This window comes from Halorubrum sp. C191, assembly GCF_002727095.1.
Taxonomy (GTDB): Archaea; Halobacteriota; Halobacteria; order Halobacteriales; family Haloferacaceae; genus Halorubrum; species Halorubrum ezzemoulense.
This window is the reverse complement of sequence record NZ_NHNZ01000137.1, coordinates 1-55,167: the sequence shown is the minus strand read 5'-3', so window position 1 is coordinate 55,167 and position 55,167 is coordinate 1. Positions and strand designations below refer to the sequence as shown.

Annotated in this window: 57 protein-coding genes and 2 tRNA genes; 27 read left to right on the top strand and 32 right to left on the bottom strand. The window is 71.2% G+C overall.

From position 1 onward, the window contains the following. Nucleotides 1–313 precede the first annotated feature (313 nt). Nucleotides 314–388: transfer RNA gene (locus Z052_RS13830), tRNA-Arg, on the bottom strand. 108 nt (nt 389–496) lie between these two features. Here Z052_RS13830 and Z052_RS13825 point away from each other — a divergent pair. Continuing rightward, nucleotides 497–1,114, top strand: coding sequence for an AAA family ATPase (locus tag Z052_RS13825; protein ID WP_099289131.1), 618 nt, complete (start codon nt 497–499; stop codon nt 1,112–1,114). After that, the gene (locus tag Z052_RS13820; RefSeq protein WP_049930931.1) at nt 1,111–1,563 is read left to right on the top strand and encodes an RNA-binding domain-containing protein; all 453 of its coding nucleotides are present in this window, start codon (nt 1,111–1,113) and stop codon (nt 1,561–1,563) included. Before Z052_RS13825 ends, Z052_RS13820 begins: the two co-directional genes overlap by 4 nt. Before the next feature lie 67 nt (nt 1,564–1,630). On the opposite strand, the gene Z052_RS13815 is transcribed toward Z052_RS13820, so the two are convergent. From Z052_RS13815 to Z052_RS13795, 5 genes are all read right to left on the bottom strand, one after another. Continuing rightward, on the bottom strand, nt 1,631–2,236 hold the full coding sequence (locus Z052_RS13815; RefSeq protein WP_086216857.1) for a transporter: 606 nt from the start codon (nt 2,234–2,236) through the stop codon (nt 1,631–1,633). A 108-nt stretch (nt 2,237–2,344) separates the two neighbouring features. Beyond that, the gene (locus tag Z052_RS13810) at nt 2,345–2,938 is read right to left on the bottom strand and encodes a GNAT family N-acetyltransferase (protein ID WP_094495215.1); all 594 of its coding nucleotides are present in this window, start codon (nt 2,936–2,938) and stop codon (nt 2,345–2,347) included. A 91-nt stretch (nt 2,939–3,029) separates the two neighbouring features. Beyond that, complete coding sequence (locus Z052_RS13805; protein ID WP_094520721.1) at nt 3,030–4,004, bottom strand: alpha/beta hydrolase; 975 nt, start codon at nt 4,002–4,004, stop codon at nt 3,030–3,032. A gap of 84 nt (nt 4,005–4,088) precedes the next feature. Further along, nucleotides 4,089–5,009, bottom strand: coding sequence for a DMT family transporter (locus Z052_RS13800; RefSeq protein WP_099289130.1), 921 nt, complete (start codon nt 5,007–5,009; stop codon nt 4,089–4,091). Nucleotides 5,010–5,088: 79 nt separating this feature from the next. Continuing rightward, on the bottom strand, nt 5,089–5,748 hold the full coding sequence (locus Z052_RS13795; protein WP_094520720.1) for an ArsR family transcriptional regulator: 660 nt from the start codon (nt 5,746–5,748) through the stop codon (nt 5,089–5,091). Nucleotides 5,749–5,971: 223 nt separating this feature from the next. On the opposite strand from Z052_RS13795, the gene cofH reads away from it, so the two are divergent. Continuing rightward, on the top strand, nt 5,972–7,429 hold the full coding sequence (cofH, locus tag Z052_RS13790; protein WP_049930920.1) for a 7,8-didemethyl-8-hydroxy-5-deazariboflavin synthase subunit CofH: 1,458 nt from the start codon (nt 5,972–5,974) through the stop codon (nt 7,427–7,429). Between the two features lie 116 nt (nt 7,430–7,545). After that, entirely contained in the window at nt 7,546–7,857 is a 312-nt protein-coding gene (locus tag Z052_RS13785; protein WP_086219452.1) for a DUF2250 domain-containing protein, read from the top strand. Between the two features lie 33 nt (nt 7,858–7,890). Here the strand turns inward: Z052_RS13785 and hmgA are convergent, their stop codons facing one another. Continuing rightward, nucleotides 7,891–9,114: a hydroxymethylglutaryl-CoA reductase (NADPH) gene (hmgA, locus tag Z052_RS13780; RefSeq protein ID WP_094520719.1), complete on the bottom strand. Its 1,224-nt coding sequence runs from the start codon at nt 9,112–9,114 to the stop codon at nt 7,891–7,893. An 83-nt stretch (nt 9,115–9,197) separates the two neighbouring features. Then, the gene (locus tag Z052_RS13775; RefSeq protein WP_086216885.1) at nt 9,198–9,671 is read right to left on the bottom strand and encodes a GNAT family N-acetyltransferase; all 474 of its coding nucleotides are present in this window, start codon (nt 9,669–9,671) and stop codon (nt 9,198–9,200) included. Between the two features lie 200 nt (nt 9,672–9,871). Between Z052_RS13775 and Z052_RS13770 the strand changes: the two genes are divergently transcribed. The 4 genes from Z052_RS13770 (at nt 9,872) to Z052_RS13755 (ending at nt 13,407) form a co-directional block, all read left to right on the top strand. Further along, complete coding sequence (locus Z052_RS13770) at nt 9,872–10,747, top strand: DUF502 domain-containing protein (protein WP_094520718.1); 876 nt, start codon at nt 9,872–9,874, stop codon at nt 10,745–10,747. Then, nucleotides 10,744–11,190 carry an archease gene (locus tag Z052_RS13765; protein ID WP_049930913.1) on the top strand — a complete coding sequence of 149 codons (447 nt, stop codon included), beginning with the start codon at nt 10,744–10,746 and terminating at the stop codon, nt 11,188–11,190. Before Z052_RS13770 ends, Z052_RS13765 begins: the two co-directional genes overlap by 4 nt. 67 nt (nt 11,191–11,257) lie before the next feature. Next, nucleotides 11,258–11,800 carry a hypothetical protein gene (locus Z052_RS13760; protein ID WP_049930911.1) on the top strand — a complete coding sequence of 181 codons (543 nt, stop codon included), beginning with the start codon at nt 11,258–11,260 and terminating at the stop codon, nt 11,798–11,800. A 98-nt stretch (nt 11,801–11,898) separates the two neighbouring features. Next, the gene (locus Z052_RS13755) at nt 11,899–13,407 is read left to right on the top strand and encodes an RtcB family protein (protein ID WP_094495211.1); all 1,509 of its coding nucleotides are present in this window, start codon (nt 11,899–11,901) and stop codon (nt 13,405–13,407) included. A 37-nt stretch (nt 13,408–13,444) separates the two neighbouring features. On the opposite strand, the gene Z052_RS13750 is transcribed toward Z052_RS13755, so the two are convergent. From Z052_RS13750 to Z052_RS13740, 3 genes are all read right to left on the bottom strand, one after another. After that, nucleotides 13,445–13,756, bottom strand: a complete 312-nt coding sequence (locus Z052_RS13750) for an MTH1187 family thiamine-binding protein (protein ID WP_049930907.1) — start codon at nt 13,754–13,756, stop codon at nt 13,445–13,447. A gap of 76 nt (nt 13,757–13,832) precedes the next feature. Continuing rightward, a complete protein-coding gene (locus tag Z052_RS13745) occupies nt 13,833–14,768 on the bottom strand; it encodes an alpha/beta hydrolase (protein WP_049930905.1) in 936 nt (311 codons plus the stop codon). Continuing rightward, nucleotides 14,765–15,184 carry a hypothetical protein gene (locus Z052_RS13740; protein WP_086215362.1) on the bottom strand — a complete coding sequence of 140 codons (420 nt, stop codon included), beginning with the start codon at nt 15,182–15,184 and terminating at the stop codon, nt 14,765–14,767. Before Z052_RS13740 ends, Z052_RS13745 begins: the two co-directional genes overlap by 4 nt. Nucleotides 15,185–15,422: 238 nt before the next feature. On the opposite strand from Z052_RS13740, the gene Z052_RS13735 reads away from it, so the two are divergent. From Z052_RS13735 to Z052_RS13725, 3 genes are all read left to right on the top strand, one after another. Then, on the top strand, nt 15,423–16,670 hold the full coding sequence (locus Z052_RS13735; protein WP_099289129.1) for a DUF4013 domain-containing protein: 1,248 nt from the start codon (nt 15,423–15,425) through the stop codon (nt 16,668–16,670). Nucleotides 16,671–16,695: 25 nt separating this feature from the next. Beyond that, nucleotides 16,696–17,763 (top strand): mRNA surveillance protein pelota, encoded by a 1,068-nt coding sequence (locus Z052_RS13730; RefSeq protein ID WP_049930899.1) that lies wholly within the window; start codon nt 16,696–16,698, stop codon nt 17,761–17,763. Between the two features lie 287 nt (nt 17,764–18,050). Beyond that, entirely contained in the window at nt 18,051–18,626 is a 576-nt protein-coding gene (locus Z052_RS13725; protein ID WP_049930897.1) for a hypothetical protein, read from the top strand. 23 nt (nt 18,627–18,649) lie between these two features. Here the strand turns inward: Z052_RS13725 and Z052_RS13720 are convergent, their stop codons facing one another. From Z052_RS13720 to infB, 3 genes are all read right to left on the bottom strand, one after another. Continuing rightward, nucleotides 18,650–18,976 carry a hypothetical protein gene (locus Z052_RS13720; RefSeq protein ID WP_007345153.1) on the bottom strand — a complete coding sequence of 109 codons (327 nt, stop codon included), beginning with the start codon at nt 18,974–18,976 and terminating at the stop codon, nt 18,650–18,652. 74 nt (nt 18,977–19,050) lie between these two features. Continuing rightward, nucleotides 19,051–19,230: a hypothetical protein gene (locus Z052_RS13715; protein WP_049897959.1), complete on the bottom strand. Its 180-nt coding sequence runs from the start codon at nt 19,228–19,230 to the stop codon at nt 19,051–19,053. Between the two features lie 41 nt (nt 19,231–19,271). Next, complete coding sequence (gene infB / locus Z052_RS13710; protein WP_049930890.1) at nt 19,272–21,065, bottom strand: translation initiation factor IF-2; 1,794 nt, start codon at nt 21,063–21,065, stop codon at nt 19,272–19,274. Nucleotides 21,066–21,256: 191 nt separating this feature from the next. On the opposite strand from infB, the gene Z052_RS13705 reads away from it, so the two are divergent. From Z052_RS13705 to Z052_RS13695, 3 genes are all read left to right on the top strand, one after another. Continuing rightward, nucleotides 21,257–21,502: a PRC-barrel domain-containing protein gene (locus Z052_RS13705; RefSeq protein WP_049930889.1), complete on the top strand. Its 246-nt coding sequence runs from the start codon at nt 21,257–21,259 to the stop codon at nt 21,500–21,502. Further along, nucleotides 21,502–21,960, top strand: a complete 459-nt coding sequence (locus tag Z052_RS13700; protein WP_049930887.1) for an NOB1 family endonuclease — start codon at nt 21,502–21,504, stop codon at nt 21,958–21,960. Before Z052_RS13705 ends, Z052_RS13700 begins: the two co-directional genes overlap by 1 nt. Before the next feature lie 111 nt (nt 21,961–22,071). Then, nucleotides 22,072–23,172, top strand: a complete 1,101-nt coding sequence (locus Z052_RS13695) for a DUF2891 domain-containing protein (RefSeq protein WP_099289128.1) — start codon at nt 22,072–22,074, stop codon at nt 23,170–23,172. On the opposite strand, the gene uppS is transcribed toward Z052_RS13695, so the two are convergent. After that, nucleotides 23,169–24,164: a polyprenyl diphosphate synthase gene (gene uppS / locus Z052_RS13690; protein WP_049931053.1), complete on the bottom strand. Its 996-nt coding sequence runs from the start codon at nt 24,162–24,164 to the stop codon at nt 23,169–23,171. The genes Z052_RS13695 and uppS overlap by 4 nt on opposite strands. Before the next feature lie 62 nt (nt 24,165–24,226). On the opposite strand from uppS, the gene lwrS reads away from it, so the two are divergent. The 4 genes from lwrS (at nt 24,227) to Z052_RS13670 (ending at nt 26,330) form a co-directional block, all read left to right on the top strand. After that, nucleotides 24,227–24,610, top strand: a complete 384-nt coding sequence (lwrS, locus tag Z052_RS13685) for an LWR-salt protein (RefSeq protein WP_094520007.1) — start codon at nt 24,227–24,229, stop codon at nt 24,608–24,610. Nucleotides 24,611–24,714: 104 nt separating this feature from the next. Then, nucleotides 24,715–25,368 carry an HAD family hydrolase gene (locus tag Z052_RS13680; RefSeq protein WP_086215367.1) on the top strand — a complete coding sequence of 218 codons (654 nt, stop codon included), beginning with the start codon at nt 24,715–24,717 and terminating at the stop codon, nt 25,366–25,368. 34 nt (nt 25,369–25,402) lie between these two features. Next, nucleotides 25,403–25,759, top strand: coding sequence for a helix-turn-helix transcriptional regulator (locus tag Z052_RS13675; RefSeq protein ID WP_049930878.1), 357 nt, complete (start codon nt 25,403–25,405; stop codon nt 25,757–25,759). Nucleotides 25,760–25,784: 25 nt separating this feature from the next. Further along, nucleotides 25,785–26,330: a CopG family ribbon-helix-helix protein gene (locus Z052_RS13670; RefSeq protein ID WP_241897948.1), complete on the top strand. Its 546-nt coding sequence runs from the start codon at nt 25,785–25,787 to the stop codon at nt 26,328–26,330. Nucleotides 26,331–26,366: 36 nt separating this feature from the next. Here Z052_RS13670 and Z052_RS13665 read toward each other — a convergent pair whose 3' ends face one another. The 3 genes from Z052_RS13665 to Z052_RS13655 form a co-directional block, all read right to left on the bottom strand. After that, entirely contained in the window at nt 26,367–28,604 is a 2,238-nt protein-coding gene (locus Z052_RS13665) for an AAA family ATPase (protein ID WP_049930874.1), read from the bottom strand. 188 nt (nt 28,605–28,792) lie between these two features. After that, nucleotides 28,793–29,674 (bottom strand): homoserine kinase, encoded by an 882-nt coding sequence (locus Z052_RS13660; RefSeq protein WP_049930873.1) that lies wholly within the window; start codon nt 29,672–29,674, stop codon nt 28,793–28,795. Nucleotides 29,675–29,827: 153 nt separating this feature from the next. Further along, nucleotides 29,828–30,076 carry a hypothetical protein gene (locus tag Z052_RS13655; protein WP_049930871.1) on the bottom strand — a complete coding sequence of 83 codons (249 nt, stop codon included), beginning with the start codon at nt 30,074–30,076 and terminating at the stop codon, nt 29,828–29,830. A gap of 125 nt (nt 30,077–30,201) precedes the next feature. On the opposite strand from Z052_RS13655, the gene Z052_RS13650 reads away from it, so the two are divergent. From Z052_RS13650 to Z052_RS13640, 3 genes are all read left to right on the top strand, one after another. Beyond that, on the top strand, nt 30,202–31,476 hold the full coding sequence (locus Z052_RS13650) for a TIGR00341 family protein (RefSeq protein WP_049931052.1): 1,275 nt from the start codon (nt 30,202–30,204) through the stop codon (nt 31,474–31,476). 154 nt (nt 31,477–31,630) lie between these two features. Then, the gene (locus Z052_RS13645; protein ID WP_049930869.1) at nt 31,631–33,715 is read left to right on the top strand and encodes a formate/nitrite transporter family protein; all 2,085 of its coding nucleotides are present in this window, start codon (nt 31,631–31,633) and stop codon (nt 33,713–33,715) included. A gap of 60 nt (nt 33,716–33,775) precedes the next feature. Continuing rightward, nucleotides 33,776–34,519, top strand: a complete 744-nt coding sequence (locus Z052_RS13640) for an SIMPL domain-containing protein (RefSeq protein WP_094520008.1) — start codon at nt 33,776–33,778, stop codon at nt 34,517–34,519. Between the two features lie 52 nt (nt 34,520–34,571). On the opposite strand, the gene Z052_RS13635 is transcribed toward Z052_RS13640, so the two are convergent. Further along, nucleotides 34,572–35,555 (bottom strand): GTPase, encoded by a 984-nt coding sequence (locus tag Z052_RS13635; protein WP_049930867.1) that lies wholly within the window; start codon nt 35,553–35,555, stop codon nt 34,572–34,574. 193 nt (nt 35,556–35,748) lie between these two features. On the opposite strand from Z052_RS13635, the gene Z052_RS13630 reads away from it, so the two are divergent. The 3 genes from Z052_RS13630 (at nt 35,749) to Z052_RS13620 (ending at nt 38,204) form a co-directional block, all read left to right on the top strand. Then, on the top strand, nt 35,749–37,206 hold the full coding sequence (locus tag Z052_RS13630; RefSeq protein WP_094520912.1) for a Na+/H+ antiporter NhaC family protein: 1,458 nt from the start codon (nt 35,749–35,751) through the stop codon (nt 37,204–37,206). 67 nt (nt 37,207–37,273) lie between these two features. Then, complete coding sequence (locus tag Z052_RS13625) at nt 37,274–37,774, top strand: DUF2240 family protein (protein ID WP_176450702.1); 501 nt, start codon at nt 37,274–37,276, stop codon at nt 37,772–37,774. A 1-nt stretch (nt 37,775) separates the two neighbouring features. Then, nucleotides 37,776–38,204 carry a hypothetical protein gene (locus tag Z052_RS13620; protein WP_086219681.1) on the top strand — a complete coding sequence of 143 codons (429 nt, stop codon included), beginning with the start codon at nt 37,776–37,778 and terminating at the stop codon, nt 38,202–38,204. Between the two features lie 44 nt (nt 38,205–38,248). On the opposite strand, the gene Z052_RS13615 is transcribed toward Z052_RS13620, so the two are convergent. Next, a complete protein-coding gene (locus tag Z052_RS13615) occupies nt 38,249–40,156 on the bottom strand; it encodes a methyl-accepting chemotaxis protein (RefSeq protein WP_049930862.1) in 1,908 nt (635 codons plus the stop codon). A 338-nt stretch (nt 40,157–40,494) separates the two neighbouring features. Between Z052_RS13615 and Z052_RS13610 the strand changes: the two genes are divergently transcribed. Further along, nucleotides 40,495–41,790 (top strand): DNA double-strand break repair nuclease NurA, encoded by a 1,296-nt coding sequence (locus Z052_RS13610; RefSeq protein ID WP_086215374.1) that lies wholly within the window; start codon nt 40,495–40,497, stop codon nt 41,788–41,790. 11 nt (nt 41,791–41,801) lie between these two features. On the opposite strand, the gene Z052_RS13605 is transcribed toward Z052_RS13610, so the two are convergent. From Z052_RS13605 to Z052_RS13565, 9 genes are all read right to left on the bottom strand, one after another. Beyond that, the gene (locus Z052_RS13605; protein ID WP_094520911.1) at nt 41,802–42,536 is read right to left on the bottom strand and encodes a CPBP family intramembrane glutamic endopeptidase; all 735 of its coding nucleotides are present in this window, start codon (nt 42,534–42,536) and stop codon (nt 41,802–41,804) included. Nucleotides 42,537–42,616: 80 nt separating this feature from the next. Continuing rightward, complete coding sequence (locus Z052_RS13600) at nt 42,617–43,903, bottom strand: glucose-6-phosphate isomerase (protein WP_099289127.1); 1,287 nt, start codon at nt 43,901–43,903, stop codon at nt 42,617–42,619. A gap of 101 nt (nt 43,904–44,004) precedes the next feature. Then, nucleotides 44,005–45,105, bottom strand: a complete 1,101-nt coding sequence (locus tag Z052_RS13595; RefSeq protein ID WP_049930856.1) for a DoxX family protein — start codon at nt 45,103–45,105, stop codon at nt 44,005–44,007. Between the two features lie 97 nt (nt 45,106–45,202). Beyond that, nucleotides 45,203–45,760 carry a class I SAM-dependent methyltransferase gene (locus Z052_RS13590; RefSeq protein WP_086215377.1) on the bottom strand — a complete coding sequence of 186 codons (558 nt, stop codon included), beginning with the start codon at nt 45,758–45,760 and terminating at the stop codon, nt 45,203–45,205. A 105-nt stretch (nt 45,761–45,865) separates the two neighbouring features. Further along, entirely contained in the window at nt 45,866–47,008 is a 1,143-nt protein-coding gene (locus Z052_RS13585) for an aminotransferase class V-fold PLP-dependent enzyme (RefSeq protein WP_086215378.1), read from the bottom strand. 85 nt (nt 47,009–47,093) lie between these two features. Continuing rightward, nucleotides 47,094–47,435, bottom strand: coding sequence for a thioredoxin (trxA, locus tag Z052_RS13580; protein WP_049930851.1), 342 nt, complete (start codon nt 47,433–47,435; stop codon nt 47,094–47,096). A 295-nt stretch (nt 47,436–47,730) separates the two neighbouring features. Next, the gene (locus tag Z052_RS13575) at nt 47,731–48,015 is read right to left on the bottom strand and encodes a translation initiation factor eIF-1A (protein WP_049930850.1); all 285 of its coding nucleotides are present in this window, start codon (nt 48,013–48,015) and stop codon (nt 47,731–47,733) included. Nucleotides 48,016–48,120: 105 nt separating this feature from the next. Next, on the bottom strand, nt 48,121–48,867 hold the full coding sequence (locus Z052_RS13570; RefSeq protein WP_094520910.1) for an AAA family ATPase: 747 nt from the start codon (nt 48,865–48,867) through the stop codon (nt 48,121–48,123). Between the two features lie 533 nt (nt 48,868–49,400). After that, nucleotides 49,401–49,475 (bottom strand) — tRNA-Val (locus Z052_RS13565). Between the two features lie 233 nt (nt 49,476–49,708). Between Z052_RS13565 and Z052_RS13560 the strand changes: the two genes are divergently transcribed. Further along, the gene (locus tag Z052_RS13560; protein ID WP_094520909.1) at nt 49,709–50,851 is read left to right on the top strand and encodes a Xaa-Pro peptidase family protein; all 1,143 of its coding nucleotides are present in this window, start codon (nt 49,709–49,711) and stop codon (nt 50,849–50,851) included. A gap of 58 nt (nt 50,852–50,909) precedes the next feature. Here the strand turns inward: Z052_RS13560 and Z052_RS13555 are convergent, their stop codons facing one another. Further along, a complete protein-coding gene (locus Z052_RS13555; protein ID WP_094520908.1) occupies nt 50,910–52,298 on the bottom strand; it encodes an NAD(P)/FAD-dependent oxidoreductase in 1,389 nt (462 codons plus the stop codon). A 195-nt stretch (nt 52,299–52,493) separates the two neighbouring features. Between Z052_RS13555 and Z052_RS13550 the strand changes: the two genes are divergently transcribed. After that, nucleotides 52,494–53,849: a sodium-dependent transporter gene (locus tag Z052_RS13550; RefSeq protein WP_094520907.1), complete on the top strand. Its 1,356-nt coding sequence runs from the start codon at nt 52,494–52,496 to the stop codon at nt 53,847–53,849. Between the two features lie 34 nt (nt 53,850–53,883). Here Z052_RS13550 and Z052_RS13545 read toward each other — a convergent pair whose 3' ends face one another. Beyond that, nucleotides 53,884–54,537 (bottom strand): AIM24 family protein, encoded by a 654-nt coding sequence (locus tag Z052_RS13545; protein ID WP_049930842.1) that lies wholly within the window; start codon nt 54,535–54,537, stop codon nt 53,884–53,886. 123 nt (nt 54,538–54,660) lie between these two features. Continuing rightward, on the bottom strand, nt 54,661–55,167 hold a 507-nt coding region (locus Z052_RS13540; RefSeq protein ID WP_099289126.1), incomplete at its 5' end, for a cytochrome C biogenesis protein.

Sequence of the window (55,167 nt, the reverse complement as noted above, 5' to 3'; positions counted from 1 at the left end):
GTTCGAGAGACGTCGTGTCGACACCGCCGGGCTCGGTATCGTTTCCGTCGCGGTCGACGGTCGATTTCGGATCCTGCCGGACGAGGGTCCCGCCGAGCCGGTTCCGGTCGACGGTCCACGGAGAACCGCAACACGGGTAGGCGATCTCAGCGCCGCGTCCAGTGAAAGTCGGATGCGTGCGAGGGACCCGTTAATCTGCGGAACGGGACCCGAACCGCAGCGTCTCGGACGATTTAACAATCCGATCGCAGAGACGCGATCGACCCCAAATTCGGGTGTTTGACAGACGACCCGAGAACCGACGGGTTCGAAGCGAGCACGGTGGGATTCGAACCCACGGCCATCGGATTAGAAGTCCGACGCTCTATCCTGGCTGAGCTACGTGCCCTCACTCGACTCTGATCCGCCGCGTCTAAAAAACGCCCGCGGTTCGCGGCGGGCCGCTCAGCACCGGCCAACAGCAGACCTAAGTCCGCGAGCGGAGTAGCGACCGGTAATGAACGTCATCGGAACCGTCGGCCTCCCCGGCAGCGGGAAGGGGGAGGCGGCAAACGTGGCCGAGGCGGCTGGCATCCCCGTCGTCGTCATGGGCGACGTGGTCCGCGCCGAGTGTCGCCGCCGCGGGCTCGACCCGGCGCAACACCACGGCTGGATGGCCGGCACGCTCCGCGAGGAGGAGGGCGACGACGCCATCGCCGCTCGGACGCTCCCGCGCATCCGGGAGGCGGCGGCCAAGAGCGAGCGCGGCGAGACCGTCGTCGTCGACGGTCTCCGCTCGACCGTCGAGCTCGAACGCTTCCGCGAGGCGTTCGGCGACGACTTCACGCTCGTCGCGATCCGCGCGCCCTTCAAGCTCCGCGCCGAGCGGCTGGGCGAGCGCGGCCGCGACGACTCCGACTCGGACCTGGCGTCGCTCCGCAAGCGCGACGCCCGCGAGATCGACCTCGGACTCGGCGAGACGTTGGAGCGCGCCGACGTCGAGATCGACAACACCGACAGCCTCGCGGCGTTCCGCGAGCGCGTCCGCGAAGTGCTGGGCGTCGACGGCGAGGGCGCGGACCGCTCGGACGGCGACGCCGCCGAGGCGGCCGAGGCCAGGGGTGACGGCGCGTGATCTACAGCGTCGACGTTCGGATCGAGGTGCCGGTCCACGACACGGAGGTGACCGACCGGGTCGCCGACGCGGTCGAGAACGTCTTCCCGGACGCGGAGCCGGTCCACGAGGACGGGCGGCTCGTCTCCGAGACGCACAGCCTCGACGCGTTCTCCGACGTGCTCCACGAGCAGGAGATCCTCGACACCGCCCGCCGCGTCTTCCGACAGAACCGCACCGACGACGGGTTCGCCTTCTCGTTGAAGAAGCAGGCGGCGCTCGAAGGCGTCGTCAACTTCGCGGTCGGCGATCCGGACGAACTCGGTGAGATCGACGTCGAGGTGCGCGTCCGCGAGCCGGACGTCGAGTCGTTCATCGACTACGTCGCGCCCGAGACCGACGGGGGGCAGCCGGTCGACCCCGTCCGCGAGTACGGCGACCGGTTCGACCCCGAGGACGAGGCGTACTGAGGCGCCGACCCGGCGCGCCCGTCGCCGCTCTCCCGGTCACTCGGCCCGTCGCTCACTGATCCACCAGTCACTCGGCCGTGGCGCCGGCCGCGGCCCCGCCGACCGCGCCGAAGACGACCGGATAGACGAGCCCCGCGAGCAGCGCCGCCGTGACGAGCGTCGGGGCGACGCTGCCGCCGTCGCCGACGGCGTACCGGAACAGGAAGGCGCCGATCACCGCGAGCGGGAGGTAGCCGACGACGGCGAGCGCGCCGGACTGCGCGCCGTCGACCGGCGTCGCCGCGCCGGCCGCGCGCGCTATCCCGACCCCGGCGACGACGAGCAGCAGCGGCGGCACGGCGTACAGGAACGTCAGCCCGGCGTCGCTCTGCGCGACGAAGTTCACCGAGCGGGCGGCGCCGATCAGCGAGGGCACGTTCACGTCCACGAAGTGCGCGTTGTAGAACACCCAGCCGACGCCGCGCCACACCGAGATGGTGTCGCCGCCGAACAGGTCGGCGAAGAAGTTGATCCCGGAGAGCCCCTCCTCGACCCGGCCGCTCTGCGTGACGTAGACGACCAGGTAGCCGAGGACGTACGACACCGCGCCCGCGACCGCCCCGACGACCGCGCCGCGGCCGAGGCTCCTTTCCGCCCCTGTCGCGCTCGATCCGCCGCTGGCTGTCGAAGACATGCGCCCGGTATCGTTTCGGCGGGCGTAAGTGTTTGTTGGGTCGGATCGGGACGCGAAACGATCGCGTCGACGGCCGCAGGAGTGCGTCTATCGGCGGACACCGTCGGATCAGGCCGTCGCCTCGCGCCACTCCGACTGCGAGATCGTGTACCGGACCTCGTCGTGGACGGTGCCGTCCGCGTAGACCAGCTCGTTGCGGAGCCGCCCCTCGCGTCGCCCGCCGAGACGGTCGACGTACCGTTCGATCGCGCGCCGCGACTTCTCGTTGTCGGGGTGGTGGCCCACGGCGACGACATCCAGGTCGAGGTCCGCGAACGCGACCTCGGCGAGCGCGGCGGCGCGCTCGCCGGAGTAGCCGCGGCCCCAGAACCGCTTGCGGAGCCACGTGCCGAGCGTCGCAGTCCGCTTTTCCCAGTCGACCCCGAAGCCGCCGAAGCCGGCTATCTCGCCCGCACCGTCTTCCCCCTCGCGGGGGTAGATCACGTACGTCGCCGCCTCGGCGTCCTCGAAGCGCTCGCGCCCGCGTTCGAGGAACTCTAGCGTCTCCTTCTTCGTCTCGTGGGGGTCCCACGTGACGAACTCGGTCACCTCGTCGATGCCGGGATCGGACGAGCAGATCCGATAGCACTCGTCGAGGTCGACGTGTTCGGGACTCCGCACCTCCAGCCGAAGCCGGTCCGTCTCGATGGTCTCGGGGAACACGTCGTGAGCGTCGTCGCCCGCCGAATAAATTCCACCGGCGCCCTGCGACGGGTTGTCACGGGCACCGACCGCCGTCGGTCGTCGAACGCCGTCAGTCGCCGAAGGCGTCGGCGAGGTCGCCGCCGACGCTCGCGATCGCGTCGCGCGCCCGGTCGACCTCCGGCATCGTCATGAACCCGTGGACCATCGCGGGGTAGTTCTCGTATCGGGTCGCCACGCCGTCGGCGACGAGCTGCTCCGCGTACGCCCTCCCGCCGTCCCGGAGCGGGTCGAAGCCCGCTGTGACGACCGTCGCGGGCGCGACGCCGGAGAGGTCGCCGGCGTTGATCGGGTCGGCGTACGGGTTCCGACGGTGGATGTCGCTCCGGTAGTAGGCCGCCGAGAACCACTCGATGTCCGCCCGGGAGAGGACGGTCCCGGCGTGTTTCCGCATCGACTCCTGGTCGGGGTCGACGCCGATCCCCGGGTACAGGAGCGCCTGTCGGGCGATGTCGGGGCCGTCCCGCTCGGCGGCCATGAGGGCGGTCACCGCGGCGAGGGTGCCGCCGGCGGAGTCGCCCGCGACCGCGAGGTCGCCGGTCCCGCGGAGCCGCTCGGTCGCGTCCGCGGCCCGCTCGACGGCGGCGTACGCGTCCGCGACCGCGGCCGGGAAGGGGTGTTCAGGCGCGAGCCGGTACTCGACCGAGAGGACGGCGCACCCGCTCTCCCGGGTCAGGTGCCGACAGAGCCAGTCGTGGGTCTCGACGCTGCCGAGGACGAACCCCCCGCCGTGGAAGAAGACGACCGTCGGGTAGGGGGGCTCGGCGGCGGGGAGGTAGAGCCGCGCGTCGAGGTCGCCGACCGTCGCCCGGTCGCCGAGGGCGCGCCGCGCGTCGTCGTCTTCGGGTCCGGGAAGGGTCAGCGACTCGGTTGCGCCCACGCTCGGCGGGTCGCGGTTCCGGATCCGCATCAGCGGGTCGGTCAGGCGACGGAGGAGCTTCAGCCGGTAGCGACCGTGCGGGAGCGGGACCCGCGACTGTCGGGCGGCGACGCGTTCCGCCTGGGGGTCGATCTGTTCGGCGCTCACGGTCCGGAAGTCGTCGCCCCGCCGACAAGACGGTTGCGGCGGGGTCGGCTGTCGGGCGGTCGGTGGGGCCGTCGGGGCCCCGACTCAGCCCGCGACGCCGACCGCCCGCAGCTCCTCGCGGATCGCGTCGCGTTTCACCAGCGCGAAGCCGACACAGATGGTGAGGAAGCCCGCGACCGTCGTCGGGGTGATCCCCTCGTCGAGGACGAGCCAGCCGACGGCGGCCGCGAACACCGGCGCGACGTAGGAGACGAGGTTGATCTCGATCGGGCCGAGCCGGTCGAGCAGGTCGAAGTAGATGAGGAAGCCGATCCCGCTGGCGACGACCGAGAGGTAACCCAAGGCGAGCAGCGACTCCGTCGTCCAGGTCGCGTCGGCGACCGACTCGCCGAGCGCGAGCGCGAGCAGGTGGGTGAGCCCCGCGCCGAGGAGCATCGACCACGCCTCCATCGTCTCGATGGCGATGTCGGCCTCCGAGGCCCGCGAGAGGACGGAGCCGAGCGCGAACGAGGTCGCCGCGAGCAGCACGAGCAGCTTCGCGACGGTGCCGCCGCCGGTCAGGTTGGCGGGGTCGGGGTTCGCGAGGACGACCGCCCCGGCGAGGCCGATCTCGAGGCCGAGCGCGCCGACCGCGGTCAGCCGCTCCGCCGGCAGGAGGGCGCGGGCGAACACCGTGGTCAACACCGGCGAGAGGCTGACGATAACGGCCGCGACGGCGCTCGTCACCGCCGGGTCGCTCTCCCCGACGAACAGGAAGGCGTGGTAGGCGGCGATGATGAACACGGCGCCGGAGACGACCTCGAGCCACTGGTCCCGGCCGCGCGGGACCGGGTCGTCGACCGCGTACGCCGCGTACGCGAGCATGACGACGCCGGCGACGTCGAACCGGAACGCCGCGAACAGCACGGGCGGGAAGTACGCCAATCCCGCGTTGATCGCGACGAACGCGGAGCCCCACGCGGCGGCGAGGACGAGGAACAGCGAGAGGTTTCTGAGACGGCTCACGGTCGTCGTCTCCGGGCGGCGAGCCAAAAGGTTCCGGAAACGGTCGCGGTCGCCGGATCCGGTCGACGGGAGGGGGCCGTCAGCGGACCCGGTACCCGTCTGCGTCGCGGGCGACCACGCCCACGTCGGAGAGCCGCCGCAGGGCGTCCGCGACCGTCGACTCGCGCGCGCCGACCTCGTCGGCGACCGCCGCGGGCGTGCCGTCGGTCTCGACCACCGCGGCGATGACGGTCGCGAAGAAGCGGCTGTCGGCCTGCCCGCCGAGCCGCTCGTCGATCTCGGCGAGCGTGTCCTCGACGCGGCCCTGGACCCACCGCTGGGCGAGCGAGAGCTCCCGGTCGAGGTCTTGGAGGCGGGTGAACTCCTCCGCGAGCTCCGCGAGGTCGGCGGTCGTGCCCGACCCGTCGGGGCCCTCGATCGAGAGGTGCGGACAGCGACCGGACATGTCGAGGCTGTTCTTCGCCGGGTACGCGCTCTTCGCGCCGAAGCCGTACGGCGAGACGCTCACCTCCAGCCGGAGGCTGCGCGCGATCCGGAAGTACTTCCGCCGCTGGTCGTCCGTCGTCGACTCGACGAGCCCGGCCTCCTCCAGCTTCCGCAGGTGGTCGATCACCGCCTTCGGGCTCACGTCCAGGTACTCCGAGATCTCCGTGACGTAACACGGCTTGGTGGCGAGAAGCCGGAGGATGCGCCGCCGGTTCTCGTTGCCGAGGAGATCGAGCAGTACCGCGGAGTCCATTAACGTGTGGTTAGCGTCCAGCGGATAAAAGGTTGGCTTCTGTGACCGGTCGCGTTCCGCTCGGAGCGTCAGGGTACAGCGATTCGGTGCGAACGCGGACAGTCTGTGCCGCTCGTGTCCCCCCTTCGCTCGGCGGTAGCCGACGCGTCCGAACGACCCGCCGGGGACGCATCGGCTGTCGCGACCCTCCCGTTTATCACGGTGGAACCGGGAACGTTAGGGGATGAGTTCGGGGGGCAGTTCCGGCGCGAGCGGATCGAGCGGAGGCGGAGAGGGCGGGACCGTGAGCGGCGCGGAGGAGTTCGACTTCGCCGCGCCCGCGACCGACCAGTCGTTCGAGAACGCGCTCGCGAAGGCCCGCGACGGCGCTCGGCTGACGGTCGACGACGCCACCGAACTGCTCGCCACCGGCACGGGGGCGGCCGGGATCGACCCCGTCCGCAAGGAGGCGGTGTTAGAGGCCGCCGACCGGCGCCGGCGCGAGGAGGTGGGCGACGAGGTCACCTTCGTCGCCAACCTGAACAACAACGTCACCACCGCGTGTAACACCGGCTGCCTGTTCTGTAACTTCAAGGACTCCGCGCACGCGTTCGAGGCAGACAGCGACGTCGAGCACGCGGGGTTCACCAAGCCGCCCGCCGAGTCGCGCGCGGTCGTCGAAGACGCCCTCGACATGGGGATCTACGAGGTATGCTCCGTCTCGGGGCTCCACCCCGCGTTCGCCCTGAACGAGGAACATCACGAGATCCTCGCCGCGCACGACGACCCCGCGAGCGAGGTGAACTACAAGCCGCCAGAGCGGTACGCGACCGACCCGGGCACCTACGTCGAGCAGTTGGACGCGATGTCGGTCGGCGGCGTCCACCTCCACTCGATGACCCCGGAGGAAGCGTATCACGCCTCTCGGGGCACCGATTGGGAGTACGAGTCTGTGTACCGCGAGCTGGCGGCCGCCGGGCTCGACTCCGCACCGGGCACCGCCGCCGAGATCCTCGTCGACGAGGTCCGCGACGTGATCTGTCCGGGGAAGATCCGCACCGACGACTGGGTGGCGGCGATGGAGGGCGCGGCCGCCGCCGGCCTCGACGTCACCTCGACGATGATGTACGGCCACGTCGAGACGGTCGCGCACCGCGCGCAACACCTGAAGGTGATCCGGGACCTCCAAGACCGCACGGGCGCGATCACGGAGTTCGTTCCGCTCTCCTTCATCCACCAGAACACCCCGCTCTACCGGCGCGGCGTCGTCGACTCCGGCCCCTCGCACGCCGAGGACGAGCTCGTGGTCGCGGTCGCGCGGCTCTTCTTAGACAACGTCGATCACGTCCAGGCGTCGTGGGTGAAGTCGGGCGACGCCCACGGGCTCAAACTCCTCAACTGCGGCGCGGACGACTTCATGGGCACCATCCTCTCGGAGGAGATCACCAGCCGCGCGGGCGGCGAGTACGGCGAGTACCGCTCGTTCGACGACTACGTCGAGATGATCACGGCGATCGGCCGGACCCCGGTCGAGCGCTCGACCGACTACCGGACCCGGCGCCGGATCGACCCCGACGACGGGCCGCACGGCCCGCGTCTCGGCCCCCGCGCCGACGGGACCCCACTGCTCGCGAACCGCTCGTCCGACGGCGGACGCGGCGGCGGCGCGGTCGGAACGCCGCCGGCCGACGCCGACGACTGAACCGGTGCCGACGGATCGGTTAGCGGCCGAACACGTTCCGCCGGACCCCTGGCGACTCTCATCGAGTGGGAACCCCCGGTACGCCCTTTATTATGTCACACGTCACCACGTGTGAGATGACCGCACCCGACGCACAGCCGGTCGGCCGCTCGGGAGAGAGCGACGGCGACGGCCGCGGAGAGAGCCTCGACGCGCCCTCGCTGACGCGCTCCGACGAGCGGCTGTTGGCGTACCTCGACGACGTGGGGACGGACTACCCGGCCTTCGTCGCGAGCAACACGGGACTGTACGCCGACCACGTCGAGTCGCGGCTGGAGGCGCTCGCGGCCGCGGGGCTCGTCGAGCGCGTGACCGGAGAGACCGTCTACCGTCTCACCGACGCGGGGCGGGCGGCGCTCCGCGACGACTGCCCGCGCTGGTCGGACTGAGGCGGAGGGCGCTCTGCGGGCCGCGGCGCCCGACTACCGCCCGAGTTCCGCGTGCGCCGACGAGAGGTGGCGGGAGCCGAGCGCCGCGAGCAGCGACAGTTCGCCGGCGAGCGCGCAGACCGCGATCGACTCCGCGAGCGCGTCGGCGTTGCTGCCGGCGGGAGCGCCGCCGCCGGCGACGCCGAGGATTTCCAGGCTCGCCTGCTGGGTCGGGAGCTTCGTCCCGCCGCCGACCGTCCCCACTTCGAGACTTGCCAGCGAGACGGAGACGTAGAGGTCGCCGTCGGCGGTCGTCTCGGCGGTCGTGATCGCGTTCGCCCCCTCGACGACCTGCGCCTCGTCCTGCCCGGTGGCGAGGAACATCGCCGCGACCGCGTTGGCGACGTGGGCGTTGAAGCCGAGCGCGCCCGCCTTCGCGGAGCCGACGAGGTTCTTCCGGGTGTTGATCTCAGCGATCGCCTCCGGGGTCGTGTGGAGGCGCTCCTCGACGGTCTCGCGTGGGACCGTCGCGTCGGCGACGACCGAGCGCCCGCGCCCCTCGACGGCGTTGATCGCGGCCGGCTTCTTGTCCGAACAGAGGTTCCCCGACAGCGCGACCAGCGAGGCGTCCGTCTCCGCCTCGATAACGTCGCAGGCCTCTCGGGTCGCGATGGTTGCCATGTTCATCCCCATCGCGTCTTTCGTGTCGTAGCGGAACCGGCAGAACACGTTGTTGCCGACGACGTACGGCGTCACGTCGAGCAGTTCGCCGTGGCTCGTCGTCGACTCCGCGGCCTCGCGCAGCGCGGGGACGTTGTCGCGCAGCCACGCGACGAGCGCCTCGGCCTCGGCGACGCCAGCGACCTGGAAGACGGGCGCGCGCGTCATCCCGCTCTTCGTCACGCGCGCGGTCGCGCCGCCGGCGTCCTCGACGACGGAGCAGCCGCGGTTGATCGACGCGACCAGCGCGCCCTCGGTGGTCGCCAGCGGCAGGTAGCGCTCGGCCGTCCCCGCGCCGCCGTCGACGGTCACCGGACCGGCGACGCCGACGGGGACCTGGACCCCGCCGAGGGTGTTCTCGATGTTCGAGCCGTGGACCGCCGCGGCGTCGAACGCGTACTCGCCGAGCGGGTCGAGGTCGGCGTCGGTCGCCTCCGCGACGAGCAGCCGGCGCGCGGCGGCCGCGGCGTCGGCGTCGGCGTGGTCTTCCAGCTCGTGGAAGCGGAGGTCGCCGTCGCGGACCCGGGCCGCGAGGTCCGCGGGAGTCGGTTGCGACATGCCGCCCTCTCCTCGCGGCGGGCGCTAATTACTGTCGGTTCGGCGGGCCTCCCGGGGCGAGCGGAGCGGACCGACGGGGCGAGCTACCGGCCGACGAACCCCGAGAGCCGCTCGCGGAGCGACTCGCCGCCGAGCTTGAGGTAGTAGGCGTCGCCCCCGTCCTCGTAGTAGTCGTCGATGCGGCGGATCACCTCGAAGCCGAGGTGCTCGTAGAAGCCGAGCGCCTGCCGGTTGGTCGTGCGGGCGTGACAGGTGACGGACCGGTGGTTCTCCGCGACGTCGGCGATCAGGCGCTCGGCGTGGCCGCGGCCGCGGTGATCGGGGTGAACGGCGAGAAAGAGGATGTAGCCGTCGCGCCGGACGGAGGCGAACGCGACGAGCCGGTCGTTCTCGACGAGGAGGTGGGCAGTCGACCGGCGGTACGCGTCGACGAAGAAGCCGCGTCGCTGTCGGAGGACGCCCTCAGCGGACCGAATCTGCTCTTTGAGCTCCCACGCGGCGGTCGCGTAGTCGGACTCGCCGGGCGGGTCGGTCCGTTTCTCGACGTTGACGCTCACTGCGATGACCTAACACGCGGGCGGAATATAACTCCACCGCCAGCGGGGACCGTTGCGGGCGGTAGCTCCGCTCTCAACGGGTCGGGACCGTATCGAAGGCCGGGTCCGAGGCGGGTCGGTACCCGGACCGCCTGCGGACGCCGGCGCGGGCCGAGCGCTCGACGGAAACGTTTTGTCGCGGTCGCGCGTGGTCGCGATCAATGACCGACGAGTCGTCGGGGGTCGAGCTGCTCCGACGGGCCTTCCTCACCGGCGTCGCCGTCATCGTCCCCGCCGTCATCACGCTGGCCGTGCTCGCGTTCGCGTTCAACGCGGTGTACGACTACCTCGACGCGTTCTCCTCGGCGGTCGTGGCCGTGACGCCGGGAGCCGGACTCCCGGTGATCGGCGCGGTCTCCCGCGAGACCGCGATCGAGGTCGCGACGCCGGTCGTGTTCGTGGCCGCGATCCTCCTCGTGGGCGCCGGCGTCGAGTCCTCGCGGTACGGCGAGCGCGCGGTCGACTACGTCGACGACGCGGTCGAGCGGGTCCCGGGCGTCGGCTCCGTCTACCAGGGGTTCCGACAGATGAGCGACGCGATGCTCGACTCGGAGGGCGGGAACTTCCGCGAGGTCGTCCTCGTCGAGTTCCCGACCGAGGGGACGTACACGCTCGCGTTCGTCACGAGCGAGACCCCCGACGTCATCGCGGACCACGCGGACGGCGAGGGCGACGGGATGCGAACGCTGTTCATGCCGATGGCCCCGAACCCGGTGATGGGCGGGCACGTCGTTTTCGTCCCCGACCGCCGGGTCGTCGACGTCGAACTGACCGTCGACGAGGGGATCCGCGCGCTGGTCACGAGCGGGGTCGCGCTGGAGGAGGTCGCGGCCGACCTCGACGACGTCGACCCGGATGACCTCCGCCCCGGCGCGCCGGAGCGGACCATCGACGCCCGGTTCCCGGCGGACGGGCGACCGGAGAACGCGGAGGAGCCCCGCGACGAGAGCGGCGGAGAGGGTCGAAAGGGCGGTGGAGAGAACCACAAGACCGGCGGAGAGGGCCGCGAGGGCGGCCGAAGCGTGGACGAGCGATGACCTACGAGCTCCGCGACCACACCGCCGACGTCGCCGTCGAGGCGACCGCCGAGACCCCCTCGGCGCTGTTCGCCGCGGTCGCCGACGGACTTACGGCCGCGAGCGCGGAGTCCGTTCCGGCGACGGGCGGCGAGCGGTTCGAGCTAACGGTCACCGCCGAGAGCCGCGAGGCGCTGCTGTTCGACTACCTCGACCGGCTGATATACGAGCGCGACGTGCGGCTCGTGCTCCCGGCCGATCACCGCTGTACGGTCGCCGAACCGGACGACGGGAACGGCGAGGACGACCCCGCGGAGCCGGGCGAGTGGCGGCTCGCGGCCAGCGCGCGCGGCGTCCCGCTCGGCGCGGTGGCCGCCCGAGAGATCAAGGCCGTCACCTACTCCGAGATGGCTCTCGAACGCCGCGGCGACGAGTGGTACGCGTACGTCGTGTTCGACGTGTGAGGCCGTGCCCCCCGCCTCGGAGCCGGCCGTGAGGAACCATTATAGTTATCGAGCACATTGGTAACGTATGTCACACTCAGAGCGGAGCGACGGGATCGGATCGACGGTGGCGGAGCGGCGGTGGCGCGCGGGGGCGAGCGGCGGGCTCGTGGCCGGCGCCGCGATGGGCGCCGTGTTACACTTCGGTCTCGGGCTCATGCCGACGATCGGCGCGCTGGTCGGGGTAGAGACGGTCCTCGTCGGGTGGGCCGTCCACCTGTTCAACAGCGCGCTGTTCGGTGCGCTGTTCGTCGCCGTCTTCGACCGCCCCTTCTTCGCGGAGCTCCGGGGAGATGTCGGCGGGTGCCTCTCGCTCGGCGTCGTCCACTCCGCGCTGCTGGGCGTGCTCACCGGCGGCCTGCTGTTGCCGGCCGCGATCGCGATCGAGGGCGCGACCGCGCTGCCGGTGCCGACGCTCCCGGTGCCGGGACTGACGGCCAGCTTCGAGTTCGGCGCGGTCATCGCGGTCGCGCACCTGCTGTACGGGCTCGTCCTCGGCCGAGTCTTCGCCGCGTTCACGCTCGCCGAGGGCGCGATCGGCTGGCTCCCGATCGACCCGCTCGACCAGTAGGCGGTCGCGGTCGGCCGACGGGCGTCGACCTCGACGGACTCGCTCGCGTCGCCGCCCGCTGACGCAACGCCCTTGCCTCCCCGCGTCGAACGCCGGGTATGACAACGCGCGAGTTCGATGGGATCCGACTGGAGAAAGTGCGCGAGCACGTCTGGGAGATCCCCCGCGAGGGCGACATGAACGTCCCCGCCCGGGTCCTCGCCAGCGAGTCGCTGCTCGAGGAGATTGGCGACGACGACTCGCTCCAGCAGTTGAAAAACGCCACTCACCTTCCCGGCATCGTCGAGCCCGCGCTCTGTATGCCCGACGGGCACCAGGGGTACGGCTTCCCGGTCGGCGGCGTGGGCGCTATCGACGCCCGAACCGGCTGTATTTCGCCGGGAGCGGTCGGCTATGACATCAACTGCGGCGTCAGAATGGTGCGAACGAATCTCACCTACGACGACGTGCGCGGCCGGGAGGAGGAGCTGGTCGACGCGCTGTTCGAGGCCGTCCCGTCGGGACTGGGCGGCGGCGGCGTGATAGACGGCGACGCCGACGCGATCGAGGGCGCGCTCGAACGGGGCGTCGAGTGGGCGGTCGAGGAGGGGTACGGGATCGAGAGCGACCTCGCGCGCTGCGAGGACGAGGGGCGTCGCCCCGACGCCCGGCCGGAGTACGTCTCCCAGAAGGCGATGGACCGCGGCCGGAACCAGATGGGGTCGCTCGGTTCGGGCAACCACTTCCTGGAGGTCCAGCGCGTCACCGACGTGTTCCGCGGGGACGTGGCCGAGGCGTACGGCCTCGAAGCGGACGGCATCGTCGTCTTAATCCACTGCGGGAGCCGCGGGCTGGGCCACCAGACCTGTAACGACTACCTCCGGCGGATCGAGCAGGAGCACGACGACCTGCTCGCCGAGCTCCCCGACAAGGAGCTCGCGGCCGCGCCGGCCGGCTCCGACCTGGCCGACGAGTACTACGGCGCGATGGGCGCGTGTATCAACTTCGCGTGGGTGAACCGCCAGCTGATCACGCATCAGGCGCGCGAGACGTTCGGCCAGGTGTTCGACGCCGACCCGATCGAGGACCTCGGGATGGAGCTGCTGTACGACGTGGCGCACAACATCGCCAAGAAGGAGACCCACGAGGTCGGCGTCGACGCCGAGGGGCGCCCGGCCGTCGGCGACGCGGCCGTCGACCGCGCGGAGCGCGAGCTGTACGTCCACCGCAAGGGCGCGACGCGGGCATTTCCCGCCGGCAACGGGGACGTGCCCGAGGCGTACCGCGGGGTCGGCCAGCCCGTCATCATCCCCGGCAGCATGGGCGCGGGCTCGTACGTCCTCCGCGGCGGCGAGGAGTCGATGGGCGTCTCGTTCGGCTCGACCGCCCACGGCGCGGGGCGGCTGATGAGCCGCACGCAGGCGAAACAGGAGTTCTGGGGCGGCGACGTACAGGACGACCTCGAAGACGGCCAACAGATCTACGTGAAGGCGCAGTCCGGCGCCACCATCGCCGAGGAGGCCCCCGGCGTCTACAAGGACATCGACGAGGTGATCCGCGTGAGCGACGAGCTCGGCATCGGCGACAAGGTCGCCCGCACGTTCCCGGTCTGTAACATCAAGGGGTGACGACGGGCCCGGTCGCCCGCCCGCCCCCAGCGCAGAATCAGCGCTCCCGCTTCGCCTCCCGACCGAGCTGTTCCTCGACGGCCTCGACCTTCTCGTCCGCGGTCCCGTCGCTCGCCCGCTTGTCGTCGATCTTCAGGACCGTCGAGACGCGGTCGCCGTCGACCGCGTCGTGGGCCGCCGCCGCGGCCGCGAACAGCGTCTCGGCGTCGTCGGCCTCGATCACGGTCCCCATCGGGTTCGTCTCGTAGCTCACGTCGAAGTCGTCGAGCGCGGCGACGGCGGCCGCCACCTCCTCGGCCATGCTCTCCTCGACCACCGGGGCGACGCTCAGCATCGCGATGGCTGTCATGGGCGGGGATGCGCCGCGGACTCACTTAAGCGGTCGCGCGGGCGACGACGCCCGAGTTCGCCTCTCCCGCGGCGACCTACTCCAGCGCGTCGCGCAGGAAGGAGAGCTGGTGTCCGATCGCGCCCTCGAAGTCGTCGCCGAGCACCGAGAAGTGGTCGGCGGGCATGGTGACGACGGTCCCGCGCGAGAGCCGCTCGCCGGCGTCCGCGACCGACTCGGCGTCAACGATGTTGTCGTCGGTCCCCGCGAGCAGCAGCGTCGGCGCGTCGACCTCGTCGAGTCGCGTCACGGGGCGGTAGCCGACGAGCCCGAGCAGCGACCGGGCGGGGGTCTCGTTGCGCCACGCCGACTCGCGGTCGACGAGGTCGAGGTACTTCCGCTTCGTCCCCGGCTCCGTGATCGCCGCGCGCTCGTCCGTCCCGCCGACGATGGGGACGGTGCGACCGCGACCGACCCGGTGCCCGACGAGGTCGCGGAGCCCTGCGATGCCGGAGCGGAGCAGGTACCGCCCGCCGCGTCGGCGGGCGATCGCGCGCCCGTCGAGCATCGGGACGAGGCCCACGACCGCGTCGACGTCCCGGCGCTCCGCGGCGAGCGTCAGGACGTGCGCGGCCGACAGCGACGCGCCCCACAACACGAGGTCGTCGCCCGCGTCGTCGAGGCGGCCCGCGCGGTCGATCGCGGCCTCGTACGCCGCGCGCTGGCGGGCGAGGTCGACCGTCTGCGAGTCGCCGTCCGACTCGCCGAACTCCGGGTGATCGAAGAGGAGGGCGGCGTAGCCCGCGTCGGCGAACCGCTCCGCGACGGCCGGGTAACCGAAGGTGCGCTCCGCGCCGAGCCCGGGCGCCATCACGACGATCGGCGGGTCGTCGGCGTCGCCGCCGGGCAGGTACAGCGTCCCGCGACAGGTCGCTCCGTCGGCGTCGAACGCGACCGCCCGGGTGGCGAACCGCTCTCGGGCCGGGCGCGCGAGGCGGCGCTGCGCTCGGTTGACGGGATGTCGGCGGGTCACCGGTCGCCCTCCGGATCCGCCTCGGACGCGTCCGGTCCGCCGGACGCGCCCGGGGGTTCGCCCTCCGCCTCGGTCTCGTTCAGTGTGTCGAGCACACGGGCCGAGAACTCCGTCTCGGAGATCTCGTAGCGCGCGAGCGCCTCGAACCACTCCGCCTCGGCGTGCCACGTCCCGAGGACATCGCCGGGAGACCGCACGACCGTGCCCTCGACGCGGACGGGGTCCCACTCGTCGGCCTCCGCGCGGTCGATGAGCGCGTTGAGCGCGCGCCCGATCTCGCCGCGGTGGACCTCGCGGCCGGGGAAGGCGGTCATGTACGTCAGCTCCAGCGGGTCGCCCCCGTCGATCGATTCGACGCTGACGCCGTAGCTGCGGAGCGCCGGCTCCACGTCGGCCGTCCGCTCGTCGCCGGTCATACCCGATCCGTCGGCGGGACGGGATAAATCGGTACCGGCACACGCCGGCGGCGCCGCCGCTGGGATGGTACGGTCAGACGAAAGCCGCGGGCGGGGGACGACCGCCGAGTGGCGGCCGCAGATAGGTTGTCAGAGGCACACGATTGTCCCGCGCGGCCAACTTGGTGTAACCCGTGGAGTGGTATAAACGCTCGGGCCGGAGACCATTTATGCTGCTCCCGCTCCTGTGTGTAGTCACATGCTCACCGCGGCCGCGACGGCGCTGACCCGAACCGACGACACCGCGGGCGTCGTCCTCGTCGGCGGCGCCGTGACCCTGCTGGCGTGGGTGCTGACGCCGGCGTGGCTCGTCGGCGTCCTCTTCGTCAGCCCGGCGGTCGCCGCGGCGGCGCCGGTCGCGCTCGCGCCGTGGCTCGTCGCGCGGGGGTACTTCGTCCGGGTGACTCGAAGCGCGATCCAGACCGGTGAGGCGACGGGCACGCCCTCGCTGGTCGCGTGGGGGGAGTTGGTCAGAGACGGCGTCAAGTCGGTGCTGCTGTCCGCGGCGCTGCTCGCGCCGCTCGCGGGGGGGCTCGCGGTCGCCGGAGGCGTCGTCGCGGCCCTCATCGAGGGGCCGGTCGACCCGGCGGCGACAGCGACGGCGGTCGAGTCGGCGCTCGGGCCGGGCGGGCCGGCGGTCGTCGCGGTCGCGGCCGTCGGCGTCGTCGCCGCCCTCGTCGGGGCGTACCTCCTCGCGTTCGCGTACGTCCGCCCGGCGGCGCTCGCCGCGTTCGCCGCCTCCGGGCGGCTCAGGGACGGGTTGAGTCCGCAGACGGTGGCCGACATCGCCGCGACGGGCCCGTACGCCACCGGGTGGACGCTCGCCGCCGGGGCGCTCGCCGTCGGGTACGCCGTCGCGGCGCCGACAGCGCCGCTGGTCGTCGGCGTCGCGCTCGCCTTCCTCGTCCGCGTCGTCGCACACGGACTCTACGGACGGGGCGCGGCCGCCGCCATGGCGGGTGGCCCCGACAGCCGGACGGAGCCGGGCGTTACGGAGGCTCACATCGCCACGGACGCCGGTGGCCGAGCGCTCCGCGAAACGGGTGCGACGCACGGTGATGTGACGGCTCGTGGTGACGCGGCGACCCGCGGCGACGCGATAACTCGCGGCAACGCGACGGCTCGGGGCGGCACGGAGACTCGCGGCAAGGTGGCGGCTCGGGGCGGCACAGCGGCTGCCGAGGTCGGCCGCGAACGCGACGCCCCGTCGGTTCCCGCCGTGTCCGGCGACGGCGGGCGGCCGATGCGGAGCGAGCCGCCGGCCGCGGTCCAGACCGGTCGAACCGTGCCGATCGAGGGCGGAGATGACCCGGCCGACGCGACCGCGGAGGTCAACGCGGATGCCGCCGAACCGGACGGGACGGACGCCGACGAGCCCGACGCCGCCGGCCCGGACGGCGGCTTCGTGTGGGGGCCGCGGCTCTCCGACGCGGAAGACAAGAGTTGATACGGTCCCGAGCGAACGCTCGGACATGCGCATCTCCGAGCGGGGGTACGGCGAAGAGGGCCGGGAACGGCTCACGCTGGTCCCCGAGAACGTGGACGACCTCTGGCACCTCGCGCACGTCCTCGAACCCGGGGACCTCGTCGAGGGCGACACCACCAGACGTATCCAGCGGAACGACGACCAGATGCGGGACACCGGCGGGCAGCGCGAACACATCTTCGTCACCCTTCAGGTGGAGGACGTGGAGTTCGCGCGGTTCGCCAACCGCCTCCGCGTCTCGGGCGTCATCGTCGGCTGCTCGCGGGAGGACCAGCTCAACGCCCACCACACGCTCAACGTCGAGGAGCACGACGAGATAACCGTCGAGAAGCACTTCAAGCCCGACCAGACGGAGCGGTTGGAGGAGGCCACCGAGGCCGCGGAGAACCCCGACGTGGCCATCGCGACCGTGGAAGAGGGCGCGGCGTACGTCCACACGGTCCAGCAGTACGGCACGGAGGAGTACGCCTCGTTCACGAAGCCGACCGGCAAAGGCGAGTTCTCTCGCCCCCGCGAGGAGCTGTTCGCGGAACTCGGCGAGGCGCTCGCGCACCTCGACGCCGACGCCGTAATCTTGGCCGGGCCCGGCTTCACGAAGAACGACGCCCGCGACTACGTCGACGAGGAGTTCCGCGACCTCTCCGACCGGATCACCACCGTCGACACCTCCGCGGCCGGCGACCGCGGCGTCCACGAGGTGCTCAAGCGCGGCGCGGTCGACGAGGTCCAGAAGGAGACCCGCATCTCGAAGGAGGCGAGCCTCATCGACGAGCTGACCGAGAACATCGCGACGGGCGAGAAGGCGACGTACGGCCCGGACGACACCGCCGAGGCCGCCGAGTTCGGCGCGGTCGAGACGCTGCTCGTCGTCGACGAGCGCCTCCGCACGGAGCGGCAGGGGGACGGCGACTGGGAGATCGACGTGAACGCGGTGATCGAGTCGGTCGAGCAGCAGGGCGGCGACGTGGTCGTCTTCTCTTCGGAGTTCGCGCCGGGCGAGCAGCTCGCCAACCTCGGCGGTATCGCCGCGATCTTACGCTACCGGCTCCAGTGAGCGGCTGACAGTCGAGGTGCGGTGGCGCGTGCCTGCGAGGCCGCCTCGCGGCCGAGCCGCACGCGCGAGGGAGTCGCTGGCGCCGCCGGCGCCAGCGACGAGGCTGGGGAGGCGTGAGGCGCGCGGCCGGGGCTTCGGCGGTCGTGCTCGGGTCGGTGACCGCGCATCGCCGAGCGGCCGGGGCTTCGCTATGCTCGGTCAGGGGGTCGCTCGTAGCGACGACAGTCACGTATCGCGTTCGGGGAGCGGCCGTGACCTTATCAGAGCGCGTCGCCAATCCCGGGTCGATGGCGGACCGATCCGGCGGTGACGAGAGCGTCTCGACGACCGCCGACCGCGAAGGCGCTGACAACGCGGACGCCGACGCGTTCCCCGACTCCGAGACCCTCCCCGACGACCTCGACGACGCCGGCGTCGACGAGGAGGTGAAGCGCCGGCTCCGCGAGGCGTACCTCAACGACGAGGAGAACGCGCTGATCGTCACTCGGGTACGCTCGGTCGGCGACCGAGTGGTCGTCGAGATGCGTCCGCCGCACGGCGACGCCACGCACACCGAGCGGTTCGACGCGCCCCGCGACGGATCGCTTCAGGAGTCCGAGGAATTCCTCGGATTTCTGGACGCCGCGGGCGTTTCGCCGCTCGACGTCGACGAGCTCGTCGGCACCCGCGTGCCAGCGACGTACGACTCGGAGACGGGCTGGCGGGTCGACGCCGCGTACCGCGCCGCTTCGGAGGCGGACGGCGGGAGCCGGTTCGCGGACGCCCGCGAGTGGCTGTGGACCTACAAGGCCTGGCTGTTGGCCGCGTTGCTCGTCGGCGGCGAGTTGGCGTTCGTCGCGGTGATCATCCTGTTGTACGCCTGACTCCGGGGGCGCGGCGCGTCGGCTCAGAGCACCCGGAGTCGATACCCCTCGGCTGCGGTCTCGTCGGTGACGCGGCCCGTTTCAAGCGCCGTGTCCAGGACCTCGGCGACGAACTCCTTCGGCACCTCGACGCCGATGAAGTCGGTCCCCTCGCGAGCGGTCGTGAGGCGCGCCATCGTTCGCTTCGTGCCGTCGTCGTTGTAGACGCTCCCGACGCGCTCGCCGTCGCGGCGGAACCGCAGCGTCACGTCGGTCGGTTCGAGCGCGTCGAAGCGCACCTCGAACACCCGGTCGTCGCCCTCCAGCCGCGCGAGCATCGCGCCGTCGTGTTCGATCACGGTCGTCTCCATACCCCCGTTACGGGCTCGACGCACATAACGGCGACACGCGATCGACGGGTGCGCTCGGAGGGGACGGGGCCGCGTCACCCCGAGCTCTCGGCGTCGAGGTAGCCAATCACCGCCTGCGGCGCCACGACGCCGACCAGTATCAGCACGCCGATCAGGACGGTGTCGCTCAGGCCCGTCGCGACGCGACCGCCGTACGCCAGCGCCAAGCCGGCCGCCATGAACAGGAGGATGACCGCGTTCTCTCGGGAGACCATAGGCAGACGTGGCGACGCCGATTACAAGAGTCTTGTCGGAGTCACTTCCCCCAGAAGGGGTCGCGCTTCCGGCGCGTCTCCAAGTAGCCTTGGAGGGCCTCGCGCTCGTCTGCGGTGATCTCCTCTTTTAATTCCTGTTCGAGGATCTTCGCGTGCTTCTCTGGCACCTCGGTCCAGAGGGTGTCGCCCTCCTCGATGCCGCGGCCGACGGTCGGGCCGTCGATAGCGATGCTGACGCGCTCGCCGGCGCGAGCCTCGTCGACGTCGTCGCCCTGTTTCTGGATCCCGGAGAGGTCGCCGACGCGCTCGAACTCGTTGCCCTCGAAGTAGCCGACGTTGCGGTTGTTCTGGAGCGTGCCGGAGATGATCTCGACGCCGACGACCGCGGGGTCGTTCTGCCGGAACGTGTGGTCGGGGAGGATGCGGAAGCGGGCCGGGCGGACCACTTTGTCCAGCACCGTCTCCTGTTGCGCGCGCTGCTTCTCCTCGACGTAGCGCTCGTAGTCTTCGACCAGCTGGTAGATGACCTCGTTTTTGAACAGCTTCACGTCCGCGTTCTCTAAGTCCGACTCCGCGTTCTTGAGGAGGTCGACGTTGAACCCGAGGATCGCCTTGTGTTCGTCCTGGTTCGCCGTCTCGGCGACCGCGATGTCGCGCGGCGCGATGTCGCCGACCTCGGCGCGCAGGATCGGGACCTCCGCCTCGCGGAGGGCGTTCGCCATCGCCTCCAGCGAGCCGAGCGTGTCCGCCTTGACGACGACGCCGTTGTCGGCGGTCTCGACCTCTATCTCGGCGAGTTCGGCCTTCACTTCCTCGATGACCTGATCGGCGGTGCGGTCGCGGACGACCCGGACCGGCGCGCCCGCCATCGCCTGGTCGAGGTCGGGCGCGGCGATCTTCACGCCGGCCGCGGCGCCGATCTCGCCGACCTTCTCGAACTCCTTCTCGGTGCGGATCTCCGCGAGCGGCCGCGGACGGAGCAGCGCGCGGATCTCGGTGACGATCGGCTCGTTCTGTCCGCCGACCACGATGGTGTCGCCGTTCCGGATCACGCCGTCGTAGACGACGGTGTCGACGGTCGCGCCGAACCCCCGCTCGTCTTTCACTTCGAGGACCGTCCCCTCGCCGGGCCCCGTGACGTCGATCGCCATCTCCTCTTTCATGAACCGCTGGGAGAGACCCATGAGGACCGTCAGGAGGTCCGGGACGCCCTCGCCGGTGAGCGCCGAGAGCGGGACGACGCCGATGTTCTTCTGGAAGTCCTGGACGCGCCAGTAGAGGTCGGCGGAGAAGCCGGCGTCGGACAGCTGGCCGATAATCTCGTAGAGGTTCTCGTCGAGCATGGACTTCGCGCGCTCCGACTGCGCCTCCATGCTCTTCTGGATCGGTTCGCCGTCCTGCGGGTTCCACCCCGGCGTCGTGTCGGCCTTGTTGGCCGCGACGACGAACGGCGTCCCCGTCCGCCGGAGGATGTCTATCGCCTCCTCCGTCTGCGGCTGGAAGCCGTCGTTGACGTCGACGACGAGCACCGCGATGTCGGCGAGCGCGCCGCCGCGGGCGCGCAGCGTCGAGAAGGAGTGGTGGCCCGGCGTGTCGATGAACAGCAGGCCGGGGAGGTCGAAGTCGGACGGGTCGATCAGCTCGCCCGCCATGCCGGAGATGGTGTCGAGCGGGATGTCCGTCGCCCCGATGTGTTGGGTGATCGCGCCGGCCTCGCCCTCGCTGACGGCGGAGCCGCGGATCGTGTCGAGCAGGCTCGTCTTGCCGTGGTCGACGTGACCCAGCACGGCGACGATGGGGGTTCGCAGGGTGTCCGCGTGTGTGTGGTCGGTCATATGTGATCGCCCCGAGAAGGTTATAGCCACCATTCGTTCCGGCCGTCAGTTAAGCCTTTCAAAACGCCGCGGTGATCCGCGGCGGCGAAACCGGTGCCCAGTCACCGAGCGCCCGGCGCCGAGCCCGTCCGCGTCGGTCGCCCGTCGGACGGCCCGTGGCGTTTAAGACCGTCGCCCGGGACCGTGCGGGTATGGTCGACATCCTCGCGGAGAACCTCTCCGGGAAGGCGGTGATGAGCGCCGACGGCACGGAGCTCGGGGACCTGTACAACATCACGATGAACCTCGAGTCCGGCGAGCTGAACCACCTGCTCGTCAGCCCGCACGAGCAGCTCAGGAGCGAGCGCGTCGACTTCGACGTCGACGAGATGGGGCGGCTCCGGGTCCCGGTCGCGAACGTACAGGCGGTGAAAGACTACATCGTCGTCGCCCGCTGATGCAGGTCCTCGACTCGTCCGCGTTCATCCACGAGTACACGACCGACGAGGACGTGGTCTCCATCCCGGCGGTCCACGACGAACTGACAGGCGAGGTCGCGCTCCGGTTCGACGCGATGGAGGGCTCCGGGATGACCGTTCACGTCCCGGCGCCCGAGGCGGTCGACCGAGTCCGCCGGGCCGCGAAGGGGTCGGGCGACGCCGCTGAGCTGTCCGACACCGACATCCGGCTCATCGCGACCGCGCTGGAGCTTCACGGGACGCTCGTCACCGACGACTACGCGATGCAGAACGTCGCCGAGCGGCTCGACCTCCCGGTCGAGCCCATCGAGCGCGATGGGATCACCGAGGAGCGCGAGTGGCGCTTCCAGTGCGTCGGCTGCAACCGCACCTTCGACGAGAACAAGGAGCGGTGTCCGATCTGCGGCAGCGACCTGACGCGGAAGAACCCCGCGTGACCGGGCCGCCGGAGCGCCGCGGCGCGAGTCGTTCCCTCGCGCTCCCGAGCCGCGTGCGACCGGTCCGCACCCGACCGACCGATTGAACAGGCGCCCCGCCGACCGACCGGCATGAACGCCTTCGAGGAGCTGTCGCCGGACGCGCTCCGATCCGGGCGGGCGGACGCGCTCGACGACGCGGTCGCGACCGCGCTCGCCGCCCACCCGCTCGACGGTGTCGAGACCGAGTACCCCCACTATCGGGGCGCCGTCGAGGGGCCGGAGGCGCCGCCGCCCCCGTCGGAGGACCACCCCGTCTTCTACGGCTGCTTCGACTGGCACTCGGCGGTCCACAGCCACTGGGCGCTCGTCCGCGCGCTGCGGCTCGTTCCGCACCACCCGGACGAGGCCGATATCGCTGCCGGGATCGACGAGCGACTGGCTCCCGAGAGCGTCGCGAGCGAGGTCGCGTACCTCGACGAGAACCCCGGCTTCGAGGAGCCGTACGGCTGGGCGTGGCTGCTCCGGCTCGCCGCCGAACTCGACCTGTGGGACGACCCGCGCGCCGACGCGTGGCGCGAGACCCTCCGCCCGCTGGAAGGGCGGGTCCGGGAGGGGGTCCGAGAGTCGTTCCTCGGGATCGACCGCGCTCACCGCGTCGGTACGCACGGCAACACCGCGTTCGCGCTCGCCGGCGTGCTCGACTACGCGCGGGTCGTCGGCGACGCCGACCTCGAACGCGAGGCCGCGGCTGCGGCGCGCCGCCTCTACGCGGACGACACCGCCGCGGTCGTCGGCGCGGAGCCGGTCGGTTGGGACTTCGTCTCGCCCGCGCTGACCGAGGCGGACCTCATGCGCCGCGTCCTCGACCCGGACCCATTCGCGTCGTGGCTCGACGACTTCCTCCCGGACCTCGCCGCGCCGCCGCACGACGCGCTGTGTTCGCCGGTCGACGTGGAGCCCGACGAGGGCGACGGCGCCGCGATACACCTGATCGGGCTCAACGTCTCCCGGGCGTGGTGTCTCGCCGGAGTGGCCGACGCGCTCGACGGGCGGGACGGCCCGGCCGCGGACCGGCTCCGGGAGCCCCTCGACGACGCGGCGCGCCGCCACGCGGAGGCCGGGGCCGCGGACGTGCTCACCGACGACTACGCGGGGTCGCACTGGCTCTCGTCGTTCGCGCTGTACCTGCTGACGCGGAACGAGGGCGGCGTCGCGCCCGGCGCCGCCTAGTCGGCTCCCGTCGACTCGGGCCCGTCGCCGTCGATCCGACCGGCGGACTCGCCGTCGGCCGGGCCGGCCGAGTCACCGTCGGCGATGTCGAGCGCGTCGTCGGAGAGGTCGCTGCCGTCGAGCCGGGGGATCCGCTCGCGGAGCCTGGCGGCGGCGGCGCGGGCTTCGGCGAACTCCACCTCGGCGAGCGCGCGCACCAACGCGACCGCGCGCTCGGCCCGTGCGCGCTGCCACGACTCCTCGCGCGACTCGTAGGTGCGGATCGCGCGCAGGAAGTCGACCTCGGAGAACTCAGGCCAGTAGGGGGCACAGAAGTAGACGGCGGCCTCGTTGCCGTTGGCGTGCCACGGGAGGAAGTTCGAGGTGCGCTCGTCGCCGCCGGTGCGGACGATCAGGTCAACGTCGCGGATCGGGCGGTCGTACAGGCGCGACTCGACGGTCTCGACGTCGACGTCCCCGGGAGCCATCTCGCCCGCGTCCACGTCGCGGGCGATGGCGCGCGCGGCGTCGAGCAGTTCGGTCCGGCCGCCGTACGCCAGCGCGACGTTGAGCGTGAACCGGTCGTTGCCGGCGGTGCGCCGCTCCGCGTACTCGACCGCGTCGCGGACGCGCGGCGGGAGCCGGGCCACGTCGCCGATGGCGCGGACGCGGACGCCCTCATCGTGGACGCGGTCGGCGTCGGCGAACTCGCGCAGCTTGCGTTCGAGCAGGTCGAAGAGGGGTTCCAGCTCCTCGTCCGGGCGCTCGAAGTTCTCGGTGGAGAAGGCGTAGAGGGTGAGCTCCGAGACGCCGAGGTCGGCGCACCAGTCGAGGACCTGTTCGGTGGTGTCCGCGCCGGCGCGGTGTCCCTCGGGAGCGTCGTCGCCCTGCTCGCGGGCGTACCGACGGTTCCCGTCCTGGATGACGGCGACGTGGTCGGGGACGTCGTCGATCTCGCGGCGGAGGTGCCGCCGGTACGCGCGCCCGGCGAGGCCGCGGAGACGCTGCCACATGACGGGGTCCACGACGCCGAACGGTATGTAGCTTTATGAATCGGTCCGGCGACGGTCGACGCATGGAGGCCGCCTACGTCTTCCGCGTCGCCGTCCGACTCGATCCCGCGGACGCCGCCGTCGACCCGGGCCGGTTCGAGACGACGATGGAACTCCCCGCGAGCGACCCCGGTGCCGACGGGTGGCTGTTCTTCCGCGACCGGCTGTGGCGCGGCGAGGTCGGCGACGAGCCGTCGTTCCGGCGGCTGGCCGCGGAGCGCCTCGGACTGGCGGACGCCGCGAGCGTCGAGGTCGCCGCCGCCGACTTCCGCGAACTCCGCACCGACGAGGCGTACCGCGACGCGCTGACGGACGCGATCGCCGCGGACCTCGGCCGCTTCAACGCCGACTCGGTCGACGAGGTCCTCCGAAAGTACCTCGGCTCGTCGGTCCACGTCCGGGAGTGACGCGAGGGGGGGAAGCCGGCCGCCCGGACGGCTCCGGTCGGTGTGAGCAGGGATCCCGCGCACCCGCAACGCACTTGCCCGCCCCCGGCGTACGGGTGCACCGTATGGCCGTCACCGATTACGACTTCCACCTGTTCGACCTCGACGGGACCCTCGTCGACGCCGAGTGGGAGTACACCCGAGCGGTGTTCGACCGCGTCGGCGGCCGGCTGGGCCGCGAGTTCTCGGACCGGGAGGCGCGGGTCCTCTGGAGCGGTCTCGGCGGGTCTCGCGCGGAGACGCTCCGCGGGATGGGGGTCGACCCCGAGGCGTTCTGGCCCGCGTTTCACTCCGTCGAGGACCCGGTCGCCCGCGCGGAGGCGACGTACCTCCACGACGACGCCGCGCGGCTGCTCGACCGCGTCGAGGAGGTCGGCGGGCCGACGGGGCTCGTCACCCACTGTCAGGAGTTCCTCGCCGAGCCAGTCCTCGACCGCGTCGGCCTCGACGACCGCTTCGACGCCGTCGTCTGCTGCACCGACGAGACGGGGTGGAAGCCGTCCCCCGACCCGATCGAGACCGCGATGAGAGACCTCGGCGTCGATCCGACCCGAGGTCGCGGCTACTACGTCGGCGACGGCGAGAGCGACGTGGCGGCCGCCTGGAACGCCGGCCTCGACGCGGTCCACGTCGAGCGCGTCGGCCACGACGAGCGCGGGCGGTGCGTGCTCGGGGACCGGCGCGTGCGCCGGCTCGACGAGCTTGTCGACGCGTCGTGAGCGATTTATGCCGCCGCGGGCCGACTCGCGACACATGACGAAGTGGTTCCACAGCGGCCGCCGCCGCGACCTCTGCGCGCTCCTGTACGAACACGGGGAGCTGCGCGCGCAGTCGCTGAAGAGCCGGCTCGAATCGCACTACGACGAGCGGATCGATCCGGGATCGTTCTACGGCACGCTCTCGGCGCTCGTCGAGGCCGGCCACCTCCGCCGGCGCACCGAGGGGATCGCGGACGTGTACGCGCTCACCGAGGCGGGCGAGGCAGCCCTACTCGACCACTACGCGTGGCTCGGCGAGCGGATCGCAGGCGGCGACAGCGAGGGGACCGGAGGAGGCGGCGACCGGCCCGAGCGAGAAGCGGAACGCGGCGGCCCGGACCTCAAGGATTAACAACTTCCGCGGTATGATTTAATATATGACAGTCGTCAGCGTGTCCATGCCGGAGGAGCTGCTAGAGCGCATCGACAACTTCTCCGACGAGCACGGGTACACCGGCCGCAGCGAGGTCGTCCGCGAGGCCTCCCGGAACCTCCTCGGCGAGTTCGAGGACGCGAAGCTCAAGGACCGCGACCTCATGGCCGTCGTGACGGTGCTTTTCAACTACGAGACGACGAACGTCGAGGAGCGGATGATGCGCCTGCGCCACGAGGACGAGGGGATCGTCGCCTCGAACTTCCACAGCCACGTGGGCTCGCAGTACTGCATGGAGCTGTTCGTGTTGGAGGGCGAGCTCGCGGAGATATCGACGTTCGTGGGCAAGGTCCGCGCGACGAAAGACACGCTCACGGTCGATTACAGCGTCACCCCGGTCGACGAGTTCGGTCCCGGCGCGCTCGGAGACGCCGGCGCGCACGGCGGACACGATCACGGCGAGTCCGACGACGGGGGAACGGAGGGCAGAGAGGTGGAAGAGAAGGGAACGGAGGACGGCGCGGCCGCCGAGTCGAGCGGAGACGACTGACCGGAGACGGGACCGGCCCGCGGGACCTCGGCGCCCTCAGACGCTCTCGGGCCGGACGGACTCGAGCGCCGCGTCGAAGTCCTCGCCGGTGATCCCGACCTCGTCGGCGTGGTCGTTGGCGGCCTCGCCGTGCTCGTCGGCGACGCGCTCGATGGCGCGCATCGCCGCCGCCCGCGACAGCGAGGCGATCTCGGCCCCGGAGAACCCCTCCGTCTCGTCGGCGACGCGCTCCAGGTCAACCTCGTCCGTGAGGGGCTTCCCGCGGGTGTGGACCTCCAGGATCTTGCGGCGCGCCTCGCGGTCCGGCTCCGGCACCTCGACGTGCGTCTCGAGCCGGCCGGGGCGGAGCAGCGCGGGGTCGAGCGCGTCCCGCCGGTTGGTGGCCGCGAGGACGACGAGGTTCGGGTTGTCGCTGGCCCGGTCGAGCTCCGTCAGGAGCTGGGAGACGACGCGCTCGCTCACGCCCGAGCCGTCGCCGCCCGCCGCGTCCCGGTCGGTCGCGACCGCGTCGATCTCGTCGAAGAAGACGATCGCGGGGGCCGCCTGCCGCGCGCGGTCGAACAGCTCGCGGACCGCCTTCTCCGACTCCCCGACGTACCGGTCGAGCAGCTCCGGCCCGGCGACCTGGATGAAGTTGACGCCGCTCTCGCCGGCGATGGCGCGCGCGAGCAGCGTCTTCCCGGTGCCCGGCGGGCCGTACAGCAGGACGCCGGTCGGGGGGTCGGCGCCGGCGGCGTCAAACAGCGGCCCGTACGACAGCGGCCACGTCACGGCGCGTTCGAGCTCCCCCTTGGCGTCGTCGAGGCCGCCGACGTCCGCGAAGTCGGTGGTCGGCTGCTCGGCGACGTACTCGCGCATCGCGCTCGGCTCGACGTTGGCGTGCGCCGCCTCGAAGTCCGCCTTCGTGACGGTCACGTCGTTCAGCGCCCGCGAGTCCGACTCCCGGGCGCGACGGAGCGCGGTCATCGCCGCCTCCTGCGATAGCCCCTCGATGTCGGCGCCGACGAACCCGTGCGTCCGGCCCGCGATCCGGTCCAAGTCCACGTCGTCCGCGAGCGGCATCCGGCGCGTGTGGACATCGAGGATCTGCCGCCGCCCCGACTCGCCGGGCACGCCGATCTCGATCTCGCGGTCGAACCGCCCGCCGCGCCGGAGGGCGGGGTCGATGGTGTCGACGCGGTTCGTCGCGCCGATGACGATCACGTCGCCACGGGCGTCGAGCCCGTCCATCAGCGAGAGCAGCTGGCCGACGACGCGGTTCTCCACGTCGCCGCCGTCGTCGCGCTTGCCCGCGATCGAGTCGATCTCGTCGAAGAAAACGATCGCGGGGGCGTCGTCGCTCGCGCGCTCGAACACCTCGCGGAGCCGCTCCTCCGACTCGCCCTTGTACTTCGACATGATCTCCGGGCCGTCGACGGTGATGAACGTCGCGTCGACCTCGTTGGCGACGGCGCGGGCGATGAGCGTCTTCCCCGTCCCCGGCGGGCCGTGGAGGAGGACCCCCTTCGGCGGGTCGACGCCGAGCCGGGTGAACACCTCCGGCTCGGAGAGCGGGAGCTCGATGGTCTCCCGGACCAGCTCCAGCTCCTCGTCCAATCCGCCGATGTCCTCGTAGGTCGCGCCTGCGGTGTGTTCCTCGGGCGGCGACCCGCCCTTCGGACGGCCGTCGTCGCCGGGCGTCTCGGTCCCCGGATTCGCCGGCCCGCTGGCGCGGTCGCTCCCCGGCGCGGCCGACGCGTCGGCGCGGTCTCCGGCGGACCCGGCGCCGTCCTTGTACTCGACGGAGACGTCCGTCGAGGCCGTGATGCGGACGGTGCCCGCCGGGTCGGTCCGAGCGACCACGAACCGGAGCCCGCCCAGTCGCTCGACGTGGACGGCCTCGCCCTCGGTGACGGGGCGGTCGCGGAGCTCGCGGGAGAGCGCCCGCTCGACCACCTCGCGGCTCACGTCCACCTCGGCGAGCCGCCCGGGCGCGGCCAGCGTCACGCGGTCGGCGTCGGCGACGTCGACGGCCGCGATCGTGACAGTATCGCCGACCTTCACGCCGGCGTTCGCACGGGTGTCGGCGTCGATGAGGACGGAGCCCTCGGCGGCGTCGGGACCGCCCGGCCACACCTTCGCGACGGCGGTGCGCTCGCCGCGCACCTCGACCGTGTCGCCGCTGAGGAGGGCGAGCCGCTTGCGGGCCGACTCGGGGAGCCTGGCGATGCCCCGGCCCGCGTCCCGCTTCTCGGCGGCACGCACCGTGAGCCGGAGCCCTGCGGTGTCGTTCATACCACCAGTTCTCGCCGGCGGCTCTTTACGCTTGTCCGGTCGCGGCGGAGCCGCGCCGTCCGGCGTGTCCGTTGGGAGGGATGGGCCGGACGAGAGGGCGCGATCGACGGCGGCTCGTCACCGTCGACTTATCGGCCGGACCACGCGCCGACCGCGTGATCCGCTGCGAGCGGGACGGCCGCCCGGGCTCACTCGTCCAGCACGGTCGTACCGCGGCCGATGCGGGTCTGGTAGGCGCGCGCCTCGATCCCGGCGCCGGCGAAGGCGTCGAGCATCTCGGCCGCGACGGCCCGGCGGTCGCGCTCGCGGCAGGCCGCGATCACCGCCGGACCGGCGCCGCTGACGGTGACGCCCGTCGCGCCGGCGTCGAAGGCGCGTTCGCGCACGTCGTCGTAGCCGGTGATCAGGCGCGCGCGCTCGGGCGTGACCACCGGATCGGTCATGCCGAGACCGACGAGGGCCGGGTCGGAGCGACACATCCCGACCGCGAGCGTCGCCGCGTTGCCGACCGTCTCCACGAGGTCCTCCATCGAGGCGGTCTCGGGGACGACCCGGCGCGCGTCGCGGGTCGAGACCGCCACGTCGGGGAGACAGACGACCAGGGGGACCGCGGCGTCGACCGAGTGCGTGCCCTGGGCGGTCGTCACGGTGAAGCCGCCGAGGATCGAGGGCGCCACGTTGTCCGCGTGCGCGACCCCGGAGACCACCGCCTCGCCCTCGGCGGCGATCGGGACCAGCTCCTCCCGGGAGCGGCCCCTGTCGTACAGTCGGTTGAGCGCCACGGCCGCGCCCGCGGCGCTCGCGGCGGAGGAGCCGAGCCCCGACGCCGGGCGCACCCCCTTGTCGATGTGGATGCGCGCGGGGGCGTCGAGGGCCTCGACGACGGCGCCGACCGTGTTCTTGTCGGGGTCTTCCGGAATGTACTGCGCGCCGACGCCGGTGACCTCGATCGTCGTCTCGGCCGCCTTCTCGACGGTGACGACGTCGGCCGGCCGCGAGAGGGCCGCCCCGAACACGTCGAAGCCGCTCCCCAAGTTCGCGCTCGTCGCGGGGGCCCGTACCGTTACCATGGCGGGGAGTGTCCCCGGTGGGGCAAAAAGGAGCGGGATCGAACAGAAGTCGAAACCGCGGGGGAGCCGACCGAGTCCGTCTAGGGGGTCGAAAGAGCTGAGAGGAAGAGAGTTCGGCCGCGCGCGCCGCTCGACGGTCAGTTGACGCGGTTCTCAGCGCGCCATCGTCCACAGCAGCGTGCCGACGAGGACGAGCGGGATGCCGAGGAGGATGAACGTCGGCGGCATCGTCGTGTACGGGGCCATCAGGAAGATGACTCCGAACACGGCCATGATCGACGCGAGGGCCTTCTGGGACTTCAGCGGCGCGACACCCAGAAGCGAGACGACGAGCCCGAACAGTAGGACGTGCCCGAGGTGGTAGTCGAGCAGGAACGTGTCGATGACCAGCGGCGAGATCATTCTTGTCCGGAGGTGCGAGCGATTCGCGCATTAAAGTTCCGTTTCTCGTGGCCCGGCCGGGCCGCTGCGTGCCGATCTTATAAGGGCTGTCGGCGCGACCGCCGATCGTGCGACTCGTTCAGGTCATGATTCCGGCGGGCAAGCGGGCCGCTGTCGTCCGCGCGCTCGACGACGAGGGGGTCGACTACGTCGTCACCGACGAGACGAGCGGCCGGGAGTACACCGCGGTCGCGACGTTCCCGCTGCCGACCGCCGCCGTCGAGCCGGTCCTCGACCGACTCCGGGAGGCGGGGATCGACGAGAGCACGTACACCGTGATCGTCGCGGCCGAAACGGTCATCTCGCGCCGGTTCGAGGCGCTCGAAGAAGAGTACGAGGCGGACGCCGAGCGGAGCGGCGACCGCATCTCGCGGGAGGAGCTCCAGGCGAAGGCGGACGACCTCGCCTCGGGGCTCGGCACGTACGTGCTGATGACCGTCATCTCGTCGGTGATCGCCACGGCGGGGCTGCTGCTCGACTCGCCCGCCACCGTGGTCGGCTCGATGGTGATCGCGCCGCTCATTGGGCCGGCGATGTCGGCGGCGATCGGCACCGTCGTCGACGACGAGGCGCTGTTCCGGCGGGGAGTGCGGATGCAGGTGATCGGCGTCGCGGTCGCAGTTATCGCGGCGACGGCGTTCGCGTTCGCGCTGCGCTCGCTCGCCTTGGTTCCGCCCGGGCTGGACCCGCTCGAACTCGCGGAGGTGTCGGAGCGACTCGCGCCGAACGTCCTCGTGTTGGTCGTCGCGGTCGGGGCCGGGATCGCGGGCATCGTCTCGCTGATGACCGGCGTCTCCGCGACGCTCGTCGGCGTGATGATCGCGGTGGCGCTCATCCCGCCCGCGGCCGCGGTCGGCATCGGAATCGCCTTTCGGATCCCGCGGCTCGTGATCGGGGCGGGCGTCATCGTCGCGGTGAACGTCCTCTCGATCAACCTCTCGGCGCTCGTGATGCTGTGGTACGAGGGGTACCGCCCGCAGCGGTGGTTCCGGGAGGACGAGGCACGCGCCGCGTTCCTCAAGCGCGCCGCCGTCCTCGCGGTCGCCATCGCGCTGCTGTCGGTGTTCCTCGGCGGCGTCACCTACGAGTCGTACGTCGCCTCGACCACCGAGGCCGACATCCGCGCCGCCGCGAGCGACGAGTTGACCGCGCTGGACGCGGAGTTCGAACTCCTCGATCTGACCGTCGAGCGGACGGGAACCGTCCCGCCGCTCGAGACCGACCGGGTCGTGATCCGGGTCGGCACGCCCCCCGGCGGCACCGTCGAGGGGCTCGCGCCCGCGCTCGACGACCGGATCGAGTCGGTCGTCGGCGGCGAGGTGGAGGTCGAGGTCCGCTCGGTGACCGTCGAGCGCGCCTGAGTCCGTCTCGTTCTCCCGACCGCCCTAAGTCCGTCTCGTTTCGCCCGACCGCCCCTGAACTCGTCTCGTTTCGCCCGTCGCTGCGGTCCGCCGGTTCGCGTCCGCGTGATCGGAAGAGCAAGGGCTTTTTATCGGGCCTCCGTGGGCTCGGCCAGTGACGGATCCCACGCAATCCGACGACGATTCCATGCGAGAGGTCGTCGAGCGGTCCCGGAGCGGCGCGCCCGCGGTCGGCGAGGCCGTCCGGGACCGGTTCTCCTCCGACGAGGTGTTCCAGCGGATCATCGCGGCCGCGGACGAGGAGGTGACCTCCGGGAGCCGCGAACTCTTCTTCAGCGGGCTCGCCGCCGGGCTGGCTATCACGATCACGTTCATGCTGTACGCGTCGCTGACCGCGGCGACCGACTCTCACCCGATACTGAGCGTCCTCCTCTACCCGCTCGGGTTCATCTACATCATCATCGGCGGGTACCAGCTGTACACCGAGAACACCCTGCCGCCGGTGGCCCTGACCTTGGAGCGGCTCGCGAGCCTCCCCACGCTCCTCCGGCACTGGACGATCGTCCTCGCGGGCAACTTCGTCGGCGGCGGGATCGGCGCGGCCGTCCTCTCGTACGGCGGCGTCTTCACGGGCGACACCGTCGACGCGGCGCGGTACATCTCCGAGGGGGGATTCGGCGTCCCGTTCGTGCCGCTGTTCTTCAAGGCCGCGATGGCGGGGCTCGTCGTCGCCGGCGTCGTCTGGGTCGGCTTCGCCTCCACCGACTCCGTCAGCCGGATGCTCGTCGTCTACCTCGCGTTCCTCGCGATCCCGCTCGGCGACCTGTTTCACGTGGTCGTCTCCTTCACCGAGGTGCTGTACCTGTTCTTCCAGCACGGCATCCCGCTGTACGGCGCGGAGATCAGCCTCTTCTCCGGGCTCGTCGGCTTCGTCCTCCCGGTCCTGCTCGGGAACACCATCGGCGGGGTCGTCCTCGTCACGCTCGTCAACTACTTCCAGACCAGCGAGGAGCGCCTCGAAGAGGCGCGTTTCGAGGGCGTGAGCCGCCGCCTCACGGTCCCCGAGTGGGTGTTCGGCCGCGCGGCCGGGCGCTCGTACGTCCCGATATTGGACGCCACCGAGGCGACGCTGTTCGCGGGCGAGGGGTACCGGGTCATGGTACCGATCACGAACCCCCGGACCGACGGCCCGATCGTCGACCTAGCGGCGCGGCTCGCGAGCGACCACGACGATGGCGTCGTCCACATCGTCCACGTCGTTCAGGCGCCCGAGCGCATGTCGCTGTCCACCGGGGACGCCGGGCGGCGCATCGCGGACGTCTCCGGCGAGGGGATGGCGAACCTCCGGTCGACCGCGGCCGACTACGACGTGGAGGTGTCGACCTCCACGGTCGTCTCGCACCGCTCGTTCGAGGAGGTGTTCAACATGGCGCGACGGACCCGGCCGGACGCGGTGCTGATGGGCTGGGGCGACGACCAGCTCTGGAGCGCCGCCCGCGCCGAGCGGCCGATCGACGAGCTCACCAACCAGCTTCCCTGCGACTTCCTCATCCTCAACGAGCGCGATCTCGACACCTCGCGGATCCTCATCCCCACCTCCGGCGGCCCCGACTCCGACCTCAGCGCGGAGGTAGCGAAGGTGCTCGCCGACGCCACCGGGGCCGAGGTGACGCTGCTTCACGTGGTGGACGGGCCCGGAAACAGGGGACGGGGCGAGGCGTTCCTCGCGAACTGGGCGGCGGAACACGACCTCGACGACGCGGAGCTCGTCGTCGACGACGGCGGCGACGTGGAGGACGGCATCTGTCGGGCGGCCGCCGGAAAGACGCTGGTCATCATCGGAGCCACGGAGAAGGGGCTGCTCTCGCGGCTCGTCTCCAACTCGCTCCACCTCGACGTCATCCACGAGGTTGACGCCTCGGTGCTCCTCACAGAGCGGCCCAGCAGCCGGTCGCTACGCGAGCGGCTGTTCGGCTCCGGCCGCCGCGCCGCAACCGTGACCGGCGGCGTCGAGCGCGAGTCGAACCGCTCCGAAGGGACGGACGTGCAGTCCGCCGCGGACCGCGGTGACGGCGGTATCGAGGGTACCAGCTCGCAGGGCGACGGCGACTCCGACGACGCGGACGCGGGCGACTCCGGAGGCGCGAGCGACGACGCGTTCATCGCGGACCACGACGACGCGGACGAGGAGATCACCGAGGACGCGGCCGGCGAGCGCGACGGCGACGACGGGCGGTAACGAAAACGACTCTTTGCGTTATCTGCGGTTTATACGTGCTTTCGGACCGACTAAGCGCGTATGAACAGGCGACTGACAGCGATCGTTGGCATCGCGGCCCTCGTCGCGTTGGCCGGCTGTGCGGGGTTCGCGGGCACCGCGACCCCGACGGACGGCGACGAGGCGCAACTGGAACGGAACATCGAAGTGACGGCGACGGGCGAGGCGACCTCGGCGCCCGACCGCGCCACCCTCCGCGTCGCGGTCACCGCGACCGGGTCGGACGCCGCGGCCGTGCGCGACGAACTGGCCGCGGGCGAGGAGGATCTCCGGGCGGCGCTGACCGAGTGGGGCCTCAGCGACGACGCGATCCGGACGGAGCGGTACGACGTACAGGAGAGCTACGAGACCCGCGACGACCCGAACCGGACGCGGTACCAGGGCGTCCACCAGTACGCGATCGAACTCGACGACGTCGGCGCGGTCGGCGAGGTGATCGACGTCGCGATCGACGCCGGCGCGGACGAGGTCCAGCGGATCGAGTTCGGGCTGAGCGAGGAGACCGAGCGGGAGGTCCGCGAGGAGGCGATCGCACAGGCAATGTCGAACGCCGACGCCGACGCCGCCGCGCTCGCCGACGCGAGCGGGCTCGAGGTCTCGGGGGTCTACGAGGTGTCGACCGGGCGGTCGCAGTCGCGGCCGTACGTCGCCCAGACGTACGAGTCGGCCGCGGGCGGCGACGCCGGGGCCGCGACCGCCGTCGAGAGTGGCGACGTGAGCGTGAGCGTCTCGGTGAACGTCGTGTACGAGGCGACGCCGGCGTAGCGCCGCGAGGAGCCTTTTTTCGCGGTTCGCGACCGTCAAGCGCGTCGACCGACTACTCCCCGTCGCGGGTGGGGAGGTCGGGCTCGTAGCCGACCGCGTCGACGGCCATGTCGAGGACATCCTCGACGTTCTCGTCTTCCGTGACGCTCATCGTCGCGTCGACTGATTCCGCCTTGACGCCCTCGAAGCGGTCGTGTTTGTTCGCCACCGTGAGCAGCGGCACGGCCGCGCCGAACAGCTCGCGGGCCTCCTCGCGGAGTTCGAGCTGGACCTCGAGCGGGTAGCCGCAGTCGCCGGAGGGGTCGATGACGAAGATCACGGCGTCCGCGAGGTGTTCGAGGGCGCTCACCGCCTGCCGCTCGATATCGTTGCGCTCGTCCGCCGGCCGGTCTAAGAGTCCGGGCGTGTCGACGATCTGGTAGCGGATGTGGTCGCGCTCGAAGTGGCCGATCTGGACGCCCTTCGTGGTGAACGGGTACTCCGCGATCTGGTTCGACGCGCGGGTGACCCGGTTGACGAACGACGACTTGCCGACGTTCGGGTAGCCGGCGACGACGACGGCCGGCTCGTCCGGGTCCACGTCCGGCAGGACCTTCAGCTGGTCCCGGGAGTCGCCGATGTAGCGCAGGTCGTCTTCGATCTGGTCCATGATGTCCGCCATGCGGGCGAACGCCTGCTTCCGGTGTTTCCGCGCGGTGTCCACGTCGGAGTTCCGGACCTTCGTCGTGTACTCGTCGCGGAGGTCCTCGATCTGGCGGCTCGCCCACATCACCTGCGAGAGCGCCTGGCGGAGGCGGTCGACGTCGACGAGTGCGTCCGCGAGCTCGTAGTAGAACGGGTCGACGTCGAAGCCGAAGTCGGGCCACGAGGTGACGACGTTCTCCAAGTTGTCCGAGAGCACGTTGCCGGCGGTCCGTAGCATCGACTCCTGCGCCTCGTGGCCGCGCTTCGCGCGCCCGGCTCGCGCCGCCCGCGAGAACGCCTTGTCGACGAGCTCCTCGGAGCGCGGAGTCGTCGGGAGGCCCTCGAATATCATGTTACCCCGGCTTCGCCGCCGACGCGTATAAGAGCGTCCGTTCGCGGACCGCCGCGACACGGCGGCACACGGGCGGACGCGGCGGGTGCCGCGGGGCCTGCCGAAGCCGCTCACCGTAAGCGGCAAGATCTATCGCTATCTATCACACGCATATTTCGAGCCATACTTATGCTTCAAAGGAATACAATCGGATATGGCACGCTCGTTCACCCCGACGGCGTACGACGACCTGGATCCAGACCGCCGCCCGAGTCTCGCGGCGGCGCTGGTCCCGGTCCTCGCCGTCGTGGCGTTCCTCGGAATCGGCTCGGCCGTCCTCGGCCTCGACCCGCACCCGCCGCTGTTGTGGAGCATCGCCTTCGTCGGCGCGTTCGGCCTGTGGCTCGGCTACGACTGGGACGCGCTGTTCGACGGGATCGCGAACGGCCTCGTCATGGGGCTCCAGGCGCTCCTCATCATCTTCACCATCTACGGGCTGATCGCGACGTGGGTCAGCGCCGGCACGATCCCCAGCATGATGTACTACGGCCTGGAGATCTTGTCCCCGACGACGTTCCTCCCCGCGGCAGCGGTCCTCGCCGCGATCGTCGCGTTCGCCATCGGTTCCTCGTGGACCACCGTCGGGACGCTCGGCGTCGCCTTCGTGGGCATCGGCGCGGGGCTCGGCGTCCCCGCACCGATGACGGTCGGCGCGGTCCTCTCGGGCGCGTACGCCGGCGACAAGCAGTCGCCGCTCTCCGACACCACGAACCTCGCCGCCGGCGTCACCAACACCGACCTGTACGGGCACATCCGACGGATGCGGACCGGCACCGCGATCGCCTTCGGTCTCGCGGTCCTCGGCTTCGCCGCGCTCGGCCTCCGCACGAGCGGCGACATTCCCGCCGGCGAGATCGCGGCGATCCAGGGCGGTCTCACCGAGACGTACGCGGTCACCGCCGTCGCCTTCGTCCCGCTCGTCGTCACCTTCGGGCTGGCGCTGCGGGGGTACGCCGCGCTGCCGACACTCGTCGCGGGCGTGTTCGCCGGCGCGCTCACGACGATCCTCCTCCAAGGGACCGGATTCGTCGCCGCCTGGGAGATATTCATGTACGGGACCTCGCCGGAGTCGGCCTCTACGACCGTGAACGAACTCCTCGCGACCGGGGGACTCACCGGCTCCGCGTGGACGATCACGGTCATCGTCGCCGCGCTGTCACTCGGCGGCATCTTGGAGCGCACCGGCGTCCTCGCGGTGATCGCCCACGCGTTCACCTCGTCCGTACGGAGTCCGGGCGCGCTCGTCGCCGGAACTGGTGTCTCCGCGATCTTCATCAACGCCCTCACGGCCCAACAGTACATGAGCATCGTCCTGCCGGGCGTCACGCTCCGGAACACCTACGACGAACTCGGCCTCGACACCGACCAGCTCTCGCGCGCGGTCGAAGCGGCCGGGACGCCGACCGGCGCCCTGATGCCGTGGCACGCGGGCGCCGTCTTCATGGCGAGCGCCACGGGCGTCCCGACCATCGAGTACGCGCCGTACTACCTGTTCGCGTTCCTCTCGCCGTTTGTGCTGTTCGTTATGGCCGGGACCGGCCTCACGATCGACGCGGATCCGACCTCGGCCGACGCCGACCCGGCGGAGACCGCCGCCCCCGGCGACGACTGAGTCCCGGGATCGTCCGGTCGCCCCCGGGTTCGACACGTTTACGCGCCCGCCGGGCCGTTCGTCTCACATGAGTCTGGAGGTCGCCGTCGCCGCCCCGTTCAAGGCTCGGGCACAGGACCGGCTCGGGCAGGGGGAGTTCGTCGTCGCGCTGTCGCTGGAGCGCGAGTGGTTCTCGCCCGACCAGGCGAAGCGGCTCGTCGACGTCGCGCTCGGCCGCGGCCTGCTGGCGTCCGAGGACGGCGATCTGGTCCCGCAGTTCGACCCGGCCGAGGTGACCGTCCCGGAGGGGTTCACCCCGGACGAGTCGGTCCTCCGCGAGCAGTCCACCTTCGAGAGCGCGCTCGACGCCGTCGTCGCCGCGGGCGTCGAGAAGCAGCGCGCCGTCGCCGCGATCAACGAGCGTCAGCGGGCGCTGGCGGTCACCATCGAGGCCGCCGCGGTCCTCTACGCCCGCGAGCAGGGCGTCGCGGTCGACCGCCTCGCGGTCGACGTGCGCGAGGAGCTCGCCGCCGAGGCGGGCGACGCGGGAGGCGATCCGACCGACGCCGACGACTCGGGGGCGGCGTGAGATGGTGACGGACCGACTCGCGGACGGCGTCCGGATCGCTCAGCTCCTCGCCTCCGAGGTGACGGGGAACGAGAGCCGGCTCCGCGGGCTGACCGTCGCCGACGCCGACCCCGACGTCGAGCCGACCGCCGACGGCGCGCTGGCGTACCGGATCGTCCGCGAGCGCGACGGCTCGCCAGACGGGGACGCGTCCGCGGAGACCGACCCCGACCCGACCGTCGCCGAGGTGTACGTCCAGCCGGACCGCGCGCGGATCGAAGCGGTCGCGGCCCCGGACGCGGTCGCGGACGCGGCGAGGGAGGTCGACCTCCGCGTCCGGCCGAAGGCGGTCCGCCCGCCCCGGACGCTTGTGTTCGTGGAGGACGGCGCGGGAGTGAAGCGCGCGCTGGCGGTCCTCGAAGCTGTTCGGAGCGAGTCGGACGATAGATAGCCGGGCAGCGCCGAACCGCGGAAAAACGTCTCGTCGCCGCGCGTCTACTCGCGCTGGCCGCCGTCGCCGACCGCCGCGCTCGGGCCGGGGCCCGACGCGGGACCGGTCCCGCCGCCGGAGACGTCGAAGTCCCGGACGAGCGAGCCGAGCCGCTCCGCCTGCTCCGCGAGCGACCCGGCCGCCGTCGTCGCCTCGCTCATCGCGGTCAGCTGCTCGTCAGCGGCCTCGGCGACCGCGTCGGCCTCGTCGGCCGTCGACCCGCTGATCTCCGCGACCTCCTCGGCCATCGAGACGGTCTCCTCAGTGCTGGCCGCCTGATCGTCGGTGGCCCGGCTGATCTCGCGGATCCCCTCGTCGGTCTCCGCGGCGTTCTCCGACACCCGCGCGAACGCGTCCGCGGCGTCCTCGACGGCGTCGGCCCCGGCGGCGATGTTCTCCTCGGCGCTCCGGACCGCCTCGACGGTCCCCTCGGTCTGCGACTGCGTGGCGCCGATGAGCTCCTCGATCTCGGTGGCGGCGTCCTGCGTCTCCTCCGCGAGTTGCTTCACCTCGTCGGCGACGACCGCGAACCCGTCGCTCCCGCCGCCGCTGCCACCCGCGCGGGCGGCCTCGATGTTCGCGTTCAAGGCGAGCAGGTTCGTCTGCTCGGCGATGTCGCCGATGAGGTCGACGATCTCGCCGATGTCCTCCATCCGGTCGTCGAGCTGCTGGACGGTCCCCGCGGCCGAGTCGAGCGCCTCGCGCGACTCCTCGACGCGGCCGATCGCCGCCTCGGCGGTCTCCTCGCCCTCGTCGGCGATGTCGGCGGTCTGCTCGGCGACCGAGACGACCGTCTCGGTCGAGGAGGCGACCTCCTCGATCGTCGCCGAGAGGTCGTTCATCTCGTCGGACACCTGCCGCAGCATCTCGCGCTGCTCGTCGGCGCCCTCGGCGATCTCCGTGACCGACCGGCTGACGGCCTCGCTCCGGTCGGACGCGGTCTCGACGCCGTCGACCGTGTCCGCGCTCGCGGTCGACACGTCCTGCGCGAACGACCGCACCTCGCCCATCGCCGCGTCGATGTCCTCCATCATCTCGTTGAACGCCGCGCCGATCTGCGCCATCGCCTCGCTCTCGCTCTCCGCGTCGAGCCGGACCGTGAGGTCGCCGTCTGCCGCCCGGCCCATCGCGGCGCTGTAGTCGTCCGCCTTCGTCTCGAGGTGGCTGTTCAGCCGCTCGACCTCCTCCCGGCGCTCCTCGACCTCCGCCTTCGCCGCCTCGACGTCCTGGATCTCCGCCTGCTTCCGCTCCGCCAGTTCCAGCTGCTCGCGCGCCGCCTCGCGCGACTTCTCGATCGAGTACCAGTTGACCATCAGCGCGCTGGCCAGCGCGAGGACGAAGACCGCGTGAATGCCGCCCCAGACGATCGGGTTCTGTATCGCCGCGGTGTGGTTGTAGACGAGACTCGAATCGATGAGGCTGAACGCGCCGTGGCCGACCGCCACGTACACGACGCCGACGGCGAACGGGAGCCAGTCCTCGTACAGCGCGAGCACCCCGATAAACACGAAGAAGCTGAAGTGCGCCTCGATGTAGCCGCCCGACAGCTTGACCATCGCCATCGAGACGGTCATGAGGCTGAACGCGGAGAGCACCGTCCGCTGGCGGCGGCCGAGCCGCGACCAGCTTGCCAGCGCGCCGGTGCCGAGGATGACGGCGACGAACCCGCCGAGCATCCACAGCGGCGTCGCCGGAATCTGCGCGCCGGTGAACGACTCCGTCCCGTTGTAGAGGCCGAGCCCGATCAGCAGCGGCACCTGGACCGCGATCGAAATCAGGATGTTCCGATGCCGCGGGCTCCACATTTCCTCCGGCATCGAGGTGCCGTCCGGGATGTAGCGGATCACGTCCCGCACGCTCTCCGCCAGCCCGCCCGATCCCCCCGCGTCCACGCCGGTCGCAGTCTCTGCCATGGGCGACGATTGTCGCACGGTATAAAAACACGTCGCCTCCAGATATTATCGCTGATACCGTCTCTCAGGTCCTGAGACGCTGGTAATTAAGCCGCTGAGTGATATCGCGCTGACACAATTTACCCCACGACGTTGCCGATTGTTCGGCGATGATCGAACACGTTCGTCCCGGCGGGCGGAATGACCTCATTGAGTGGCACGAACTTCACCGGACGGAACCGGTTTCACTGAGCGAACTCCCGCCGAGTGAACCCCCGCTGAGCGAACTCGCGCCGGGCGCCCAGGTCGTCGACCGCGCGGCCGACGCCTTTTATATTGGTCCGGCCCGCCGTACGGTCGTGACGCTCGATCCGATCCACGTCGAGAACATCGCCCGGCTCGCGTACGGCATCGGCGGCGACGTGGACGCGACGGACCACGACGACCTCGCCGAGCGCGTCTGGCGGGAGTGGCTCCCCGAACTACGCCGCGACGGCCGGGTCGTGCTCGCGGCGCTCGGCGACCACGAGCGCCATCGGGCCGCCATCGACGACGTGGCGCTCGCCGAGCGCCCGTTCGAGGCGGTCCACGGGCTCGACTCGGGGACGATCAACCCGACGACGTTCAAGAACGGCCTCGTCGTCGACGTCGCCCACGCGGCGATGGCGAGCTCGCCGACCGACCTCGACCTCCACCGCGACCGCACCATCGTGGCCACCGTCCACGCCGGCGACTCGACCGCCGGCTTCGACAGCGAGTGGACGCGCCGCGACGAGGGCCACACCAAGCAGCGCGTCCTCCACGTCCCGCGGGTGAACCGCTACGCGGAGCGGGTCGTCCACGCGCTCGCCTTATACCTCGCGGAGGGGACCCACGCGCTCGACCACGCGGACCGGGTGGAGGACCTGCTCGTCCTCGACGGCCCCATCTACCCGAAGGAGCTGTTCACGTGGGCCGACCGCGACCCGGAGCTCGGCGCGCTCGCCCGCGAGGCGAAGCCGCGAGCGGTGATCGAGAAGTACGTCCGCCTCGTCGAGCGGTTCGTCGAGCGCGACGTGCCGCTGGCCGGCTTCGTGAAGAACCCCGCGAGCGGCACCGCTGTCCGCGCGCTCTCGCGCGCCGGCGTCGAGTCGCCGTGGCCCGACGACACCGCGCTGTTCACCCGGCTGTTGGAGCGCCGCGAGCCGTACGGGGCCGCCGGCGACGGAGAGTTCACCGACGACGACCGGGGCGCAGAGCGCGGCGCGCGGCTCGACGACGACCTCACGTTCACCACGTGGTTCCGCAGCCGCGGCGGCGCGGACGCGCCGATGGCCGCCGACGGCGACGCGCTCGGTGTCGACCGCGAGCTCGACCCCGAGCTGTACGAGCCCACGTTCATGGTCGTCTACGACCCGCGGACCGACGTGACCTACAAGCTGGAGGCGCCGTACGCGTTCACCCGCGACGCGGGGACCCGCGAACGGCTCACCCGGCAGGTGGTCGCCGAGGTGGCGGCGACCCGCGGCCCGCCGGAGCCGGTCGCGAAGGCGGACGCGCTGGCGCGCATCTCAGCCAGCGAGAAGGCGGCGCTCCGCCGGAAGTTCGAGGAGCGGCTCGGCAGCGACCAGCAGGCGACCTACGACGACCTGCGGTGGGGGAAAGAGACGTACTGAACCGGTGCCCCTCAGAGGGCCTGCGCGAGCAGCACCGCGTAGGTGACCGCGTTGTAGATGCCGTGGACCAGCCCCGGCACCACCACGTTGTCCGTCCACTCGTAGAACGCGCCGAGGACGGACCCCAACACGACCACGATACCGACGTACGCCCACTGCTCGACCGGCGTCCCCGAGACCGAGGGGAGGTGGATCAGCCCGAACGCGAGGCTCGCGATGAGCACCGCGGGGACCGCGTCGAACGCGCGGCGGACGGTGCCTTGGACGACGCCGCGGAACAGCAGCTCCTCGACCGGGCCGACCACCGCGAGCGACACCGCGATCATCGCGAGGTAGTACGGGACGGGGTTGCCGGCGGGGACGACCGCCTGATTCTGCCCGGTCGAGAGGCCGACCTGATCGAGCGCGAACAGCGCGCCGTACTGGAACGCGAAGAGGGCGATACCCCCGCCGACGATGATCGCCGCTTCGCGGGCGTCAGGGCGGGAGATCCGGGCGAGCGTCCACTGGTCGGTGATCGCGAGGTAGCCGGCGACCGCGATCGCGAACCCGACGAACTGGAGCAGCGTCTGAAGGAGCTGGTAGCCGGTCGTGCCCTCCGACACCAGCCCGAGGGAGGCGGCCAGCTCCGCGCCCGGCGCGGTGATCGCGCTCGCGACGAGGAGCGCGAACACGATCGCGAACAGGGCGCTCGCGACGCGGAACACGCGCTGGCCGACCGCCGAGGCCGAGAGGTCGTCGCTCATTACAGTGAACACGACTCGCAAGGGCTTTAGACGCACCGGAAGGGGATCGGCGCCGACGACGTCCCCACTCGCAGAGCAGATCAGTCTATTCGCAGCTCGCGCTTCTCCGCGACCGCCTCGGCCTCCTCGAAGTCGCCGCCGCCGAGCAGCCCGCGGGCCGCCTTCTTGCCCCATTCGACGGCGGGCTGGGTGAACGTCGAGACGCTCGCGAGCTCGCCGTACAGCACGCAAGCGGCCTCCATCCCGAACAGGAGTTCGCCGAGCGCGCGTTCGTCGACGCGGTCGATCTCGACCCGCACGTTGGGGACGTCGGCGGCCGCGAGGCTCGCCTCAGTCGCCTCGAACTCGGCGTCGAGCAGGCCGCCGAGCGACGAGCCGCCGAGGTACGCGAGCCCGTCGAGGTCCGTCTCGGGGATCGGCGCGTCGGCGCGCTCTGTCGGCCGGACGAGCGTCACCAGCTTGTCGGGTGGCCCGGCGCGGTACAGCTGGAGCTGGGAGTGTTGATCGGTCGCCCCGAGCGCGCGCGCCGGGGTCTGCCCCAGCCCGTCCTTCCCGAGGCTCTCGGCCCACAGTTGGGCGAACCACTCCGCGAACGTCTCCAGCGACTCAGCGTACGGCATCACGGCGTTGGTGAGCGCGCCCCGCTCCGCGAGCGCGTACGTCGCCGCCCCGTAGGCGTACGCGGGCGAGTCGTACAGCGACCCGGCGAGCGCGTCCATCCCGTCGCGGCCCCCCGCGAGGACGGACTCGACGTCGTGGCCCTGGAGCGCGGCGACAGCGAGCCCGACCGTCGACAGCGCCGAGAAGCGCCCGGGGACGCCGTCGGGCACCGGGAGCGACGGAAGGTCGTGGCGGTCGGCCAGCCGGCGGAGGTTCCCCGACTCGCCCGTCGTGACGAGGGTGCGCTCGGTCCAGTCGACACCCGCGTCGGCCATCGCCTCGCGGACGACGAGAAAGTTCGCGAGCGTCTCCGCGGTCGTCCCCGACTTCGACACCACGTTGACGACGGTGTCGTCGAGCGGGAGGTCGGCGAGGCGGCGCCGCGTCTCGTCGGGGTCGATGTTGTCGAGGACGTACGCGTCCACGTCGCTGTCGAGGGCGTTCGACAGCGTCGCCGCGCCGAGCGCGCTGCCACCGATCCCGACCGTCAACACCGCCTCGGGGCGGTCGAACCCCTCGACCGCGGCGTAGATCGCGTCCGGGTCCGCGGTCTCGGGGAGCGTCAGGGCGGCGTACCCGAACTCGTCGTCGGCCATCCCGGCCGCGATCCGCTCGTGCGCGGCCGCGACGCGGTCGTCGAGTCGGTCCAGCGTTGCCGTCGTGAGCCCGGGCGTCGTCGCCAGGGCGTTGCCGAGGTCCACTCGCATACCTCCCTCACCGCGCGAGAGTAACTTAAAAGCCGGCGGGGGGTCGCGGTCGCGGCGCCCGCCCGCGGTCGTGGCCCGTCACGGACGAGCACCCGTCGCGGTCAGTCCGCCGCGACCGCCGAGTCGTCGCCGTCGAGCGCCGGCCGACCGAACCAGTAGTCGAACGCGAGCGGGCCGGAGCCGAGCGTGAACACCGCCGACGCCATCCCGAACAGCGCCACGTGCGCGAGGACGGGATCGTCCGGGAGCCCGAACAGGGTCGTCGTGAACAGGACGAACGAGAGCGCGGCCGCGCCGCGGGTGAAGAAACCCGCGATCAGCGCGAGCCCCACGGCGACCTCGGTCACCCCCGCGCCGACGACCCACAGCCCCGGGTCGACCGGGACCACCGCCGTGAGGTCGTACTTCTCGACGACCTGGAGCGCGCTCGCGGGGTCGGCGAGCTTCTGAATGAGGCCGAGGTAGACGAACGAGACGCCCATCCCGACCCGGAGCACCGCCGGGACGTAGCGCCGCAGCGGGGCCGTCGACTCGTCGAGGAACGACTTGAGGTACTGGACGGGGTCGACCCGGCCGTAGTATGAGCCCGGCGTGCTCGCGACCGCCAGCAGCATGTCGTCGGCGCTCGGGCGGCCGCCGCCGAGGATCAGCAGCGCGAGGAACACCGGGACGTACTCCACGGCGAGGAAGACGAGGGGGTCGACCGCGAGGAACACCCACGCGTACGTCAGCAGGCCGACCGTCGCGGTGATCCGCGTCGCCAGCCCGAAGAGGGTGAAGAACCCGAGCCCGATGAACAGCACCCGGAGGAGCGGGCTCGCCCCGGTGTCGAACGCGAGCGTCGGCGCGAAGAGATACCCCTCGAAGCCGGCGCCGACGAGCGGGAGCCCGACGGCGAGGCGGAGCATCCACGGGACGAGGTCGGCGTACCCGGCGAGCTTTTCGCGGAGGACGACGATGTCGACGATCGTCGGTCGCACCCAGAGGTACGCCGCGATGCCGACGAGCCCGAGCGCTCCGGACCCCGCGAACAGCGCCGCGTTGAACGGGTCCGAGAGCACCTCGACGACGAACGCCACAGCGTCGAGCGGGTCGCCGGAGTCCTCGGTAACGTAGTCGACGTGGGCCGCGGCCGGTCGCGCGGCGAGCGTCGCGAACATGGCGAGCGCGGCGACGGCTACCGATCGGTGACGGACGGACATACCCCTCGTACGGGCTGGATACACCTAACGGTATTTCTTCACGAACGTTCGAATGCGACGGTGTGGCGGCGGTTTCGGACAGATACGGGACGGTCGTTTAGGGTGCCCGCGCGACGACGCCGAACGTTTCGGTCCGCGTCTCGGCGCGCTCGATCTCGAACCCGGCGTCGGCGAGCGTTTCGCGCGCGTCGCGCGCAGCGAAGCGCTCGTCGACCGGCGGCCCGTGGTCGCCGTCGCCGTCGGCCGACCAGTCGAACACGACGAGCCGCCCGTCGGAGCGGAGGACGCGGGCGAGCTCGCCGATCGCGTCCGGACTCGCGAACTCGTGGTACGTCATCGTCGAGCACGCCCCGTCGAGTTCGCCGTCGGCGAGGGGGAGGTCCGAGACGTCGCTCGCGACGAGGTCGACGTTCTCCGGGAGCCCCTTGTCGCGGTAGTACTCGTGCATCTCCGACTGGACGTCGACGCCGTAGACGGTCTCGGCGTGTTCGGCGACGGCGTCGGTGTAGAAGCCGGTACCGCTGCCGAGGTCGGCGACGACCGCGGCGCCGACCTCGACCAGCGGGCCGATAAGCTCCTCCGCGGAGACCCATCGGTAGCGGCTCGGGCGCTCGAGCTGCGACGCCTGCTCGGCGTCGAACGTGTGGAATCCCATGGGCGGTATTGCGCGTCGAGTACTAAAACGCGTCCGGTCGAGGCGCGTGCGACTGAGCCGACGCGACCCCGCGACGTGGAACGGGACGGCGACCCGTCCCGCCGGTCACCACTCGGGTTCCAGCGCGTCGAGGAGCCGGTCGACCTCCGCCTCCGTCGAGACGGCGTGGACCGACACCCGGATCCCGTCCGGGTGCGGGAGCGACCGGACGACGATGTCCCGCTCGCCGAGTCGCTCGACGGTCGCCTCCGGGTCGTCGACGTCGATCGTCACGAGCCCGGACTCGAACGCCCGCGGGCTGAGGAGTCGGTCCTCGGGGACGCCGTCCTTGAGCCGGTCGGTGAGCGCCTCGATCCGCGCCTCGATCGCGTCGAGGCCGACCGCCTCGATGGCGTCGAGCGCCTCGACGAGGCCGACGTGCGCCGCCGCCGTCGTCGTCCCGACCTCGAAGCGCCCTGCGGCCGGCTTGAACTCGATCTCGTCGCCGGTCGGGTCCTCGACGCCGCGGTAGCCGACCGCGTGGGGCGCGAGATCGGCCGCGGCGTCGCGGTCCACGTAGAGGAATCCGGCGCCCCACGGGCCGAGCGTCCACTTGTGGCCGGCCGCGGCGACCGCGTCGGCGCCCCACTCGCTCACGTCCATCGCGCCCTGCCCGGGCGACTGAACCGCGTCGACGAGGGTGAACGCGCCCGCGTCGTTCGCGACCTCAACGAGGTCGGCGACGGGGAGGCGGGTGCCGTGGGTCCACGTGATCGCGCTGAAACAGACGAGCCGGGCGTCCGCGACCGCCGCTGCGTACTCGTCGCGGTCGACGCGGCCCGCCTCCGTTTCGAGGACGCGGACTTCGACGCCCTCGCGTTCGAGGCGCTTCCACGGGAGGACGCCTGCCGGGTGTTCGAGATCGGTCCGGACGACCACGTCGCCCGGTTCCCAGTCGATCGCGCCGGCGACGCGGGTGATCCCGTCGGTCGTGCTCTCCGTCAGCGCGACCTCCTCGGGGTCGGCGCCGACGAACGCCGCGATCCGCTCGCGAACGCGGTCGTACGTCTCGAACGCGTGGCCGTACGGGTCGGTGGTCGCGGAGCCGTACTCGTGCTCCTCGATGAAGGACCCGGCCGCCTCGACGACGTACTCCGGGCTCGGCCCGTGCGCGCCGAAGTTGAAGTACGCCGCGTCGCCGAGGGCCGGGACGTCCGCGCGGAGCTCTCTCGGGGTCATACCGTCGTCGTCGAGTTGGATCGTTCTCATGGTGTCGGTTTCGGCGACTCGGGCCGCGATGGCCGGCGCGGTCCCGCGTCTCGGGTGTTCAGTGTGTGACGCCTGTCGGACCGATTCAGGCGGTGTGTTCGCCGACCGCGTCGGTCAGCGCCTGCTCGCTCTGCGCGCCGACCATACGCTCAACCGGCTCACCGTCGGCGAACACGAGCAGCGTCGGGATCCCCTGGACGCCGTACTCGCCGGCCAGGGCCTGGTGGACGTCGACGTCGACCTTCAGCACCGCCGCGTCGGTGTCGCTCGCGACCGCCTCGACGGCGGGCTCCATCATCCGGCACGGACCGCACCAGTCGGCGTAGAAGTCGACGAGAACGACATCGTTCTCGGCGACTCGGTCGTCGAACGCGTCGGCGTCGTCCAGCTGGATCGGTTCTGCGGGAGCGGCTTCTGTCGAACTCATACCACTTGGTACACGCCCGGGACTGATAACGGTTTTGGATATAGACCACAATACTACACACTACGGAGGATGAGCCGGAGCGACTCGGCCGCCCCGGCCGCTCTCGATCGGTCCCGATTCCGGCGGAATCGGTGGCCGTCGCCGTACTGACCGTATCTTTCCGCCGGCCGGTTCGGGGACCGAGACGACCCGCTGCCGGGTCGCGGCGTAATCGAGAAGAGCGGCGAGAGCATCGATCGGTGACAACACAACTGCGCGTCCGGGGCGGTCCGCTCGCCCGACGAGTCGGGCGTCGCTACTGGATGTGGCCTTCGCGGCGGAGCTGGTCGGCGTCCTCGTCATCGTACCGCCACTCGACGTTCGCCTTCTCGTCCTGCCAGTCCCACGGCTCGGCGAGGACCACGTCGCCCTCGTTGATCCACGTGCGGTACTTCATGCGGCCGGGGATCCGGCCGAGTCGTTCCTCGCCGTCGGCGCAGCGCAGTTGGACGTGGTTGCCGCCGAGGTGTTCTGTCACTACGGCGAACACTTCGTCGTCGTTGGGCATGCGGAGGTTCTTCCGCCCGGATTCTTCGCTCATACCTTCCGTTGTGCGCTCGCCCGTATAAGTGATTGGAGACGCGTGTGTGCGCCCGTCACGCGATCCGTTCGCACGACGACGGCGCCCCGGAGCGCCGGACCGAACTCACTCCGCGTCGGTGAGCGTGGTCGACCGATCGTCTCCGTCAACGGTCGAACCTTCGACGGCCGTACCTTCGCCGGTCGCGTCGCCGTCGGTCGCGTCGTACCCGGCCGCGTCACCGTCGGTCGCCCGCTCGCCGAACGCCGCGTCGACCTGCGCGAACGTCTCAGCCTCGGTCCCGGAGTTGTCGACGACGACGTGCTCCGACGCCACCTCGTCGAACAGCTCCTTGAAGTGGAGGTGGATCTCGAAGTCGGCGTCGCTGATCCCGTCTCGGCGCTCGATCCGGCGCTCGACGACCGCCTCGTCGCAGGCGACCTCGACGAGGTCGAACTCGGCCGCGGCCTCGGCGGCCGTCTCCCGGGCGTCCGCCCGGAACCGGGCGTCCGCGAACGTCGCGTCGAGGACGACGGCGCCCCCGTCGCCGACGTCGTCGCGAGCGCGCGCGAGCAGTTCGGCGTAGACCGCCTCGGTCTCCGCGTCGGTGTACTCCGGGTCGTCGAACAGCTGCTTGCGTATCACGTCGGTCCGCCGGATCCGCCCGTCGACGTGGTCGGCGATCCGCTCGGCGACGGTCGTCTTGCCGACGCCGGGCAGCCCGCAGACGACGACCAGTCGCCCGGTCGACGCGCCGTCGTCGGCGACCGGGGCGGACGAGGTCAGCGACGCCGGATCGAAGGAACCCGCCGTTTCACCGCTCGAAGCGGGGGATTCGGTTCGGTCCGACGGTCGACCGCCTCGGTCACTCATCTACCGCTATTCTCCGGGGTGAGGTAAAAGAAACTTCTCATTAGCCACCCCCGACCGACGCCGTGAGGCCCCCCGGCTCGCGGCGGATCAGGACCCCTCGACGTACCGCCGGATCAAGCGTCCGTCCCGGGTCGTCCACCGATAGCCGATGGAATTAATCGAGTATCGTTGCGAGAGCAGCGACGAGCAAGGCGACGATGGTTCCGACGAGGAGGCCGGAAGCCGCGGCCATAGTCACAGAGAGGTACAGTGACAATCCGGTTACCGCCACGACCGCGACGATTACAACCGGGAGTTGTAGCGCAAATCGGGAGCCGAATTCGGAGGTGGCCTCGGATCGGAAACTTATGCTCGGAGGGAAGAATCTCTGCTCAGAAAATCTCCCCGAGCGACGGGTTTGCGATCACAGTCTGATGACTCGTTCAGTGTTCAGTTAGACAGAGTAACGCACTGCCTCCGCTGAACTCGTCGCTATATCGTCCGGTGATTACATCCGGGACTCCCGCAGTCGTGTGGTATCGGCCGCAAGAAAGTGGGTTGGGGCGGATTTGAACCGCCGGCCTCCTCCATGTCAAGGAGGTGTCATAACCGGACTAGACTACCAACCCGAAGGGGCTTACTGACGCGTCTCGTCGTTTCCGTGGGACGTAATTGAACCTTTCGTTTCGAACCGCCCGCGGGGCCGGCCCGGCGGCTCGATCGGGAGACAGCGCGGCGACGGTCGCGGCCCAGGCGGGTCGTCGGTCGGTGTCGACCGGACGGCGGGTACGGAGCGGTCGCACGGCGTCCGCGCGCAGACGGCTTCCGACCGGTTTTACCCGTTCGGCGACAGTCCGTCCGTATGGTCGACCTTGCCGCCCGCACGGACAGGCTGGACGCCTACCTCGCCGAGCGCGGACTCGAAGCGGTCTGGTTCGCGCGGCCGAACGGGTTCGCGTGGCTCACCGGCGGCGACAACGTCGTGGACGCCGACGCGGCGACGGGCGTCGCGGCCGCTGGCTACGACGGCGAACTCCGCGTGATCGCCGACGACATCGAGGCGGACCGGCTCGCCGACGAGGAGCTTCCGGACGCGTTCGCGGTCGAGTCGTTCCCGTGGTACGCCGACTCACTCGCCGCGGCGGTCGCCGAGCGGTCGCCCGAGCCCGCCGCCGCGGACTTCGACGTGTCCGGCTTCGAGGCGGTCGACGGGAGCCGGCTCCGACAACCCCTCACCGACGACGACGTCGAGCGGTACCGCGAGCTGGGTCGGGAGGTCGCGGCCGCCGTCGAGACCGTCTGCCGGAACCTCGAACCCGACGACCCGGAGTACGAGGTCGCGGCCGGCATTGACATCTCGCTCGCCTCCCGCGACGTGGACACGCCGGTCGTCCTCGTCGGCGGCGCGGAGCGAGCGCAGGCGTTCCGCCACTACACCCCGAGCGACGCCGCGCTCGGCGACTACGCGCTCGTCTCGGTCACCGCGGAGCGGGCGGGGCTCTACGCCTCGATGACGCGGACGGTGGCCTTCGACGCGCCGGACTGGTTCGAGGAGCGACACCGCGCCGCGGCGCGCGTCGAGGCCACCGCGATCCGAGCCACCGAGGCCGCGGCGGCCGGGACGCTCGTCGGAGGAGACGGTGACGCCGGGTCCGCGGACGCCCCCGACGCCGCCGGTGACGTGTTCGAGGCGATCCGAGAGGCGTACGACGCGGTCGGCTTCGCCGACGAATGGGAGAAGCACCACCAGGGCGGCGCGGCCGGGTTCGCGGGCCGAGAGTGGATAGCGACGCCCGACGGCGACGAGCCCGTCCGGTGGCCGATGGGCTACGCGTGGAATCCGACGGTCCGAGGAACGAAAAGCGAGGACACGCACCTCGTCGCGCCGGACCTGACGGAGCGGCTCACGAAGACCGGTCGGTGGCCAACCCACGAGACCGAACCGGTTGACGTGGCGGGGATCGACGCGGAGCCGGTGGAGCTGGCGGCGCCCGTGATCCGGTAGCGGGACCGGTCTCGTCGGGGGCAGCGCCGCCGGCGACGCGGTCGACGGCGTCCGCGGGTCAGTACACGTACTCGCTCTCGTCGATGCCGACGTACCCCTTCTTCACCCGGCGCTTGTTCCACTTGTAACCGACCAGCAGCTTGAGCGACTCCCACCCGGAGCGGTACGGCTGCGAGAGGAGGTCGTCGCCGGTCTCGGCGGCGAGCATCGCGTCGGCCGCGCCGATGACGCGGTCCCAGTCGGCGGGCTCGTACTCCGCGACCATGTCGGCCATCGTCACGTTGCGGACGACCTCGTCGCCGATCGCTTCCTTCCAGCGGCGGTTATACGAGGCCAAGTCGCCCTCGGCGGCGAGTTCGCCCGCGATCGCGCCGGTTCGGACCGCGACGTGATCGCCGCCCTCGTGGAACGCCGACGTGGTCCCCATCGCGCCGCCCGCGACCGCGATGCCGGCCTCCACGGGCGAGTCGATCGGCCGGGTAGACGAGATCGGGTACGTCTCCGTCCCGCCCCGCTTGCCCGCGTCCTCGACGAGCGGGAACTCCTCTTCGATGTCGTACTCCTCGCCGTACTGCCACTCCAAGAGTCGGCGGATGTACTCGCCGCCCTGCGGGATCGACTCGTCGTCCTCGCGGAGGAGGGCGTACTCCGAGGCGTCGATCTCGTCGATGTCGAGGCCGATCGGCATCGTCAGCCCGACCCGGCAGACGCGGTCCGCGTTCGGGAAGATCCACGGGTACGCGGTCTCGCCCGGCATCACGCCCCACCAGAAGACGAGCGCGTCCTCGACCTCCTCGAACACGTCTTCGGGAACGCGCCGATACTCCTGATACGCGATGTGGTTGGCGGTCCGGGAGGCCAACCGCTCGGAGGCCTGCGCGTCCGCGGGCAGGTACTCGTCGAGGACGCGGTTCGTCACCGTCCGCTGCGGGCCGTCGGTGAGAACGACGAAGTCGGCGCCGACGGTGCCGCCGTCCGCGATTTCGAGCGTGTGGCGCGGATCGCCGTCGGCGGGGCCCACCGAGAGGTCAGTGTTGACGCCGCGGACGGAGGTCCCGACGCGGTACTCGGCCCCGGCCTCCTCGGCTCGGTCGCGGAGCCAGTCGTCGAACCGCGCCCGCTGGAAGGTGTAGCCGAACTTGTCGTACGAGGAGTCGATGCCGGTGGAAGTGAGCGTCGCCGACTCGTCGGGCCCCCGGAACTCGGCGCGGTTCAGCTCGCGTTGAATTACTCCGTCGTCGAACTCGTCGGGGTGGATCCCCATGATGTCCACCCAGTAGTCCAAGATCCCGGCCGCGTCGGTCGAGTCGGGACCGAGGCCGTCGCGGTCGGCCCGGGGGACCCCTTTCTCGACGACCAGGGCGTCCGCCCCGCCGGTCGCGGCCGCGTGCGCCGCGGACGACCCGGCCGGCCCGCCGCCCACGATCGCGACATCTACGCGTTCCATACCTCGTGAGGTCCCTGTCCGGCTATTAAATTCACGGTCCCCGATGCGGGTCCGACCGGCCGACGTGTCGACGGACGCACGGCGGCGAACGTTCGTTTCCGGGCCGGTGACCGATTGATCATGTTCGATTATCAGCAGTAAGCGGCCCAGAGAGACACGTTTTTATCGGGGAGAGGGATTTCATCCAGCACACCAATGGCACGCGAGACGTGGGCGACGCGGGCGGGGTTCATCCTCGCCGCGGTCGGGAGCGCGGTCGGGCTGGGGAACATCTGGCGGTTCCCGTTCATCACCGGCCAGTACGGCGGATCGTCGTTTCTGATCACCTACCTCGCGTTCGTCGCGCTGATCGGGTTCCCGGCGATCCTCGTGGAGTTCGTCATCGGGCGCCGCACCGACCGGAACCCAGTCGGGGCGCTTCGGGAACTGGGCAGCGGCGTCTGGTCGTCCGCCGGCTGGCTGTTCGTCGTCACCGGCTTCATCATCCTCTCGTACTACAGCGTCGTCGCGGGGTGGTTCCTGCGCTACACGCTCATCGGGATCACAGAGGGGTTCACCGTCGCCGACCCGGCGGCCGCGGACGCGCTGTACGAGTCGGTCTCGACCGGGCTCGACACCCTCCTCTTCCACGCCATGTTCATGCTGCTCGTCGTCGGGATCATCGCCGCCGGCGTCAGGCGGGGGATCGAACTGAGCGTGAAGGTGATGGTGCCGGCCATACTCGTCCTGCTCGTCGGACTGGCCGCGTACGGGTTCACCCTCGACGGCGCGAGCGCGGCGTACGCCTACTACCTCTCGCCCGACTTCGCCACAATCGCCGCGAACTGGACTGAGATCCTCCCCGCCGCCGCCGGACAGGCGTTCTTCACGCTGTCGCTCGGGATGGGCGTGATGATAACGTACGCCTCCTACCTCGGCGAGGACCGGAACCTCGCGGCCGACGCCGGGATCATTGCGGCGCTGGACACGCTCGTCGCCGTCCTCGTCGGCTTCGTCGTCTTCCCCGTCCTCTTTTCGATCGGGATCGAACCGGGCGCCGGCGGCCCGCGGACGATCTTCGTGAGCCTCACCGCCGCGTTCGCGGGCATTCCCGGCGGCCGGATCCTCGGCGTCGTCTTCTTCGGCATGGTCGGGATCGCCGCGCTCTCCTCCGCGATCAGTATCCTCGAGGTGCTCGTCTCCTACCTCATCGACGAGGTCGGTGTCGCCCGGGTGCCCGCGTCGGCCGCGCTCGGAGCCGCCGTCTTCCTGCTCGGCGTCCCGGTCACGATCGACTCGATCTTCCTCGGCCTGTACGACGGGCTCGCGGACGGGATCCTGCTCGTCCTCGGCTCGCTGCTGCTCGCGCTGTTCGTCGGCTGGGTGATCCCGGACGTCGGCCGCGAGGAGCTCAGAAAGGGGATCGCTGACGGCGCCGGCCTCGACGCAGTCTGGATCTGGGCGGTCCGGGTCCCGATCCTGATCGTCGTGGTCGTCGTGCTGTACCTCGGCGTCGTCGACTACGTCGGCTTCCTCACCGACGACTTCGCCGGCTGGCTGGCGGCGCGATAGCCCCGGGCTACCGGGCTGACTTCCCGTCGCCGCCTCAGACGTGTTCCTCGCGCGGCTGGACCACGACGAACCCCTCGCCGCCGAAGCGCATCTGGTAGCGCTCGCCCGACTCCTGGCCGATCATGTCCGAGAGGCTGCGGTTGACCTCCACGTCCGGCGACGTGCCGCTCCACGCGACGGTCGCGCTCGGGTCGGTCGACACCGGCGGTTCGAGGACGATCGGGTCGCCGTGGGTGGTGATCGCGACGTAGCCCGGCCCCTCGAGATAGACGTTGCTGAAGCCCCCGGCGAGCGCGCCGGCGAGGCTGTCGATCGTGTTGATCTCGTAGGAGAGCGACTCCTCGAAGGCGAGCACGTCCTCGCCGTTGACCGTGATCGACTCGCCGGCGTCGAGCTCGACGACTTGGACCTTCTTGCCGTCGTCGGCGAAGTAAACGTGGCCCTGCCCCTCGACGGCCATGATCGGCGTTCCTTCGCTCGTAGCGGCCTCCTTGAGGAACCCGGTGATACCGCCCTCCGCGGAGGCCTTCCCGGTGAAGGACACGTCGCCCGTGAACGCCACCATCGAGCCGGCCTTCGCCATGACGGTGCCGTCGACGTCGACGTCTAGGGTGTAGCTGTTCTCGCGCTGGAACGGTTCCGCGCTGTCGGTCGGTGCGTTCGCGGCGGTGAACTCGTCTAGGTTCATGATACGGGGACCGAACCGATCGGTTCGGCTGTACGGAAGTTCCGCTGTATCGGTTAAGAATCTACGGGACCCGTTTCGGGGAGCGAGACGCGGCCCGTCCGTGTTCGGGAGACGAGTCCGGCCTCAATACACGACCAGCGAGAGGTACAGCTGGCCGATCCCCGCGACGATCATCACGGCGCCCGCGATCCGCTTCAGCAGTCCCGCGTGGTTCATCACCCGGTTGGCGTTGCTGACGAGACCGACGCCCGTCGCGACGGTCGTCGCGGCCATCAGGACGGCGACGGTTCCGGCGTAGACGGCGAGGAGGAGTACCGCCGTCTCGGACGGGAGCGCGATCGCCCGGGCGACGACGCTGAGAAACACCGGGGCCACACAGCCGGCGCCGGCCAGTGCGTACCCCGCGCCGAAGACGCCGAACCCGAACACGCTCGACCGCCGCTCCGGCAGCGGCACGGATATCGACGGCGCGCGCCCGGAGACCACGAGCAGTCCGAAGGCGATCAGCAGCCCGCCGACGAGCGTCTCGAACACCGTGATGTTCGACAGCGTCGAGTAGCCGATCCGGACGGTCGCGCCCGCGAGCAGCGCGAACGTCGCTAACACGCCGACCGCGGCCGCGATCCCTCG

Bases quoted from the DNA above. Each gene is read 5' to 3' on its own strand.
- Z052_RS13785 (WP_086219452.1), top strand. From the start codon at position 7,546: ATGACCGCACCCGACGCACAGCCGGTCGGCCGCTCGGGAGAGAGCGAC.
- Z052_RS13695 (WP_099289128.1), top strand. From the start codon at position 22,072: ATGAACGCCTTCGAGGAGCTGTCGCCGGACGCGCTCCGATCCGGGCGG.
- Z052_RS13680 (WP_086215367.1), top strand. From the start codon at position 24,715: ATGGCCGTCACCGATTACGACTTCCACCTGTTCGACCTCGACGGGACC.
- Z052_RS13715 (WP_049897959.1), bottom strand. From the start codon at position 19,230: ATGGTCTCCCGAGAGAACGCGGTCATCCTCCTGTTCATGGCGGCCGGC.
- Z052_RS13560 (WP_094520909.1), top strand. From the start codon at position 49,709: ATGGTCGACCTTGCCGCCCGCACGGACAGGCTGGACGCCTACCTCGCC.
- Z052_RS13550 (WP_094520907.1), top strand. From the start codon at position 52,494: ATGGCACGCGAGACGTGGGCGACGCGGGCGGGGTTCATCCTCGCCGCG.
- Z052_RS13630 (WP_094520912.1), top strand. From the start codon at position 35,749: ATGGCACGCTCGTTCACCCCGACGGCGTACGACGACCTGGATCCAGAC.
- Z052_RS13730 (WP_049930899.1), top strand. From the start codon at position 16,696: ATGCGCATCTCCGAGCGGGGGTACGGCGAAGAGGGCCGGGAACGGCTC.
- Z052_RS13585 (WP_086215378.1), bottom strand. From the start codon at position 47,008: ATGAGAACGATCCAACTCGACGACGACGGTATGACCCCGAGAGAGCTC.
- trxA (WP_049930851.1), bottom strand. From the start codon at position 47,435: ATGAGTTCGACAGAAGCCGCTCCCGCAGAACCGATCCAGCTGGACGAC.
- Z052_RS13625 (WP_176450702.1), top strand. From the start codon at position 37,274: ATGAGTCTGGAGGTCGCCGTCGCCGCCCCGTTCAAGGCTCGGGCACAG.
- Z052_RS13655 (WP_049930871.1), bottom strand. From the start codon at position 30,076: ATGATCTCGCCGCTGGTCATCGACACGTTCCTGCTCGACTACCACCTC.
- Z052_RS13750 (WP_049930907.1), bottom strand. From the start codon at position 13,756: ATGACAGCCATCGCGATGCTGAGCGTCGCCCCGGTGGTCGAGGAGAGC.
- Z052_RS13615 (WP_049930862.1), bottom strand. From the start codon at position 40,156: ATGGCAGAGACTGCGACCGGCGTGGACGCGGGGGGATCGGGCGGGCTG.
- Z052_RS13670 (WP_241897948.1), top strand. From the start codon at position 25,785: ATGACAGTCGTCAGCGTGTCCATGCCGGAGGAGCTGCTAGAGCGCATC.
- Z052_RS13825 (WP_099289131.1), top strand. From the start codon at position 497: ATGAACGTCATCGGAACCGTCGGCCTCCCCGGCAGCGGGAAGGGGGAG.
- Z052_RS13660 (WP_049930873.1), bottom strand. From the start codon at position 29,674: ATGGTAACGGTACGGGCCCCCGCGACGAGCGCGAACTTGGGGAGCGGC.
- Z052_RS13760 (WP_049930911.1), top strand. From the start codon at position 11,258: ATGTCACACTCAGAGCGGAGCGACGGGATCGGATCGACGGTGGCGGAG.
- Z052_RS13740 (WP_086215362.1), bottom strand. From the start codon at position 15,184: ATGACCGGCGACGAGCGGACGGCCGACGTGGAGCCGGCGCTCCGCAGC.
- Z052_RS13590 (WP_086215377.1), bottom strand. From the start codon at position 45,760: ATGGGATTCCACACGTTCGACGCCGAGCAGGCGTCGCAGCTCGAGCGC.
- Z052_RS13720 (WP_007345153.1), bottom strand. From the start codon at position 18,976: ATGGAGACGACCGTGATCGAACACGACGGCGCGATGCTCGCGCGGCTG.
- Z052_RS13675 (WP_049930878.1), top strand. From the start codon at position 25,403: ATGACGAAGTGGTTCCACAGCGGCCGCCGCCGCGACCTCTGCGCGCTC.
- Z052_RS13545 (WP_049930842.1), bottom strand. From the start codon at position 54,537: ATGAACCTAGACGAGTTCACCGCCGCGAACGCACCGACCGACAGCGCG.
- Z052_RS13575 (WP_049930850.1), bottom strand. From the start codon at position 48,015: ATGAGCGAAGAATCCGGGCGGAAGAACCTCCGCATGCCCAACGACGAC.
- Z052_RS13815 (WP_086216857.1), bottom strand. From the start codon at position 2,236: ATGTCTTCGACAGCCAGCGGCGGATCGAGCGCGACAGGGGCGGAAAGG.
- infB (WP_049930890.1), bottom strand. From the start codon at position 21,065: ATGACCGACCACACACACGCGGACACCCTGCGAACCCCCATCGTCGCC.
- Z052_RS13755 (WP_094495211.1), top strand. From the start codon at position 11,899: ATGACAACGCGCGAGTTCGATGGGATCCGACTGGAGAAAGTGCGCGAG.
- hmgA (WP_094520719.1), bottom strand. From the start codon at position 9,114: ATGTCGCAACCGACTCCCGCGGACCTCGCGGCCCGGGTCCGCGACGGC.
- Z052_RS13640 (WP_094520008.1), top strand. From the start codon at position 33,776: ATGAACAGGCGACTGACAGCGATCGTTGGCATCGCGGCCCTCGTCGCG.
- Z052_RS13770 (WP_094520718.1), top strand. From the start codon at position 9,872: ATGACCGACGAGTCGTCGGGGGTCGAGCTGCTCCGACGGGCCTTCCTC.
- Z052_RS13725 (WP_049930897.1), top strand. From the start codon at position 18,051: ATGGCGGACCGATCCGGCGGTGACGAGAGCGTCTCGACGACCGCCGAC.
- Z052_RS13570 (WP_094520910.1), bottom strand. From the start codon at position 48,867: ATGAGTGACCGAGGCGGTCGACCGTCGGACCGAACCGAATCCCCCGCT.
- Z052_RS13765 (WP_049930913.1), top strand. From the start codon at position 10,744: ATGACCTACGAGCTCCGCGACCACACCGCCGACGTCGCCGTCGAGGCG.
- Z052_RS13555 (WP_094520908.1), bottom strand. From the start codon at position 52,298: ATGGAACGCGTAGATGTCGCGATCGTGGGCGGCGGGCCGGCCGGGTCG.
- Z052_RS13595 (WP_049930856.1), bottom strand. From the start codon at position 45,105: ATGTCCGTCCGTCACCGATCGGTAGCCGTCGCCGCGCTCGCCATGTTC.
- Z052_RS13795 (WP_094520720.1), bottom strand. From the start codon at position 5,748: ATGGACTCCGCGGTACTGCTCGATCTCCTCGGCAACGAGAACCGGCGG.
- Z052_RS13600 (WP_099289127.1), bottom strand. From the start codon at position 43,903: ATGCGAGTGGACCTCGGCAACGCCCTGGCGACGACGCCCGGGCTCACG.
- Z052_RS13635 (WP_049930867.1), bottom strand. From the start codon at position 35,555: ATGATATTCGAGGGCCTCCCGACGACTCCGCGCTCCGAGGAGCTCGTC.
- Z052_RS13700 (WP_049930887.1), top strand. From the start codon at position 21,502: ATGCAGGTCCTCGACTCGTCCGCGTTCATCCACGAGTACACGACCGAC.
- lwrS (WP_094520007.1), top strand. From the start codon at position 24,227: ATGGAGGCCGCCTACGTCTTCCGCGTCGCCGTCCGACTCGATCCCGCG.
- Z052_RS13650 (WP_049931052.1), top strand. From the start codon at position 30,202: ATGATTCCGGCGGGCAAGCGGGCCGCTGTCGTCCGCGCGCTCGACGAC.
- Z052_RS13665 (WP_049930874.1), bottom strand. From the start codon at position 28,604: ATGAACGACACCGCAGGGCTCCGGCTCACGGTGCGTGCCGCCGAGAAG.
- Z052_RS13620 (WP_086219681.1), top strand. From the start codon at position 37,776: ATGGTGACGGACCGACTCGCGGACGGCGTCCGGATCGCTCAGCTCCTC.
- Z052_RS13705 (WP_049930889.1), top strand. From the start codon at position 21,257: ATGGTCGACATCCTCGCGGAGAACCTCTCCGGGAAGGCGGTGATGAGC.
- uppS (WP_049931053.1), bottom strand. From the start codon at position 24,164: ATGTGGCAGCGTCTCCGCGGCCTCGCCGGGCGCGCGTACCGGCGGCAC.
- Z052_RS13605 (WP_094520911.1), bottom strand. From the start codon at position 42,536: ATGAGCGACGACCTCTCGGCCTCGGCGGTCGGCCAGCGCGTGTTCCGC.
- Z052_RS13735 (WP_099289129.1), top strand. From the start codon at position 15,423: ATGCTCACCGCGGCCGCGACGGCGCTGACCCGAACCGACGACACCGCG.
- cofH (WP_049930920.1), top strand. From the start codon at position 5,972: ATGAGTTCGGGGGGCAGTTCCGGCGCGAGCGGATCGAGCGGAGGCGGA.